Origin of the sequence: Escherichia sp. E10V5, from assembly GCF_004212315.1 — a bacterium.
GTDB lineage: Bacteria > Pseudomonadota > Gammaproteobacteria > Enterobacterales > Enterobacteriaceae > Escherichia.
In genome coordinates, this window is sequence record NZ_RHJM01000013.1 from 171,303 (window position 1) to 228,973 (window position 57,671).

Here is a 57,671-nt window from a genome sequence, read left to right on the forward strand (position 1 = left end):
CTGGCGCAGCCGTTCCGCTATCTGGCGCATAACGGCGAGATCAACACCATTACCGGTAACCGCCAATGGGCGCGCGCCCGTACCTATAAATTCCAGACGCCACTGATCCCTGACCTGCACGACGCCGCGCCGTTCGTCAACGAAACCGGTTCCGACTCCAGCTCAATGGATAACATGCTGGAACTGTTGCTGGCTGGCGGGATGGATATCATCCGCGCTATGCGTCTGTTAGTACCACCCGCCTGGCAGAACAACCCGGATATGGACCCGGAACTGCGTGCCTTCTTTGACTTTAACTCCATGCATATGGAGCCGTGGGATGGCCCGGCGGGCATCGTGATGTCTGACGGTCGTTTTGCCGCCTGTAACCTTGACCGTAACGGTCTGCGTCCGGCGCGCTATGTCATCACCAAAGATAAGCTCATCACCTGCGCCTCTGAAGTCGGTATCTGGGATTATCAGCCTGACGAAGTGGTCGAAAAAGGCCGCGTCGGGCCAGGCGAACTGATGGTAATCGACACTCGCAGTGGGCGCATTCTGCACTCGGCAGAAACCGATGACGATCTGAAAAGCCGCCATCCATATAAAGAGTGGATGGAGAAAAACGTCCGCCGTCTGGTACCGTTTGAAGATCTGCCCGATGAAGAAGTGGGTAGCCGCGAACTGGACGACGACACGCTTGCCAGCTACCAGAAACAGTTTAACTACAGCGCGGAAGAGCTGGACTCTGTAATCCGTGTGCTGGGCGAAAACGGCCAGGAGGCGGTCGGTTCGATGGGCGACGACACTCCATTCGCCGTGCTCTCCAGTCAACCGCGCATTATTTACGACTATTTCCGTCAGCAGTTTGCGCAGGTAACCAACCCGCCAATCGACCCGCTGCGTGAAGCGCATGTTATGTCGCTCGCCACCAGCATCGGTCGTGAAATGAACGTCTTCTGCGAAGCAGAAGGCCAGGCGCACCGTTTAAGCTTTAAATCGCCGATTCTGCTCTACTCCGATTTCAAACAGCTCACGACGATGAAAGAGGAGCACTACCGCGCAGATACGCTGGATATCACCTTTGACGTTACTAAAACCACGCTCGAAGCGACGGTCAAAGAGCTGTGCGACAAAGCCGAAAAAATGGTACGTAGCGGCACCGTATTGCTGGTGCTTTCCGACCGGAATATCGGCAAAGATCGCCTGCCAGTTCCGGCCCCGATGGCGGTTGGCGCAATCCAGACCCGTCTGGTCGATCAAAGTCTGCGTTGCGATGCCAACATCATTGTCGAAACCGCCAGCGCCCGCGATCCGCACCATTTCGCCGTGTTGCTGGGCTTCGGCGCGACGGCTATTTATCCATACCTTGCCTATGAAACGCTGGACCGCCTGGTAGACACTCAGGCGATTGCCAAAAATTATCGTACCGTGATGCTGAACTACCGCAACGGCATCAACAAAGGCTTGTACAAAATCATGTCCAAAATGGGCATCTCCACCATCGCCTCTTACCGCTGCTCGAAACTGTTTGAAGCGGTCGGTCTGCACGATGATGTAGTGGGCCTGTGCTTCCAGGGGGCGGTCAGCCGCATTGGCGGGGCGAGCTTTGAAGACTTCCAGCAGGATCTGCTGAATCTGTCGAAACGTGCCTGGCTGGCGCGTAAGCCCATCAGCCAGGGCGGCCTGCTGAAATATGTGCACGGTGGCGAATACCACGCCTACAACCCGGACGTGGTGCGCACGCTGCAACAGGCGGTCCAGAGTGGCGAGTACAGCGACTATCAGGAATACGCGAAGCTGGTTAATGAACGTCCGGCAACAACACTGCGCGATCTGCTGGCAATTACGCCGGGTGATGAAGCGATCAACATTGCTGATGTTGAACCGGCAAGCGAACTGTTTAAACGCTTCGATACCGCTGCAATGTCTATTGGCGCATTAAGCCCGGAAGCGCACGAAGCGCTGGCAGAGGCGATGAACAGCATCGGTGGTAACTCGAACTCCGGTGAAGGTGGTGAAGACCCTGCCCGCTATGGCACCAACAAAGTGTCGCGCATCAAGCAGGTGGCTTCCGGTCGCTTCGGTGTTACTCCGGCGTACCTGGTCAATGCCGACGTCATTCAGATTAAAGTCGCCCAGGGCGCGAAGCCGGGTGAAGGCGGTCAGTTGCCGGGCGATAAAGTCACGCCTTACATCGCCAAACTGCGCTATTCGGTGCCGGGCGTGACACTGATCTCCCCGCCGCCGCACCACGATATCTACTCTATCGAGGACCTGGCGCAGCTGATTTTCGACCTCAAGCAGGTCAACCCGAAAGCGATGATCTCCGTAAAACTGGTGTCCGAACCGGGCGTCGGTACCATCGCGACTGGCGTGGCGAAAGCTTATGCCGATTTAATCACCATCGCAGGCTATGACGGCGGTACGGGGGCAAGCCCGCTGTCGTCGGTGAAATATGCAGGCTGCCCGTGGGAACTCGGTCTGGTGGAAACCCAGCAGGCGCTGGTTGCTAACGGTCTACGTCATAAAATTCGGTTGCAGGTTGATGGCGGCCTGAAAACGGGCGTTGATATCATCAAAGCGGCGATTCTCGGCGCAGAAAGCTTTGGCTTCGGCACTGGTCCGATGGTGGCGCTCGGCTGTAAATATCTGCGAATCTGCCACCTGAACAACTGCGCAACGGGTGTGGCAACTCAGGACGACAAACTGCGTAAGAATCACTATCACGGCCTGCCGTTCAAGGTGACGAATTACTTTGAGTTTATCGCCCGTGAAACCCGCGAGCTGATGGCACAGTTGGGCGTAACGCGTCTGGTGGATCTGATTGGTCGCACCGACCTGCTGAAAGAGCTGGACGGTTTCACCGCCAAACAGCAGAAACTGGCGCTGTCGAAGCTGCTGGAGACCGCCGAACCGCATCCAGGTAAGGCACTCTACTGCACCGAAAACAACCCGCCGTTTGATAACGGCCTGCTGAATGCGCAGTTGCTGCAACAGGCGAAACCGTTTGTCGATGAACGCCAGAGCAAAACCTTCTGGTTCGATATTCGCAACACCGACCGTTCTGTCGGCGCGTCGCTTTCAGGCTATATCGCCCAAACGCACGGCGATCAGGGGCTGGCAGCCGATCCTATCAAAGCGTACTTCAACGGCACCGCAGGCCAGAGCTTCGGTGTGTGGAACGCGGGCGGCGTGGAACTGTACCTGACCGGTGATGCCAACGACTATGTTGGTAAAGGCATGGCGGGCGGCTTAATCGCCATTCGTCCTCCGGTTGGCTCAGCCTTCCGCAGCCATGAAGCAAGCATTATCGGCAACACCTGCCTGTACGGCGCCACTGGTGGTCGTCTGTATGCCGCAGGCCGCGCGGGTGAACGTTTCGGCGTGCGTAACTCCGGTGCTATCACCGTGGTTGAAGGCATTGGCGACAACGGCTGTGAATATATGACGGGTGGTATTGTCTGTATTCTGGGTAAAACCGGCGTTAACTTCGGCGCAGGCATGACCGGCGGCTTCGCTTACGTTCTCGATGAAAGCGGCGATTTCCGCAAACGCGTTAACCCGGAACTGGTGGAAGTATTAAGCGTTGACGATTTAGCTATCCATGAAGAGCATCTGCGTGGTCTTATCACCGAGCATGTGCAGCATACCGGTTCTCAGCGTGGTGAAGAGATTCTGGCAAACTGGTCAACCTTCGCCACTAAATTCGCGCTGGTTAAACCGAAGTCCAGTGATGTAAAAGCACTGCTGGGTCACCGTAGTCGTAGCGCAGCAGAGTTGCGCGTGCAGGCGCAGTAAGGGGTAGCAACAATGAGTCAGAATGTTTATCAATTTATCGACCTGCAGCGTGTTGATCCGCCAAAGAAACCGCTGAAGATCCGCAAAATTGAGTTTGTTGAAATTTACGAGCCGTTTTCCGAAGGCCAGGCCAAAGCGCAGGCTGATCGCTGCCTGTCGTGCGGCAACCCATACTGCGAGTGGAAATGCCCGGTACACAACTACATCCCAAACTGGCTGAAGCTCGCCAATGAGGGGCGTATTTTTGAAGCGGCGGAACTGTCGCACCAGACAAACACCCTGCCGGAAGTTTGCGGACGTGTCTGCCCGCAAGACCGTCTGTGCGAAGGTTCCTGCACACTGAACGATGAGTTCGGTGCGGTGACCATCGGCAACATTGAGCGTTATATCAATGATAAAGCGTTCGAGATGGGCTGGCGTCCGGATATGTCCGGCGTGAAACAGACCGGTAAAAAAGTGGCGATTATCGGCGCAGGTCCGGCGGGTCTGGCGTGTGCGGATGTCCTGACGCGCAACGGCGTAAAAGCGGTCGTCTTCGACCGTCACCCGGAAATCGGCGGCCTGCTGACCTTCGGTATTCCGGCCTTCAAGCTGGAAAAAGAGGTAATGACGCGCCGCCGTGAAATCTTCACTGGCATGGGCATTGAGTTCAAACTCAATACCGAAGTGGGTCGTGACGTACAGCTGGACGATCTACTGAATGATTACGATGCTGTATTCCTTGGCGTCGGGACTTATCAGTCAATGCGCGGCGGGCTGGAAAACGAAGACGCCGATGGCGTGTACGCAGCGCTGCCGTTCCTCATCGCCAACACCAAACAGTTAATGGGCTTTGGTGAAACCAACGACGAACCGTTTGTCAGCATGGAAGGTAAACGCGTGGTGGTCCTTGGCGGTGGCGACACTGCGATGGACTGCGTGCGCACGTCTGTACGCCAGGGGGCAAAGCACGTTACCTGTGCCTATCGTCGTGATGAAGAGAACATGCCGGGTTCCCGCCGCGAAGTGAAAAACGCGCGGGAAGAAGGCGTAGAGTTCAAATTCAACGTCCAGCCGCTGGGTATAGAAGTGAATGGCAACGGCAAAGTCAGCGGCGTAAAAATGGTGCGCACAGAAATGGGCGAACCGGATGCCAAAGGCCGTCGCCGCGCGGAGATCGTGGCAGGGTCAGAACATATCGTTCCGGCAGATGCGGTGATCATGGCGTTTGGTTTCCGCCCACACAGCATGGAATGGCTGGCGAAACACAGCGTCGAGCTGGATTCCCAAGGCCGCATCATCGCCCCGGAAGGCAACGACAACGCTTTCCAGACCAGCAACCCGAAAATCTTTGCTGGCGGTGATATCGTCCGTGGTTCCGATCTGGTGGTGACCGCTATTGCCGAAGGTCGTAAGGCGGCAGATGGGATCATGAACTGGCTGGAAGTTTAAACTCTGTCCCAGCGCCGCCTCCTCAGAAAAGAGTCGGCGCTGAAATTCTCCTTTCTTTCTGGAAAACGCCTCGCATAATCTGAAGAAAACCAATGTAATACGCTCATCTGGATTGTTACCGGCAGATGCCCGGCGTATAGCTGATTCCATTATTCAACACAGCTCCATATAAAGGGAAAGATAATGGAATCGCTCTCATTTCAAACCACCGCAGGCTACCAGCAAATCCACGACGGCATTATTCACCTGGTCGATAGTGCCCGGACGGAAACGGTACGTAGTGTTAACGCGTTAATGACCGCGACGTATTGGGAAATTGGCCGACGAATTGTCGAATTTGAACAAGGTGGTGAGGCTCGGGCCGCGTATGGTACGCAGCTAATCAAGCGGCTATCAAAGGATTTAAGTCTAAGGTATAAGCGTGGGTTCTCTGCAAAAAACTTACGCCAAATGAGGCTTTTTTACCTTTTTTATCAACATATTGAAATTCGGCAGACACTGTCTGCCAAATCTTTGCCTCTGCCCTGGTCCACTTATGTCCGCTTGCTTTCCGTTAAAAACGCTGACGCCCGCAGCTTTTATGAAAAAGAGACGCTCCGCTGTGGCTGGTCTGTTCGCCAGCTAGAGCGGCAAATTGCGACCCAGTTTTATGAGCGGACATTACTGTCATATGACAAATCAGCCATGCTGCAACAACACGCTCCTGCCGAGACGCATATTCTTCCGCAGCAGGCGATACGCGATCCCTTTGTGCTCGAATTTCTGGAATTAAAAGATGAATACTCAGAATCTGATTTTGAGGAGGCGCTGATCAACCACCTGATGGATTTCATGCTGGAACTTGGGGATGATTTTGCCTTTGTCGGTCGACAACGAAGGTTACGCATTGATGACAACTGGTTTCGGGTCGATCTGTTGTTTTTCCACCGCCGTTTACGCTGCCTGCTAATCGTCGATCTAAAAGTGGGCAAATTTAGCTATAGCGATGCCGGACAAATGAATATGTATCCCAACTATGCCAAAGAGCACTGGACGCTACCGGATGAAAATCCGCCCATCGGTCTGGTTCTCTGTGCAGAGAAAGGAGCCGGAGAAGCACATTATGCCCTGGCAGGTTTGCCTAACACCGTTCTGGCAAGTGAATATAAGATGCAGCTACCTGATGAGAAACAACTCGCGGATGAACTCGTTCGAACACAGGCGGTGCTAGAGGAAGGCTATAGACGCCGTTAATTTCAGCGGTTTCAAATTCTGCAGACGGTGTCTGCAGAATCTTTAAAACGAACTAAGTTTTAAGCCATTAAATCAGCCTTAACCTTCACCACAACCTTTTTAATCTCACCAGGTTCGCCAACAACGCATCCCGGTTTATGCGGTTCTCCTGGCATAAACACTGCGAACATTCCCGGTTTCAGGATGATGGCTTGCTCGTTATCAATGGTGCTGCAAAGCTGATAATCATCCTCATGATGGAACTCTTCACACTGGCGCGCAGTGCCTGCCATGCCAAACAGAATCCGTTCCTCACCGTTTAATAACAGCTGGATATCAATGTACTGTTGGTGCAATTCCGCTTTTTTCTCAACGGGCGATTGAGTGTTAAACGTCATGACATTCATAAAGATATTATCGCCCTGTAATTCGTAACGACCCGGTGTTTTTTCTTGCGGTCTGGCAGCTAATGCCAGCGTTAATGCGTCCTGTAACGCAGGATGTAACCCAGCAGACGGTAATGACTGTACTTCACCCATCATCATAATATTTCTCCCTGGGCCAACAGCGCGGCCCCAAGTAAACCTGCATCATGGCGGTAGTGCGCCGCCAGTAAATCAACATGAAATGCCGCTGGCTCCTGCGCCAGATACGTTTCCACCAGCGCCAGATACCCTTCTGCCAGACCAACGCTGCCACCGACCACTACGCACTGGCAATCAGTTGTGGCTTTAATATCAGCGATCAGCCTTGCAAGCGTACGTGCGGAGCGGTGAATCAGTTGCTGCGCCTGTTCGTCGCCCTGCCCGGCGCGCGTGAAAATGGTTTTCGCATCCGCGCCCATGAGTTCACCCTGCGCTGCCGCTGCAATGCCGCGACCAGAAGCAATCGCTTCCACGCAACCTGTGCGTCCACAGCCGCAGACCGGGCCGTGTGGATCGGCAAGCGTATGCCCGATATGCCCCGCCAGACCACCAGGGCCGGTCAGCAACTTGCCGCCGCTCACTACACCGCCGCCGACGCCAGTGGAAACGGTGATAAACACCATCTCGGTTACATCGCCTTCCAGCGCCTGATACTCCGCCCATGCTGCGGCCTGCGCATCATTAATGGCAATGGTCGGCAAATCAGTAAGTTGCTCCAGCGTTTTGACTAACGGAAAGTGTAGCAATCCACCGAGATTATGCGGATTCAGCGCCAATAAGCTGCCGTCGCGAATAATTCCGGTTGAAGCGATAGCAACCCGCTGCGCATGAGCGTGTAACGGGGAGACTAATGCGGATAAGGCATCACGCAGCGCCTGCGGCGTCTGGCTGGCAGGCGTAGGAAGTTCTCGGCGATCGCGGATCTGCCCGTCAGCGCCAATCAGCGCGGCGGCAAGTTTAGTACCGCCGATATCAATCGCCAGTGTGGTCATAGCACCGCCTTTTTCATCGCTGTGTTGTACCACTGGCAAATGTGCTCAAGACGCGTAATGGCAGAACCGACCGTCACGGCCCACGCGCCGTGGCGCATCGCATCCGCCGCCTGAGCAGGCGAGTTATAACGCCCTTCGGCAATCACCCGACATCCGGCGTCGCTCAATGTTTTCACCAGCGCCAGATCCGGCTCTTCTGGCGTTTCTGGCGTGGTGTAACCCGAAAGCGTGGTACCAATAATTTCGGCGCCCAGCTTTTGGCATGCCAGGCCGTCTTCCGGCGTTGAGCAGTCGGTCATCGCCAGTAAACCGTGATGGTGAATACGTGCCAGCAGCGTTTCAACAGGCACCGGACGCGGTCGGTCGGTGCCATCAATAGCGATGATATCCGCACCCGCCTGCGCCAACGCATCAACATCTTCAATATAAGCTGTGATACGTACCGGAGAATCCTCCAGATCGCGTTTCACAATCCCGATAATCGGCACGCTCACCACCGCACGTGTGGCTTGCAGATTTGCCACACCTTCAATGCGAATGGCAACCGCACCAGCCTGCTCTGCCGCTAATGCCATGGCAGCGACGATTTCAGGTTTATCGAGCGGACTGTCCGGAACCGGCTGGCAGGAGACAATCAGGCCACCGTTGGCGGCGATTTTTTGATCCAGTTGTGCAAGTAACGACATACTTCTTCCCTTAGCAAAAGGCCCGGCACATGGCCGGGCAACAGGATTAACTTTTGGTTTTGACTAAATCGTTTTTGGCACCGCCAAACGGCACGGCACCGCTGAATGGTTTGCCGTCGATAGCGTCATGAGTACGCAACGCTTCCGGGCGCAACCAACGCTGAACGCGAGAAGGCATATCCAGCCCAATCAGCAGGATCACCACGAACGTCAGACTGAACGAAAGCGATCCCAGTGCCGTCCCCAGATCCAGACGTTGAGCAATCAGCGCACCAATGATCGGCGCCAGTGCGCCTCCAAGTGCGCCAACGTTATAGGTAAAGCCCAGGCCCGCTGCACGCTGGTCGGTATCGAAATAACCGCCAATCAGTTTCGGTAAGATCCCGGAGATCCCCTGGCCGAGCATTTGCTGGAAGAACAGTAACAGACCAAGTACCCAGACGTTTGCGCCGCCAATCGCAAATACCGGAATAATCAGCAATTGCGAAGCTAACAGGCTACAAACATAGGCTTTGCGCGTTCCCAGCCAGTCACCGAGGAAGCCGCCGACACAGCAACCCACCGCCGCCCCAAAGCCGCTAAAGAACAGCACATTGGCGACAGTATGCGGGTCATAAGCAAGATCGGTTTTCAGATATGTTGGCAGCAGTGCCTGAATCGGCCACGAGTAGAGGAAAGCAAATAACACAACCACCATCAGCATTACGCCTGTTGGCCAGCGTTTGCCCGTACTCTGTACCATAAAGCTGATAAAGATTGCGGCGCATAACAGCCCGAGAACAGCGACGATTGCGGCATTTTGCAGGTTACCGGCGAAGCAGAACCACAGCGCAGTAGCCGCCGCCAGCGTCATCACGATATTGGCGATGCGATGTTCACCACGGTAGAGAATATCCACCATCGTGCGCACCGGTGCTTTGCCCCCGTGTTTCTCTTTCCAGTCTTCCGCTTCCGGGATGTTTTTCCGCAACCAGAGAGCAAAGATGATCGGTAAGATGCCGATAAAGAACAGTGCACGCCAGCCCCAGACCGGGACTACCAGACTATAGACCTGGGCGGCAACGACAGCCCCCACAGAGAAGCCGGAAATCAGAAAACCACTGGCTTTATTGCGCAGGTGTTTTGGCCAGCTTTCAATCACATAGGTGGCGCTGGAACCGTACTCACCCGCCATCCCCATGCCTATCACCAGACGAGCGATAAACATAGTGATGTAGCCAGGCGCGAAGCCGCAGGCCAGCGTCCCGACCGAGAAGAGAACGATACTGGTGACCATTGCCAGACGACGCCCGTAGCGGTCGCCCATAGCGCCAAGCATCAGGCCACCGAACCAACGAGAGATGAAGGCTGCGGAAATCAGACTTGCCGCCTGTACCGTCGTCAGCCCGAATTCACCTTGTACTTCAGTGAGTACCAGGGCGATTAAAACGAAATCAAAACCATCAAGCAGATATCCCAACCAGGCAGCGGAAAATGCCCGCCATTGCGCACGATTGAGATGGCGATACCACGGGATATTCTGGGTTGTAGTACTCATTGTGAGTCTCCCGCGGTGGGCGATGCCCACACGCTTTGGTATGAAAATTGTAGGGTACAGATGCGCTTATTTCCCCTCACCCGGTAGGGGCGAGCGAGGGGAAAGAACTCACCCGCGCTCTTGCATCAACTGCTGGGCAAGCGCCTTCAGTTCTGGCAGATATTTTTCATCAACCGGACCAAACGGTTTACGGCACAGCGGAACAGACACCACATCCATATAGTGCAGGACGGTTTTCAGGCCACGGAATACGCCAGTTTTAATCAGCAAATCAATGACTTTGTTGCACTCAGTTTGCAGTTTCTGCGCGGTCTGGATATCACCTTCTTTCAACGCCTTCACGATACCCTGATAACGCCAACCCATGATGTTGTAAGTGCTGCCGATACCGCCGTCTGCGCCCGCCAGCAGGCCGGAAGCGAAGATTTCGTCGTAACCGTTATAGAGCACCAGATCCGGATGTTCGCGACGGATCTGCTCCATCTGATAGAGATCGCCAGAGGTCTGTTTCAGTGCACCTACGCCAGGTAACGTAACCAGTGTATTGATCTGATCCAGAGTCAGTTTTACCCCGCTCAATGCCGGAATGTTGTACACCACCATCGGCAAACCATCCGCCGAGTCAATGATTGCCCGATAGTGATCGCAGTGTTCTTCAAAGCTGAAAGGATAGTAGAACGGCGTAACGGCGGAGACGGCATCGAAGCCATAACGTTTGGCTGAAGCCGCAAGCTGTTGGCTTTCAGCAGTACTGACGCAACCTACGTGAGCGATTAATTTAATCTTGCCTTTCGCCTCTTCGGCGACGATTTCCAGTACCTGTTCACGCTCGGAAATGCTCTGCACAAAGGCTTCGCCTGTCGAACCACCCACGTACAAACCGTCGATACCCTGCTGAATATTGAACTGAACCAGGCGGCGCAGACTCGCTTTATCCAGTGCTTGTTGTTGGTCAAAAGGAGTCAGGAGTGCGGCCATCACGCCACGTAAATTCGTTGCCATAAATACCTCTGAAGTGATGCTTGTCTGTTGAAACGATATACCTTTATACCTGTTATACCAGATCAAATAAGCAACACATCATACAGAACGCTTATAATGCGATCTGCTTCACTAAAGTGGCATTATTTCTTTTTGTGGGTGGTTTGGCCGAAGGCGTGCCAGGTGGCAGAAACGCTGTTGAGATGCGATTGCAACGCGCGATCGGCTTCGTCGGGATCGTGGCGGCGGATCGCGTCAACGATCGCAATATGTTGTTGATAGCTGACGTTATTATGCTCATGCAATGCCTGATCGGCGACCGTTGGGCGCGCGGCGATCAACCAGTCGAGCAAGGCAACGTGGATTGCCTTAAAGATCGGATTACCCGGGATCTCCGCCAGTACGCGGTGGAAATCAACGTCTGAACGAATGAACGCGGCATTGTTATCCAGCGACTGACTGTTGATTTCCAGGGCTTTTGCCAGCAAATCAATTTGTTCATCGGTGGCATGTTCAGCCGCATAGCGCACCAGGCTGGACTCAAAGAACAGACGTAACTGTTCGAAATGGGCTATCCCTCCTGGATGAGAAAGGAAATCTTTCGCCATACCGGACAGCTCGCCGATGATAGTGTCCGCAGAAGGACGCGAGACGCGAGCGCGCTCACCGTTATTTATTTGCACCAGACCTTTACGCTTTAACGCCGCCAGCGCTTCACGCACCGAAGGACGCCCGACGTTAAAGAACGCCATGAGTTCGCGCTCAGACGGCAACTGCTCCCCTTCACCAAACTCGCGGCGGCGGATCATCTGCTCCAGCTCTTCTTCCACCATTTCGGAGAGTTTTTTACGCGCCAGCGGACGGCTACGCAAGTTGCGACCAATTGCAGGTGAAGAATCTTCGTTTTGCGAATCAAATGCGTTCATAAGGCCCATTCTTTAAGGTCAGTGTGATTAACATCATCAATGACATCCTATCACAGGAATGAAAGCAGGGTGAAACGAAGGGTTTTACTCTTCGTACACCATCATTATCGTAATTAATTTAATAATTAACTTTTGCGAAAAATAAATATAACGCAGATAAAAACATCCCAGCCAAATTATTTACAAGAATATTCATAGACATTATGAATATTATGAATGTGTTCTTGCGAAATAATCATAAATGTATATTTTATAATGAAAAATCCTCTTTATTACGATTAAAAAATTCGACACCAACACCATAAATATCCTTGTAAAAAATATAACATCATTGTTTTCAATCTGCCGTTACTGGGATTGACCATATTCTTTTGACACGGAGTTGAACAATGTTCGGCATAATTATTTCTGTCATCGTGTTAATAACGATGGGCTATTTGATCCTTAAAAATTACAAACCACAGGTGGTGCTGGCCACAGCGGGTATCTTCCTGATGATGTGTGGTGCCTGGTTAGGGTTCGGGGGTGTACTCGACCCCGCCAAAAGCAGCGGCTATTTGATTGTTGATATTTATAATGAAATCCTGCGCATGCTGTCCAACCGCATTGCCGGGTTGGGGCTGTCGATTATGGCGGTGGGTGGTTATGCCCGTTACATGGAGCGCATAGGAGCCAGTCGGGCGATGGTGAGCTTGTTAAGCCGCCCGTTAAAGCTCATTCGCTCACCGTATCTCATACTGTCGGCAACTTACGTCATCGGTCAAATCATGGCGCAGTTTATTACCAGCGCCTCCGGTCTGGGTATGTTGCTGATGGTCACGTTATTTCCGACGCTGGTGAGTCTGGGAGTAAGTCGCCTCTCTGCGGTGGCGGTTATCGCGACCACCATGTCTATTGAATGGGGAATTCTGGAAACGAACTCCATTTTTGCCGCCCAGGTAGCGGGAATGAAAATCGCCACTTACTTCTTCCACTATCAGCTACCGGTCGCCTCTTGTGTCATTCTCTCAGTGGCAATCTCCCACTTTTTCGTGCAACGCGCTTTTGACAAAAAAGATAAAAATATCAATCACGAACAGGCGGAGCAAAAGGATCTCAACAATGTCCCACCGCTCTATTACGCCATTTTACCGGTGATGCCATTAATCCTGATGCTCGGCTCGCTGTTCCTCGCCCACGTCGGGCTGATGCAATCAGAACTGCATCTGGTAGTGGTGATGTTACTGAGTTTGACGGTGACGATGTTTGTTGAGTTCTTCCGCAAGCATAACTTGCGCGAAACAATGGACGATGTGCAGGCGTTTTTTGACGGCATGGGTACGCAGTTTGCCAACGTGGTAACGCTGGTGGTCGCGGGTGAAATATTTGCGAAAGGCTTAACGACGATTGGCACCGTTGATGCGGTTATCAAAGGCGCAGAGCATTCTGGCCTTGGTGGCATTGGCGTGATGATTATTATGGCGCTGGTAATTGCCATTTGTGCCATTGTGATGGGCTCCGGCAATGCGCCATTTATGTCATTTGCCAGCCTTATTCCGAATATCGCTGCTGGACTGCACGTACCTGCGGTAGTGATGATTATGCCGATGCACTTTGCCACAACGCTGGCGCGTGCGGTTTCGCCGATTACTGCGGTAGTGGTAGTAACTTCAGGAATAGCAGGCGTTTCGCCCTTTGAAGTGGTGAAGCGGACTGCGATCCCCATGGCAGTCGGATTCGTGGTGAATATGATTGCCACAATTACGCTATTTTATTAAGCCCTTAAAACGACAAAACAGGCCACCTGGGCCTGTTTTTGTTTTACTTCACAACGCGTAATGCCGGGCGACCACCACGTGGCGGTTGCGGCGGTTCATCATCAGGATGATTATCATCATCGCGATCTGGCTTATCGCCATCAATGACCGACATAACGGTTTCATTATCTGCCGATACATCTTCATCATTCATGATGCTGGCATCTTCGTCGTAGGCAGCTTCAGGCTCGAACATTGTGCCTGCGCCATTTTCACGGGCGTAGATAGCCAGCACTGCAGCCAGCGGTACTGAAACTTGCCGCGGGATACCGCCAAAGCGCGCGTTAAAGCGCACTTCATCATTCGCCAGTTCCAGGTTGCCGACCGCACGCGGAGCAATGTTGAGTACGATTTGCCCGTCACGTGCATATTCCATAGGAACCTGCACGCCAGGGAGCGTCACATCCACCACCAGGTGCGGCGTGAGCTGGTTATCCAGCAACCACTCATAGAATGCACGCAGCAGATAGGGACGACGTGGTGTTAGCTGTGACAAATCCATACAGATTAACTCCGGCCCAGACGCATTTCACGTTCAGCTTCGGTTAAGGAAGCAAGGAAAGAGTCACGCTCAAAGACGCGGGTCATATAGCCTTTCAGCTCTTTCGCACCCGGGCCGCTGAACTCGATGCCCAGTTGCGGCAGACGCCACAGCAGCGGAGCAAGGTAGCAATCGACCAGGCTGAACTCATCGCTCAGGAAGTACGGCTTCTGACCGAAGACCGGCGCAATAGCCAGCAGTTCTTCGCGCAGTTGCTTACGAGCGGCATCCGCTTCAGAGGCTGAACCGTTGATGATGGTGTTCATCAGCGTGTACCAGTCTTTCTCGATGCGGTGCATGTACAGGCGGCTTTCACCGCGAGCTACCGGGTAAACAGGCATCAGTGGCGGATGCGGGAAACGCTCATCCAGGTATTCCATAATGATGCGAGATTCCCACAGGGTCAGCTCACGATCCACCAGGGTCGGAACGCTCTGATTCGGGTTGAGGTCAATCAGATCCTGAGGCGGATTGTCCTTTTCCACGTGTTCGATCTCGAAACTTACACCTTTTTCAGCCAGCACGATGCGGACCTGATGGCTATAGATGTCAGTAGGACCGGAAAACAGCGTCATTACCGAACGTTTGTTGGCAGCGACAGCCATGAAAACCTCCAGGTATAGTCAGAATTTTTACTGCTACCAGCCACCAGGTGGCCAGTCAGAAGTTGTGTTACCCAGTAAGGAACGACTCTCTTTGTTCGAAAAACAAACAAAAAACGAGCAATACCCGACATTTGGGCAGAAAATTGGATGATAGTTTACCAGATTTTGCGACCTTTGTGGTGAGTCGATGCCGGAAATGGGGAAAAAGAGATGTTCCTTAGTCTGAAATGCTTGACTTAATCCCCACCAGAAATGTTGTCTATCTCTTTTACGCCGTTGCTATCGGTGCGCCCCAGCCATCAAAACTACCGCCATGCTTTTCAGCCAAATCGGTAAGCTGACATGTAATTTCGGTCATATGCCATTGTTCAGGAGCATCAGTGTTCGTAAATGACGCCATATACCCTGGTTGTTGGTCGTTCATCCGAATGCTCACCAGCGTAATGCCATATGGCAATTCCGTCACGTCCTCCGCAAAAGCGCGTGCAGCAGCTTCTGTCGGCAATGTCGCGTAGTAATCAATGGTGCGTGGAAGAGTCAAATCGTCACCATGTTCCAGCAGCCCACGGCATACGCGGGCATCGTGTATCCAGTTCCAGTCATATTTCGACGGGTACAGGAACTGGCGATAGTAATTTCCGTTATCGTTTTTACTCATACTATAGCTGCAAGAGACTTCCGGGCCACCTGCGAGCAATTTATCCAGCGTTCTTTCCCAGTCCAGTTCTTTTTCCGACTGGAAAACAAAATCGCGCCAGCCTTCTTGTGTTACCACCCCCACCAACCAAATCGGTAATGCCTTGCCCCTCTCCTCAAGCCAGTCCTCTATACGATTTAAACGTTGTGTTTCATCAGGCTGTGGTAAACCGTTTTCATAACAATGGGTATAACGCACACGAAAGAACCAGGTGTGGTTAAGTCGATCAAATCTTTCGTCCTGAATGGCGCCGATATCGACACGTATGCCCGTGACATGGTCATCCACTGTTGTAATAAAGAACTCCCATTTATTCGACAACGTTAAAGATTCTTTCTTGTTAAACAATGCATTAAATAATCCCATCGCGATATCCTTTTCTACAGTACGTGGAAAATACTATTAAAAAGAGAATAATGCTGAAGAGAGAGGGAAAAGAGGCTGGAATCGGACTTTAGCCATAAAAAAACCCGCCGAAGCGGGTTTTTTTCGCAAATTGTATTCTGCCGAAGCAGAAAGCAATTAACGTTTGGAGAACTGCGGACGACGACGTGCTTTACGCAGACCGACTTTCTTACGTTCAACCTGACGAGCGTCACGAGTAACGAAGCCAGCTTTACGCAGTTCAGAACGCAGGGATTCGTCGTACTCCATCAGAGCGCGGGTGATACCGTGACGGATCGCACCAGCCTGACCAGAGATACCACCACCTTTAACAGTGATGTACAGATCCAGTTTCTCAACCATGTCGACCAGTTCCAGCGGCTGACGAACTACCATGCGGGCAGTTTCACGACCGAAGTACTGTTCCAGAGAACGTTGGTTGATAACGATTTTACCGTTGCCCGGTTTGATGAAAACGCGAGCTGCGGAACTTTTGCGGCGACCAGTGCCGTAGTATTGATTTTCAGCCATTGCCTATAATCCCGATTAGATGTCAAGAACTTGCGGTTGCTGTGCCGCGTGGTTGTGCTCGTTACCCGCGTAAACTTTCAGTTTACGGAACATAGCACGACCCAGCGGGCCTTTTGGCAACATGCCTTTAACCGCGATTTCAATCACACGCTCAGGACGGCGAGCAATCATCTCTTCAAAGGTCGCTTGTTTGATACCACCGATGTGACCGGTGTGGTGATAGTACACTTTGTCAGTACGCTTGTTGCCGGTTACAGCAACTTTGTCAGCGTTCAGAACGATGATGTAATCACCGGTATCTACGTGCGGAGTGTATTCCGCTTTGTGCTTACCGCGCAGGCGACGAGCCAGTTCAGTAGCCAGACGGCCCAGAGTTTTACCGGTCGCGTCAACAACATACCAGTCGCGTTTTACGGTTTCTGGTTTAGCTGTAAAAGTTTTCATTAAAAGCTTACCCAATAAATAGTTACACGTTGGTGAACACCCAAACGTCTTCAATTGTTGAGGTTCACACGACAAAGTCCGGCAAACCTACCCCTTCGAATAGCCTATGCCAGCACACAAAAAGTTTCGGGAAAAAAAACTTTCTTGTAACGTGGGGTCGCAGGATTATAGAGAAGTCGGGGTCAAAGATCGACCCCTTTTTGTGATTTATGGCAGGTTTTACCCCGCCAAATGCTCGCGCTTCAAATACTCTTCGCTCTGCATCTCTTGTAGACGTGACAGGCAACGCTGGAACTCAAACTTCAGTCGCTCGCCCTGATAAATTTCATACAAAGGCACTTCTGCGCTCACCACTAATTTGACATGGCGTTCGTAAAACTCATCCACCAGCGCAATAAAACGTCGCGCTTCGCTCTCCATCAACCGCGTCATGACTGGCACATCAAACAACATCACTGTGTGAAACAGGCGTGAGAGCGCTATATAGTCATGCTGGCTGCGGGCATCGACACACAAGGTGGTAAAAGAGACGGCAAGCGTCTGATTCTCATCGCCCATTGTCGCCAGCGGTCGATGGTTGATTTCTAACGTCGGTGAATTTTCGCGTTTCGCTCCCGCCAGCACCAACCAAAGTTTATCCATTTGCGCCCGGGTGTCATCGTTGAGCGGCGACAGCCATAAATGCGCCTGGGTAAGCGTTCGTAGTCGATAATCGACGCCTGCATCGACATTCATTACATCGCAATACTGTTTAATGGCGTCGATAGCCGGTAGAAAACGCGCTCGTTGCAGGCCATTACGATAAAGCTCATCAGGTGGAATATTTGACGTTGCGACCAGCGTTATTCCGCGAGCGAACAGGGCTTTCATTAAACCGCCAAGCAACATGGCATCGGTAATATCCGAAACAAAAAATTCATCAAAACAGAGGACATCGGTTTCTGCTTTGAAGCGATCGGCAATAATTTCCAGCGGGTCAGTCTGCCCCTGTAATGCAGTCAGTTCTTCATGCACGCGCAGCATAAAACGGTGAAAGTGCAGGCGCTGTTTCCGCTCACCCGGCAAACTTTGATAGAAAAGGTCCATCAGCCAGGTTTTCCCGCGTCCTACACCGCCCCACATATATAAGCCACGCACCGGCGCACTGCTTGCCTCTTCGCGCTTACCCCACAGTTTACCGACTCGCGCCATTAACCCACTCGCCCTCGCAGTGGGCGGCGTGCTGTTGATTAATTCCTGGTAGATAATCTCCAGCCGACTGACGGCCTCTTTTTGTACGTCGTCAGGTTGATGGCTGCCCTCATTGAGCGCCTTCAGGTATTGCGATGTCGGGGTAACGCTTTGCATGATGTTCTTGTTATTCCTTGAATAATCGGTGTGCCGTTGTTCACGGTTGACGAAAAAAAGGCCGTTCTACACTACGCGATATGCAGTCGGGATTCCACTTCTGTGGAATTAACGGTTATAGTGGCATAATCAGCCGCAGGCATGGAGCCTGAAGCCAACACCCTACGGAAACAAAAGACAACGGGAGATGTTCATGACCTGGGAATATGCGCTAATTGGGTTAGTCGTCGGCATCATTATTGGTGCTGTGGCCATGCGTTTTGGTAATCGTAAACTACGCCAGCAACAGGCGTTGCAGTACGAACTGGAAAAAAATAAAGCTGAACTGGACGAGTATCGCGAAGAGTTGGTTAACCACTTTGCCCGCAGCGCGGAATTACTGGATACCATGGCGCATGACTATCGCCAGTTGTATCAACACATGGCGAAAAGCTCCAGCAGCCTGCTGCCGGAACTGTCCGCAGAAGCAAACCCGTTCCGTAATCGTCTGGCTGAGTCTGAAGCCAGCAACGATCAGGCACCGGTGCAGATGCCACGCGACTATTCTGAAGGCGCATCTGGCCTGCTGCGCACTGGCGCAAAGCGCGACTAATTTATTTTGCGGGCGCAGCCATTGCGCCCTCCTCTTCTCTCCCTCCCCGACTATCATTTAATCTGGTGTCTCATTGTTAGCCGTCTGAAAATTCAATAACATCAAACTGTTTTGAATCTCTTTTTCTTATCATTCAGGTACGAGAGCAGGAATAATGAAAAAACAAACCCAGCTGTTGAGTGCATTAGCGTTAAGTGTCGGGTTAACTCTCTCGGCGCCGTTTCAGGCTGTCGCGTCGATTCCCGGCCAGGTTGCCGGTCAGGCGCCATTGCCCAGCCTGGCCCCGATGCTGGAAAAAGTGCTTCCCGCGGTGGTAAGCGTGCGAGTTGAAGGGACTGCCAGCCAGGAACAGAAAATCCCGGAAGAATTCAAAAAATTTTTTGGCGATGATTTACCGGATCAACCTGCGCAACCCTTTGAAGGTTTAGGCTCCGGTGTCATCATCAATGCCAATAAAGGTTATGTGCTGACCAACAATCACGTCATCAATCAGGCACAGAAAATCAGTATTCAGCTCAATGACGGACGCGAGTTTGATGCGAAGTTGATTGGCAGCGACGACCAGAGCGATATCGCCCTGCTACAAATTCAGAATCCGAGCAAATTAACGCAAATCGCCATTGCCGACTCCGACAAACTACGCGTCGGTGATTTTGCCGTCGCGGTCGGTAACCCGTTTGGCCTTGGGCAAACCGCGACTTCAGGCATTGTTTCCGCATTAGGTCGCAGCGGGTTAAATCTCGAAGGTCTGGAAAACTTTATCCAGACCGATGCTTCCATTAACCGGGGTAACTCCGGCGGTGCGCTGTTAAACCTTAACGGCGAGTTGATTGGTATTAACACCGCAATTCTTGCCCCTGGCGGCGGTAGCGTCGGGATTGGCTTTGCTATCCCCAGCAATATGGCGCGTACCCTGGCGCAGCAACTTATCGACTTTGGTGAAATTAAACGCGGTCTGTTAGGCATTAAAGGTACCGAAATGAGTGCCGATATCGCCAAAGCGTTTAATTTAGATGTGCAACGTGGCGCGTTTGTCAGTGAAGTACTGCCTGGTTCTGGCTCGGCGAAAGCGGGCGTAAAAGCAGGCGATATTATTACCAGCCTCAACGGTAAACCGCTCAATAGCTTCGCCGAATTGCGTTCCCGCATCGCCACCACTGAACCTGGTACTAAAGTGAAGCTTGGCCTGTTACGTAACGGCAAGCCGCTGGAAGTGGAAGTGACGCTTGATACCAGCACATCGTCTTCAGCCAGTGCAGAGATGATTACACCGGCGCTGGAAGGCGCAACGTTGAGTGACAGTCAGCTAAAAGATGGCGGAAAAGGCATTAAGATCGACGAAGTTGTCAAAGACAGCCCCGCCGCTCAGGCAGGTTTACAGAAAGATGATGTAATTATTGGCGTGAACCGCAATCGGGTGAACTCGATTGCTGAGATGCGCAAAGTACTGGCAACCAAACCGGCAATTATTGCCCTGCAAATCATGCGCGGTAATGAGAGCATTTACCTGCTAATGCGTTAATGTCATAAACCGGGCATCAGGCTGACGTGTGATGTCCGGTTAACTCGTGATATGCTGCTGCCGTTCCCTTTTTTAATGACGCCTCCATCATGTTTGTGAAGCTCTTACGATCCGTTGCGATTGGATTAATTGTCGGCGCTATTTTGCTGGTTGCCATGCCTTCGCTGCGCAGCATTAACCCGCTTTCCACACCGCAATTCGACAGTGCCGACGAGACGCCTGCCAGTTATAATCTGGCGGTCCGCCGCGCCGCGCCAGCGGTGGTAAATGTCTATAACCGTGGTTTGAACACATCCTCACACAACCAGCTTGAGATCCGTACGCTAGGGTCAGGTGTGATCATGGATCAACGTGGTTATATCATTACCAATAAACATGTAATCAACGACGCCGATCAGATCATCGTCGCCTTACAGGATGGTCGTGTATTTGAAGCGCTGCTGGTTGGCTCTGATTCACTGACCGATCTGGCGGTGCTCAAAATTAATGCCACTGGCGGTTTACCCACCATTCCAATCAATTCTCGTCGCATACCGCACATTGGCGATGTAGTGCTGGCGATCGGTAACCCGTACAACCTCGGGCAAACCATTACCCAGGGGATTATCAGCGCCACGGGTCGCATCGGCCTGAACCCGACCGGGCGGCAAAACTTTCTGCAAACCGATGCATCCATTAACCACGGCAACTCCGGCGGTGCACTGGTGAACTCGCTGGGCGAACTGATGGGCATCAACACACTGTCGTTTGATAAGAGTAACGATGGCGAAACTCCAGAAGGCATCGGTTTTGCCATTCCCTTCCAGTTGGCAACCAAAATTATGGATAAGCTAATCCGCGATGGACGTGTTATTCGTGGCTATATCGGTATTGGCGGCCGCGAAATCGCACCATTACACGCGCAAGGTGGTGGTATCGATCAACTGCAAGGGATTGTGGTTAATGAAGTGTCACCTGATGGCCCGGCGGCTAATGCCGGTATCCAGGTCAACGATCTGATTATCTCGGTGGACAACAAACCTGCAATCTCCGCTCTGGAGACAATGGATCAAGTGGCAGAAATTCGACCAGGTTCGGTGATTCCGGTGGTGGTGATGCGTGACGATAAAAAACTGACATTGCAGGTCACTATTCAGGAATATCCAGCGACCAATTAAGTCGTGCGCTCAAAACAAAAAACCGGAGACGTTGCTCCGGTTTTTTATTATTCGTTAATCAATTACTTATTAACGAACTCTTCGCCCAGGGCGATATCTTTCTTCAGCGTATCCAGCATTCCTTCCAGCGCGTTCTGTTCAAATGCGCTCAGAGTACCGATGGATTTACGCTCTTCTACGCCATTTTTACCCAGCAGAAGCGGTTGAGAGAAGAAACGAGCATACTGGCCGTCACCTTCAACGTAGGCACATTCAACGACACCTTTTTCGCCTTGCAACGCACGAACCAGAGACAGGCCGAAGCGTGCAGCTGCCTGGCCCATGGACAGGGTTGCAGACCCGCCACCGGCTTTCGCTTCAACCACTTCCGTACCCGCGTTCTGGATACGTTTGGTCAGATCAGCAACTTCCTGCTCGGTAAAGCTTACGCCAGGAACTTGAGACAGCAGCGGCAGAATGGTAACGCCAGAGTGACCGCCAATAACCGGAACTTCAACTTCACCCGGCTGTTTGCCTTTCAGTTCAGCGACAAACGTATTAGAACGGATGATATCCAGCGTGGTGACGCCAAACAGTTTGTTCTTGTCATACACACCCGCTTTCTTCAGCACTTCCGCAGCGATTGCTACCGTGGTGTTTACCGGGTTTGTAATGATACCGATGCACGCTTTCGGGCAAGTTGTCGCAATTTGCTGTACCAGATTCTTCACGATACCGGCGTTAACGTTAAACAGGTCGGAACGATCCATCCCGGGTTTACGCGCTACACCTGCGGAGATTAGAACCACATCAGCGCCTTCCAGCGCAGGGGTCGCATCTTCACCAGAAAAACCTTTGATTTTCACAGCAGTAGGGATATGGCTCAGGTCGACGGCCACACCGGGAGTGACTGGAGCGATATCATACAGGGAGAGTTCTGAACCTGAAGGCAGTTGGGTTTTTAACAGTAATGCAAGCGCCTGGCCAATACCGCCAGCAGCGCCGAGGACTGCGACTTTCATCCTAAACTCCTTATTATATTGATAAACTAAGATATGTTGCTCCGCTGCCGCGACCTTAATCCACAAATTAACAGTTTACAATGACCACTTCTCAAGAATGTGTAGTCACGCAAATTTGGCGTTTATGCATTTAATTGACGTAATCAGGAACCTAACTTACGTAATTAACAGCCGCTTATGCATCAGAGCAACATTCCAACAGGTGGTGACAATATACCCTACCGTTCAGCCAAAACAACATCAATTTGATAACAATTAATTTACTTTTAAGCGGAATTTGCGCGCCGTGACGCAGGCATGTTTCTCAATCACGAAATTTGATAAAATCCCGCTCTTTCATAACATTATTTCAGCCTTCTCCAGGGCAGACTGTTTGCATAAAAATTCATCTGTATGCACAATAATGTTGTATCAACCACCATATCGGGTGACTTATGCGAAGCTCGTCTAAGCAAGAAGAATTAGTTAAAGCGTTTAAAGCGTTACTTAAAGAAGAGAAATTTAGCTCCCAGGGCGAAATCGTCGCCGCATTGCAGGAGCAAGGCTTTGACAATATTAATCAGTCTAAAGTCTCGCGGATGTTGACCAAATTTGGTGCTGTACGTACCCGCAATGCAAAGATGGAAATGGTTTACTGCCTGCCAGCTGAACTGGGCGTACCAACCACCTCCAGTCCGTTGAAGAATCTGGTGCTGGATATCGACTACAACGACGCTGTTGTTGTAATACATACCAGTCCTGGCGCGGCGCAGTTGATTGCGCGTCTGCTGGACTCTCTGGGCAAAGCAGAAGGTATTCTTGGCACCATCGCAGGTGATGACACCATCTTTACCACCCCTGCTAAAGGTTTCACCGTCAAAGACCTGTACGAAGCGATTTTAGAGCTGTTCGACCAGGAGCTTTAATCTCTGCCCCGTCGCTTCTGGCGGCGGGGAAAATATTGCATTCTCCATTCATCGCCCTGCTTCCCCATGCCATTCATTTAACGAATAGTGCGTTTTATAGCGACAAAACATTCACACAACGAATACACAGAGCAAAAAACGCACACTTTGCAAAAACACATATATTATTGAAATAAATGCAATTTCCACTAAACACCCGTATTTTTAATTCACTTTTGTTATAAAAATTAATTTTTTTAACAATTCTCCCTCAATAGAAACAGTTAGCGTGGTATTAATTAGCTCAATAATTAGTGTATACTTAATTTTGTGATATGGGTCACGAAACAAAGGCCCAGCTAAAAGATTATGTCGAGGTAAAAATCATGAAAATCAAAACCACTGTTGCTGCATTAAGTGTGCTCTCTGTCCTCTCTTTCGGTGCTTTCGCTGCCGATTCCATTGATGCTGCACAAGCTCAAAATCGTGAAGCCATCGGCACCGTGTCCGTCAGCGGTGTAGCATCTTCTCCAATGGATATGCGTGAAATGCTGAACAAAAAAGCGGAAGAGAAAGGCGCGACTGCTTACCAGATTACCGAAGCGCGTAGCGGCGATACCTGGCACGCCACAGCTGAACTGTACAAATAAACCCTCATCGTCTTGTCCGACGACATTGCCCCCGGTTTGGGGGCTTTTTTTTGCGCTAGTGACGAACATTAAAACGCAAATGCCCTTCCAGCTCTTCCTCCGCCTCATCAAACAGCAATATTAACGCGCCAAAACGCCGACGCGTTTTTTCTCCCAGATGAACAAATTCGATCTCCAGCGGTAGCGGCAGAACATCGTTCATTAATACATCCCACAGTGAGTCGAGATCGCGCACCTTATCTTTCGCCAGACCAAAGGTTTGGCGAAAGTCGCGATAAAAGTCCTCCTGACTCTCAATCTCATCAAAATCAAAGCTATAGATATTCATCTGTTGCCACCGTCACGTTTCGCGGCGAGTTCTGCCGTTCATCGCTAAGTATAGACATGAAAAAACCGACGCTTTTGGCATCGGTTTCTGATTACTGACAAAGTGCACTTTGTTCATGCCGGATGCGGCGTGAACGCCTTATTCGGCCTACCAGGGGGTGCAAATTCAATATAGGCCTGATAAGCGTAGCGCATCAGACAATTTGGAGTATGTCAGCAATCTCAACCGACACCTTTTGGCGTCGGCTTTGACTTAATTATCGGTTAGCGCGTGCTGGTATTTATGCAGCATACCGGTAAGCCGATGCACCGGTTCCGTGACCTGCGGCGGCGCTTGCCAGATGCGTAGTTTTTCCTGGTAGATATCCAGTTCTTCCAGCAACTGACCGAAGTAACGACGGCGTTTGTCATCGCTGCGGGCAGAAATCACATGGTCCGCTGTGCGGCGCATTTGTCGGTGAAATGCCGATAAATCATCATTCACGGGTATCGGCGCATCACGCAATCGCTGGTGAGCGATAATCATCGTTAACGCCAGGCGAAACTTCGGCAAATCGCCGGGAAATTTATTCATCAGCAAAAACAACTGCTGATAAAGCGCTGGCAGATGGTTCTCTTTACGCCGGGCGACATTGGTGGTCATCGCGGAAACAGCGGCAGAAACAAACTGATTAAGCAGCACGCGTCCTGTCCTGTCGCGCGATTTATCCCGCACCAGTAGAATGACGATGAACGCCAGCACACAGCCCACGATTTGCCCCAGCGCGCTATCGAGAAACTGACTGAACTGAAAGGTCATCGGGTTATCCAACACGATAATATTAATCGTACTGGCCAGCGCGCCCATCGATCCCAACCGCCGTTTCTGCACTTCAATACCAAGGAAAAATCCCAGCACCGCCAGGCTAAGGCACAGCAGCAACATACTCTGTTGGGTATTGGGGATAATCACCAAAAAATAGAGCAGTCCTAACGGTAGCGCAGCTACCGTGCCGTAGATAAAGTCGATCGCCACCATGCGTGGATTAGGTAAACGCATTGCCAGCGACGTTACGACGGCAATCATCACCATTGCGCCACTGCCGGAGGTCCATCCGGTCCACAGCCAGAACAAAGTCCCCAGCATGCAGGACAGCGTGGTACGCCAGAAGTTGACCATTGCATGATGGCGCTCGGCGGATTCTACTTTTACTTCCGGCTCACCTTGCAGGATCTCTTCTTCAGTGGCGTTAATTTTGGTGTTACTGATAACGCCTCGCTTGAGCAATTGATAACGCGTTGCCGCCGCAACCCAGCTATAAATAGTGATGGGTGTTTCACGTTCCCCGGTCCAGGCAATCACTCGCCGCAGGCGTTTTAGCTGCTTATGGACGTCCTGCGCAGTTTCTACCGGCGTGTCAAAAAATTCGCGGAAGGTATCAGTGATCAACTCCGGGCGCGAGTTCTGAATGAGATAAGTTTCGCAGGACTGGGTGATCAGCGTCAGCGACAACGTGTTGATCGCTTTTAAACGCCGATTGGCACGCGCCCAGCGGGAAGATTCCATGTTCAGATTGCTACGCATCCCTTGCAGCGCCGTGGTGCGGCGAACCAGGTCGCCCCAGGCCTTATCAACAATCTCGCCATCACCATGTTTGATGCATAATTGCATTAGTTGATATTGCGCCACCAGCAAACTTTCCAGCTCTCGATCCACTTCTTGTTTGATCGATCGTGGAGAAAAGAGCAGATCCGCCACAATAGCACACACAATACCAATGACGATTTCACTACAACGTTCAACGGCAAACTGCGGCGTCAGCAGCGGTTCTGGCTGAATGGTGATCACAATGATCAGCGCTGTATAACCGGCAAGCCCCCACGCATAGGAGTTCTCTACTCGTACCAGCGAGGAGAGCCAGGTACAAAAACCGGCCCAGATACAGCACACCAGAATCATCAACAATGGCGCACGGATCATCGCAATGATGATCACCAGCCCGGCAATACAACCGATAAATGTACCGATGATGCGCAAAAAGCCGCGATAGCGGATGGCGCCAGAGTACGGTTCGCCACCGGCGGCAAAGGCAGGACCGGCGGCAACAATCGCCGCAGTCAGAACAGCCCAGCGTGGTGTTTCAAGCTGAAAATGAAAGCCAACAAACAGCGCCAGCACAATGGCGGTCGCCAGTTTTACCGCGAAGCGAATATGTTGGTTAGCAATGGAGAAAATACCCATCGTGATTAACCAAACTCACGCAGGCGATGGGCCATTTTACGGAAGAACGAATCCTGGCTTTCATCGCGATCTTGTTTACCCGTAACCACCACAGTAGCGGTAGTCCCCGCAGGCCAGATGTTATCTTGCTGGTTGTCGAGACGAATACGTACCGGGACACGTTGCGCCAGACGCACCCATTCAAGGTTGGAATCGATGGTCGCCATCCCTTTGTCGTCACGCGTACTGCTGGCGTTAGTGACCCCAGCGGCAACACTATCGACAGTCCCTTTCAGCACTTTATTGCTACCAAGCGGCGTGATTTCTGCGCGATACCCAGAACGTACCCCTTCCAGCTTGGTTTCTTCCATATAGGCCAGCACATAGAAGGAGTTCTGTTTCACCAGCGCTACAGCCGTTGAACCACGCGTAATAAATTCACCGGTATAGACGTTGAGGTTGGTCACCCAGCCATCTGCTGGTGCGCGGATCACGGTACGTTCAAGATCCAGTTTTGCCAGATCGCGGGTTGCCTGAGCTTTCGCTAACTGATGCAGGACCGTTTGCAGCACGTTATTGGCCTGGTCTATCTCTTCGCGAGACATCGCCTGTATGCCGAGACGGTTGCGACGTCCAGCTTCCTGGCGTTTTTCCTGCGCCAGTACCTGATAATAGGCAACATCAGCTTCTGCTTCTTCGAGGGCCTTTTGGTAGCGTGGTTGGTCGATGGTGAACAGTACCTGTCCTTTTTTCACCAGCTGGTTATCATGAACATTCACTTGGGTGATGAGTCCGGAGACATCCGGCGCAATCGCGACCACATCGGCGCTAAAGCGTGCGTCACGCGTCCACGGAGATTCGGTGTAATAGACCCAGGCATTAAAAATTGCGATGAAGGCCAGAATGACTAATACGACCGTGATGGCCGTACGGGAGAATTTTCTTATTAGCGTTTTCACTTCAACCTCAAACGAACAGTCGCGATATCAAATAAAACAAACAGCAATAGAGCGCGGTGTTGAACAGCGCCGGATGCCAGACGAAGTCGTAGATACCTGTTGGCACAAGGACCCGGCGCACCAGCCAGAAAATCGCCAGTGATAAAAGCAATTCGAAAAATATCGGTGGGAAGGACAGCCCAAACACCACGATAACGGGAAACAGACTCATGTTGACCTTGGTTGTATAGAGAGAGCAGGTGTTATTATTTTCAGCATCTGTCGCCGCAGAGAAGGGCATAGAAAGCCGGGCGAGAGCAACATTGCTGTAGATTGATATTTAATATATTAGCGTAACTGTTATGCTGTTATCTATATTATGTGATCTAAATCACTTTTAAGTCAGAGTGAATAATGGAACGACTAAAACGCATGTCGGTTTTCGCCAAAGTGGTTGAATTTGGTTCGTTTACCGCCGCCGCCAGACAGCTTCAAATGAGCGTTTCATCCATCAGTCAGACGGTGTCTAAACTGGAAGATGAGTTGCAGGTAAAGTTGTTAAACCGCAGCACACGCAGCATTGGCCTGACCGAAGCAGGTAGAATTTACTACCAGGGCTGCCGTCGGATGCTCCATGAAGTGCAGGATGTCCATGAGCAACTGTACGCCTTCAATAACACGCCTATCGGGACGCTGCGCATTGGCTGTTCTTCAACTATGGCTCAAAATGTTCTCGCTGGGCTGACGGCAAAAATGTTGAAAGAGTACCCTGGTTTAAGCGTCAATCTGGTTACCGGAATTCCTGCACCCGACCTGATTGCCGACGGCCTGGATGTCGTGATCCGCGTCGGCGCGTTGCAGGATTCCAGCCTATTTTCCCGCCGTCTGGGGGCGATGCCGATGGTGGTGTGCGCCGCTAAAAGTTATCTCACACAGTATGGCGTACCGGAAAAACCCGCCGATTTAAGTAGCCATTCATGGCTTGAATACAGCGTGCGTCCGGACAATGAATTTGAACTGATCGCGCCAGAAGGGATTTCGACTCGCCTCATCCCACAAGGACGGTTTGTCACTAATGATCCAATGACGCTGGTGCGCTGGTTAACGGCAGGCGCTGGGATCGCGTATGTACCGCTGATGTGGGTGATCAATGAGATCAATCGTGGGGAGCTGGAGATCCTGCTGCCGCGTTATCAGTCGGATCCACGCCCGGTTTATGCACTGTATACCGAAAAAGATAAGCTGCCACTGAAGGTGCAGGTCGTGATCAACTCACTGACGGATTATTTTGTCGAGGTCGGTAAGTTGTTTCAGGAGATGCACGGGCGCGGGAAAGAGAAGTAATTCATGTGCGTGCCGGATAAGGCGTTTACGCCGCATCCGGCAACCAATGCCTGATGCGACGCTTACCGGCCAGGATAGATTACGCGGTACCGCCAACGGTCAGGTTGTCGACTTTGAGCGTCGGCTGGCCCACGCCAACTGGCAAACTCTGCCCTTCTTTACCACAGACACCCACGCCGTTATCCAGTTTCAGGTCGTTGCCCACCATCGAAATTTGCTGCATGGTTTCGATACCGGAACCAATCAGCGTTGCGCCTTTCACCGGTTTCGTCACTTTACCGTTTTCAATCAGATACGCTTCTGAGGTGGAGAAGACAAATTTGCCGGAGGTGATATCCACCTGACCGCCGCCGAAGTTCGGCGCATAGATGCCATACTCGACGGATTCAATGATTTCCTGCGGCGTCGATTTACCCGGCAGCATGTAGGTGTTGGTCATACGCGGCATGGGCAGGTGTGCATAGGATTCACGACGACCATTACCGGTCGGCGCCATACCCATTAAGCGAGCGTTGAGTTTATCCTGCATGTAACCTTTCAGGATCCCATTTTCAATCAGCACGTTGTACTGACCCGGCGTACCTTCGTCATCAATCGCCACCGAACCACGGCGATCAACCATCGTGCCATCATCCACTACCGTACACAGTTCAGATGCTACCAGTTCGCCGACCTGGCCACTAAAGACCGAAGTGCCACGGCGGTTAAAGTCGCCTTCCAGACCGTGACCTACCGCTTCATGTAACAGCACGCCCGGCCAGCCTGCGCCAAGTACTACCGGCATGGTGCCCGCAGGCGCGGCAACGGCAGAAAGATTGACCAGCGCCATACGCACTGCTTCTTTCGCCCATGCATCCGCACGGACTTCACCGTCGAGATCGGCAAGGAAAAATTCATAACCAAAACGACCGCCGCCGCCGCTGGCACCGCGTTCGCGTTTACCGTCTTCTTCGACCAGAACGCTTACTGAGAGGCGCACCAGTGGACGGACATCTGCCGCCAGGGTGCCGTCGGTGGCCGCAACCAGAATTAATTCATAGACGCCACTGAGGCTGGCAGTCACTTCCTGTACGCGTTTGTCGGCTTCACGGGCAACTTTATCGACGCGACGTAAAATATCCAGTTTCTCCTCGCGGCTCATGCTTTGCAGCGGATCAAGCGAGGTATACAGCGGGCTATGCTCTACCGCGCCCAACGTCTGTACTTTGCCATCACCACTGTCACGGACAATGGTACGCGCCGCTTGTGCGCTCTGTTCCAGGGCCAGCAGGCTGATTTGGTCGGCGTAAGCAAAACCGGTTTTTTCACCGCTGACTGCACGCACGCCAACGCCCTGATCGATGTTGTAAGAACCATCTTTGATAATGCGGTCTTCTAAAACCCAGGATTCGTGATAGCTCGACTGAAAATAGAGATCGCCGTAATCGAGGCGACGTTCGGCCAGTTGACCGAGAATCGCGAACAAATCCTGATGTTTCAGGCCGTTCGCCGCTAGCAATTGTTCACTTACCAGGTTCAGACTCATCGTTTTTGTTACTCGTTAGTTACTTCGGTAGAGGATTTTTTACGGCTGCCGGATGCGGCGTAAACGCCTTATCCGGCCTACGGTTATGTTCCGACTCGTTGGCCTTTGGCAACGATTATCTAATGAGATTGGGGCAATTACGCGCCATCGTCAAATCATTGCGCTTTTTCTTTACGCGGTTGGCGCAATACTTCGTTGATTTGCGGAGCGTCCAGCGGACCAGAAATGTGGTAGCGCAAAATGGAGACTTTGCTCCACAGCGGCCCCAGCACTTTACTGGCAGCAAACACCGCCGCACCGACAATGGGGTTAACCGCAAAGGCCGCAGCCACACCCACCGTCGCGGAAATTTCTGGTGCGACAACCGCCTCCATATTCAGATCGCGGCGTACCAGATTTACCGACCCTTTCATGGCGATATCCGCTTCCAGTCCATCCACCAGCGTGTCATCAGTGTGCATAACACCGTCTTTAATCCACGCCGTGCTGCGAATGGAGTCAAAATAGAAACCTTCGCCAAAGGTATCCCTGAAATCAAAGCGCAGCTTTCGCATCAGAGCATCGACGCTCAATAAGCGCAGCAATTGCCCGGCATGTCCGGTGCTAATGTCGGTAATTTCACCTTTGCCCAGTTGAGTATGGATGATGCCATTCAACGTTGCCTCATCCGGCTGCCACGGCGTTTTCCGCCAGTGTAAATCGTAGTCCACATTAAATGACGACTGGCGTATTGGCGTCGTGACACCAAAAAATTCAGCAGCGGCATCAATTTTCTGCCCGCGTAATTTTCCTTTCAGCGAGGTACGTTCATTCCCCGGATTGTTAACCCATTCACCCTCGGCAGTAAGCCGCGAGAAACCGGTATCAATCAGTCCATTAGCCAGCGTTAACGTATCGCCAGAAATGGTGATATCGCTGTCGATGCGACCGAATTTTTGCCCCCAGAACCAGCACTCTGCGCAACGTATTTGCGCATCCGGCCAACCACGGAAGCTAATGCGCTCCGTAGTTGGGAAAGGTGACGACGGCGTGGAGTCACCACTGGTTTTCGCCACGCTGGGGTTGTAATAGAGATATTTAATCGTCGCCAGCCACGGCGCGTTATTGCGCATTGCCAGCGTAGCGTTGATTTCACGTCCTTGCGCCTCGACCTGAGTGCCATTTGCCATCGGTTGCGAAACAATACTCAGGTTATTCCATTGCTGATTTCCCAACGACAACGCTGGCGTACGCAACGTAATGTGCTGGGGAAAACTCACCGCACTACCGACTTTATCCGTAGCGCCTTTCTGGAAAAGCGCCAGCCACTCGGCACCATCCATCGGTGGCATATTTAACTCAACACCGCTTTGTTCCGGTAACGGTGGAAGCGTTTTACTGTCTGCCGCCCAGATAGCGCGATCGAGCGTCAGCTTTTGACCGAGCAACCAGCGGCTGTTGAAATGGTTATCCGCGCCAGCCTGTCCGGTTAATTCAAAGCTATTGAGGTTGCCATCGACCTTAATGTTAACCGGCAGCGATTCGCCAGCGGGTTTGGCTAACGGCGAAGGTAAGTGACTACTCACATTCTTCAGATCACCGTTCAGTTCTACGTTATACGTTGCGCCAGCATGATAAGGCAGCTCAATGCCCACTTTACCATCCCAGGCCACGCTGCCGCTTAACGCTTCATTCACCGCTTCAGGCAGAACGTCAGTTTTCGCTGGCTGCCAGTTACCGTTGAGATTCACCGCGACCTGGTAGGCTTTCGCCCCTTCTTTGGTGGAAAAATCCACGTTCAGTGGCTGATTAAACCAACTTGCTGTCAGTGGTTCGCTTTGCAGATCGCCATTGATAAAGCTGAATTTACCGCTCAAATTTTTCAGTGTGCTATCAAGTGGTTTGATAAACAGACTGTTATTACGCAGCGTCACTTCGCCTTTCGCTGTAACCAGTTCGCCGTTCAATGGGATATCGAGATGTAAGCGAGCATTCACATCGCCGTCGAGCTGGAGTTCTTGCAGGGTTGCTCCCAGAGAGTCTTTCAGCGGCGTCTCATCAAAGTAAGGACCAACCGCTTTGCCCGGACCTTTAATGTCAGCATCAATCAGCAATTTTTCTTTCGAGTAGTCAGGGATCACTGCGGTGAGATTACTCGCGCGCACGCCGCCCAGATTGACACCATCGGTTTTCATCCATAAACCGTCGTTTATGAAGTCCAGTTCAATATCGAGATTAGTTAACGCAGGCCAGTCCGGCTGGAAGGCAAACTTCGCATTACGCAGCGGCACCAGCACCTCAAACTGACCTTCGTTGTGTTTATAGGGGAAGAGTTGCGGATTGCCGCCATAAACCAGCGTCGCGTTATCCGCTTCACCGCCCTGAATTGCGCCACTTAAGTAATCGACTAACTCTTTCCCCATCAGATTTTCTGGGAAATAGCGCCACGCTTGTGAACCATCATCGGTACTGATACCCGCCAGAATGCCCAGCCAGGGTTCATCATTAGTCGGTTGCAGGTAGCGGAAACCGCCGCGTGCATGGACGGCTTTGGCTTTAACATCAATGTTGCGGCCATCAAGCTGGAAACCTTTGTCGTTATTCAGCCAGCTTAGGGTCGCCTTACCGTCAGCAATTTCCAGCGGTGCGCGGAAAACTGTTTCGTAAGGCATTTTCGCCTGTTTCATGGACGCGGTCAGTAAACCATTTTCTACACTACCGGAAAGCGTCCCGGAGAAATGTTCCGCGCCCGGCAGTAATTTCCATTGCTTCCAGGCCAGATCGCTCCACGATGCCTGAAAGCGAGTCTTGTCTGCTGCCTGAAGCGGGATATCCAGCGCCAGGGTGTTGATCTTGCCGCTCGGTTGCGTAGACCGCCAGATGTCGCCCAGCGCAGGTGAAAGTTTTGCTGCCAGCGGACGAATACCTTCCAGCCCCGCCAGTTCCAGATTGCTGGCGCGAATCCGCAGTTCGTCACTGCGTTTATTATTCTTTCCACCAACATCCTGTTCCGGTATCCAGGCCAGCGTCAATGCCCCACTCGGCCAGCGTTTGCCATCCATCGTGATGCGGGTATCAGGAATAGAAAACTGCCAGCCGGGATGTTCACGCGTAATGTGTGCGGTGAGATTATCTACCGCCAGTGAATGCGTTTGCTTCTCGCCCAACCAGCTGGCACCGCCCTGTTTCAGCCAGACGTCACCGCCGGTTACATCGCCTTTGTCGATCGTCATCCAGCCTTCGAGGGAGAACTGCGCCGTTTCCAGCGCAATGTTGTCCTGCATCCATTTACCCAGCCACGGCTTCAGGTCAATATCATCAGCCTGTAGCCAGACGCGACCGTTGCTTAACAGCCCTTCGTCATCACGCAAATCCATGCGAACTTGCATCACGCCGTGCTGCCCGGTGAGGCTGGAGAGACTTACCTGGCCTTCCGCACGGTGTCGACGCGGATTGTTAAGCCAGGTGAGTTGCGGGATCGCCAGTTCGGCGCGCTGACCGGATGGCGTGAGGAAACTGACTTCGCTGTCGCGGAGATCGAAGTGATCAAACTGACGAAGAAACAGGTCGCTGATGTGGCTGGCTTCCAGACCATCATTACCACCACCGCTGGTGATGGGCGTATTGGTGCGGAAACGCAGTTGCCAGAAAGTCAGATCGCGAAACTGCCAGCGCATATGCAGCAGGCTCTGCCAGACATCCAGCGCCAGAGTAACGCGTTTGACAGAAAACTCACCGCCATCTTTCAGCTCCGCGCGAATGTCGCGCGCTTCAAGCGTGGGGCCAAAATTCTGCCAGCTGGCGGAAAGCTGGCTGGCTTCTACCGGCATGCCGGTAGCAGATTCAATTTTATTGAGGATTTCTGGACGCCAGGCATCAAGATGCGGCAAAGCAATACGCAGGCCGCTGACCAGCAGCGCAGCGATCACAACGAGCGCGGCTCCAGTAAGCAGTAAAATCCCCGGCAATCGCCTCACCCGTCACTCCTTGTCTGCTAAAAATGTGACTCAAAAAACTTTGCCGGATGGCGGCCCAGCATTTGTTTACATCATGACGACGTCAAACTGCTCCTGGTTGTAGAGCGGTTCGATTTGTACTTTAACCTGCTTACCCACAAAAATTTCCACTTCCGCCAGCGAGTGCGACTCTTCACCTTTCAAGGCCTCGGCAACTGCCGGAGAAGCATAGACCAGGAAACGGTCGGAGTCGTAAGCATGGTGCACGCGAACAATCTCGCGCATGATTTCATAGCATACTGTTTCCACGGTTTTCACCGTTCCGCGACCGTGGCAAGTTGGGCATTCGTTACACAGTACGTGCTCAATGCTTTCGCGGGTGCGTTTACGCGTCATTTCCACCAGCCCCAGCGCCGAGAAGCCGTTAACGCTGGTTTTCACCCGGTCTTTGCTCAGCGCCTGTTCCAGCGAATGCAGTACGCGGCGACGGTGATCCTCATTATTCATGTCGATGAAATCAATGATGATAATTCCGCCCAGGTTACGCAACCGTAACTGGCGAGCAATGGCCTGCGTCGCTTCAATATTAGTATTGAAGATGGTGTCGTCCAGATTGCGATGACCGACAAACGCCCCGGTATTGATGTCCACGGTGGTCATCGCTTCGGTCTGGTCGATAATCAGATAACCGCCAGACTTCAACTCAACTTTGCGTTCCAGCGCCCGCTGAATCTCGTTTTCGACGTCAAAGAGATCGAAAATCGGCTGGCGCCCCGTGTAATGCTCCAGCTTGCTGGTCATTTCCGGAATGTACTCAGAAGTGAACTCAAGTAATGCTTCGTAAGTCAGCCGTGAATCAACGCGAATGCGGTCCAACTCGGCATCGGCAAAATCACGCAGCACACGCTGCGCCAGCGCCAGTTCACCGTACAGTTGATAACGCGTCTGTGGGCGCTTTTTACGCTCCATGACTTTGGTCCAGACACGCTTCAGATAAGCGGCATCGGAGGCTAGTTCAGCTTCGCCTACACCTTCTGCCGCGGTACGGATGATAAATCCGCCCTGCTCGTCGCAATACTCGGCGACCACTTTTTTCAGGCGTTCACGTTCGGATTCACTTTCGATACGTTGGGAAACCCCAACATGAGACGCTCCTGGCATAAACACCAGATAGCGAGATGGCAGCGTGATATCCGTGGTCAGGCGCGCGCCTTTGGTACCAAGCGGATCTTTCACCACCTGTACCATCAGATCTTGCCCCTGACGGACCAGTTCCGAGATGTCACGCACCGTAAATTGTTTTTGTTCCTCACCTGCCACACATTCGGTGTGCGGCATGATGTCAGAAGCGTGTAGAAACGCAGCTTTATCCAGCCCAATATCTACAAAAGCCGCCTGCATACCCGGAAGTACGCGACTTACACGACCCTTGTAGATATTGCCTACTATTCCGCGTCGCGCCTCACGTTCAATATGAATTTCCTGCAGAATACCGCCATCAATATACGCCACTCGTGTTTCCGAAGGCGTTACGTTTACCAACAATTCAGCCGTCATGTTTATCCCTTTTCTCACGCAGTGCGTTAAAATTACTCAATAATTCACACGTTTCAACCAGCGGTAAGCCGACTACGGCGTGATAGCTGCCATTTATCTTCCTGACAAAACAACCACCAAGCCCCTGAATACCGTATGCACCTGCTTTATCTAACGGTTCACCGCTGGCGACATAGCCCGCGATATCTTCATCTGTTAACGTTCTGAAAGTCACATCGGTCACCACCAGGCAATCGAGAATGTACTGGCTGTCGGCCATCGCCACTGCCGTCATTACCTGATGGGTCTGCCCCGATAATTTGCGCAACATCTGCACCGCATGATCGGCATCGCGCGGTTTCTCCAGTACTTCGCCGTTCAGAATCACAATGGTATCCGCCCCCAACACCGGGAGATCCTGTGCCGTTTGCGCGACGCCCGCCTGAGCTTTCTCGCGCGCCAGACGCACAACGTATTGCTGCGCGCTCTCCTGCGGAAAGCGTTGCTCCTCAATGCCCGTAACGATACGTTCGAAGGAAACGCCAAGTTGCGCAAGTAACTCCTGCCGACGCGGAGAACCGGAAGCTAAATACAGAGAAGTCATAGAAACCTTTATTGCACTGCAAACTGCTGACGAATTTTGCGCATCAGCATGAAAATCCACGGCCAGAGCACACCATTGACTACACTACTCCAGAACACTTCCGGTCTGAAAGAGACGTTGATCACTAAAAACTCTGCCCAGAAAACAATAATATCCACAACCAACGAAAGCAACATGACGACCAGCGCCTGCTGCCACAATGCCAGATTACGGAAAAGCTGGAATTTCAGCGCGACCAGATAAGCAATGATACTCATCGATAACGCCCGTACACCGAGCGTGGAGCCACTGATCAGATCCAGTATGGCACCCATCACAAAACCTGTGCCCACATTTACGCGATGGGGCAAGGCGAGGCTCCAATACAATAAGATGAGCAAAACCCAGTTAGGCCGGAAAACGATAAGATTATCCGGCCAGGGCATAATTTGCAGTAATAACGCAATGAGGAAAGAGAGCCAGATAACCCAGCGCCCCTGGCTACGATAGCTCGCCACTATTGCCCTCCTGGCGTACGCGCAGGTGGTTGAGTACCACTCTGCGGCGGCGTAGCCCTTTGTGGAGAGCGGTCAGCGGCAGTACCTGTTGCAGGTTGCTGCGGGCTTGGCTGGGTAATTCCCGTTGCCGGTTCAGGCAGTTTTGGCCCCATTGCATCTGGCGAAGGCAATACCTGCGGCATCATTTGCATCAGGCGTTCATTAGCAACACGATGCACCTCTTCCGGCGTCATCGGGTTGGCCCCGTTACGATCCGCCCCCCACAACAGAAGCAGATAACGTAAACGTTGCAGTCCCGCAGTCGGACGCGCCTGAATCACGGTATATGCGCGCTGGGTATCGAGTTTCACGGAAGAGACAACCGCCACCGGATAACCTTCCGGGAAACGACCGCCCAGACCTGAAGTCACCAATACATCACCAACACGAATATCAGTATTCGCCGGCAGGTGCTCAAGCTGTAAATCATCAGTACAGCCATTACCCGCCGCGATAACGCGGATATCATTACGCAGCACCTGAATCGGCAGCGCATGGGTCGCGTCGCAGATCAGCAGTACGCGGCTAGTCAGTTTTGCGACCGCCACCACCTGGCCGACCACACCTTTATCGCTAATGACTGGCTGGCCTTCGTAAACACCGTTGACACTGCCTTTGTCAATAACAACCTGATCGCTGTACGGATCGTTAACAGTAGAGATAACCTGGGTCACCATCTTCTGTTCGTCCTGACGCAGCGGAGAACCCAGAAGCTCACGCAAGCGCGCGTTCTCCTGTTTATATTGTCCCAACATCAGCAGATCGCTGTTTTTCAGCAGCAACTCCTGACGTAACGCCCGGTTTTCAAGTTCTAGTTGATCACGCGAGGCCAGCGTCTGCGATACGCCATCCAGCAATTCACGAGGAGCATTGGAAATAAAGTAGAAAGGACTGACAGCGGTATCCATATAGGTACGGATTTGACTGAAAGTCCCCAGGCGGCTGTCGGCAATAATAATGCCGAGCGCCACCAGCACCGCCAGAATAAGGCGAATCTGTAGCGACGGGCCACGGCTAAAAATTGGCTTCATAAGTTATGCGTATTCTCGTATCAGACCAGGCAGGATAAACAAACGCTTCCCCTGCCTGCATCCGATTACTCTTCGCTGAACAGGTCGCCGCCGTGCATGTCGATCATTTCCAGCGCCTTGCCGCCACCGCGCGCCACACAGGTCAGCGGATCTTCAGCAACAACGACTGGAATGCCGGTTTCTTCCATTAATAAACGGTCAAGGTTACGCAGCAATGCGCCACCGCCAGTGAGCACCATTCCGCGCTCAGAGATGTCGGAAGCCAGTTCCGGCGGACACTGTTCCAGCGCAACCATCACTGCGCTAACGATGCCGGTCAGCGGCTCTTGTAGCGCTTCGAGGATTTCGTTGGAGTTCAGCGTAAAGCCGCGTGGAACACCTTCAGCCAGGTTACGACCACGAACTTCAATTTCACGCACTTCATCGCCCGGATAAGCCGAACCGATTTCGTGTTTAATACGTTCTGCTGTCGCTTCACCGATCAAGGAACCGTAGTTACGACGAACATAGTTGATAATGGCTTCGTCGAAGCGGTCACCGCCGATGCGTACAGAAGAGGAGTAAACCACGCCATTCAGCGAGATTACGGCAACTTCAGTAGTACCACCGCCGATATCAACCACCATGGAACCGGTCGCTTCAGAAACCGGCAGACCAGCGCCAATTGCCGCGGCCATCGGCTCTTCAATCAGGAACACTTCACGGGCGCCAGCGCCCTGCGCGGATTCACGAATTGCGCGGCGTTCAACCTGGGTTGCGCCAACCGGCACACAGACCAGAACGCGCGGGCTTGGGCGCATAAAGCTGTTGCTGTGCACTTGCTTAATGAAGTGCTGGAGCATTTTTTCAGTCACGAAGAAGTCAGCGATTACGCCATCTTTCATTGGGCGAATAGCAGCAATATTGCCCGGCGTACGGCCCAGCATCTGCTTCGCGTCATGACCTACTGCAGCCACGCTTTTTGGTGAACCGGCACGATCCTGACGAATGGCCACAACGGAAGGCTCATTCAATACGATGCCTTGTCCTTTTACATAAATGAGGGTATTCGCAGTACCCAAGTCAATGGACAAGTCATTGGAAAACATGCCACGAAATTTTTTCAACATACTAAGGGATAATCCTGAAAGCTGGGGCGGAAAAGAAAATCCGCTTACTTTACCAACCACACGCAGCAGCGACAAGGCGCAAAAATCATCTGCTACGGTGAAAATTAGTGCAGTTCGTTTCCTTTGTTACAAATCTCTGCCTGAGTCCAGATAAGGCTAAATGCGTCAACAGCATTCCTCGCCTGTTTGCAACTGCGTAAGGTCATTCATCTGCATATGTGCTGCAACAATCTGGCGAGCAGATAAGCACACTCCCACGAAACGCAGCGCGCGTTATTCTACGTGAAAACGGATCAAACGGCAGGTTAAACCGAGTATCTTTGTGAATATTTTTTCACGTTAGTATCAAGTGGCTGTGAGGACGCGAAAAAATCCCCCTGGCCACCCAAAACCCCGCGCTGAATCAGGGTCTGCCACTCGCTTCGCGAACGTACGCCAGTCGCGTAAACCTGGGTGTTGGTCCCGGAACAGGCTTCTACCATGCTCTGAACCAACAATTGGTTTTCCGTTCGCTTCTCAATATTTCTTACCAGCCCCGGATGAAGCTTGAGTAATTCGACATTAAGTTCTTTGATCCAACTGGTACTTACCAGCGTCAATCCAGCCTGGTTAACGGCAACTCGAACCCCTAAAGCATTCACCAAACGAATGACAGGTTGCAAGCGACCGATATGTTGACCAACATCAGCCTCTGCAAGTTCAATAATTATGCGTTTTCGTTGTGATTTTTCACACTGCATCAACGTATCGCGCAGCCAACGCTGGAAACGCGGGCGGATCAACGACTCAACGGTCACCTGAATCGCCAGATTTTCTTGCGGCCAATAGCGTAACAGCGGGATGAGACGACTGATTTGCAGGCGGTCATACTCTTCCGATAAACCAAACTGCAACACCATCGGCATATATTCCGCCGAGCTTACCTCTTCATTACCATCAAAGATGCGACACATAATTTCGCGATGATGAACCTGCCCTTCCCGGGTGACCGCAGGTTTTTGATAAAGCCTGGGACCGCCACGACTCAACATTTGTTCGATTAGCGTACGCCAGCGAACGTTGCCGCGCCCTTTTTCTGGTAATGAGTCATCGTAAATCGCCCAGCTATTACCCCCCTGTAATCCCGCATTACGCGTGGCGGATTCGGCATGGTCCATCACTTGTTCTGTTTCCTGGCCGCTACGCCAGGCACAGATGCCGATATGAATCATATCTTCACGATCGAGCATTTTATTGCTCGGTAAGGTATCAACCGCTTTGATCAACTGCCCGGCAATGCTCTCCGCCTCTTTTAAAGTCCGATGCGGCAACAGCGCGGCAAAATCGCTACGGTGATAGCGCGCCAGCAGTGCACCTGGATAGCGCATCATAAATGTCGACAGCAGATTCGTCAGAGTGAAGAACTGTTCTTCGGCCTGGCTGTGTCCCCACGTGTCGCTCAACATATTGAAATCAGGTAGACGGATCATCATCACGATCCCGTGAGTCCCTACCTTCTCTTGATCTTCCAGTAATGTAGCCAACTGGTTGTCGAAAAAGAGACGGTTATTGAGGCCGGTTTTAATGTCCTGCGCGGCGTAAGAGCGAATCAGCGTATCAAGACGGCTGTGCTGTTCACGCGCATTCTGAATTTCTGAAAGCAGCATATCCAGCGCACTGCTGGTCCCTGGCGGCCATTCATAGATGGAGCCAAGCACATTCGGCCCACGCTCCCCGTTTAAGATACGCGCCGAGCGAGTTTCCAGTAGTTCTTGCCCGGCAAGTTGCCGCTGCAACCAGCGTACTGCAAGGAAGAGCATAATAATAATAAAACCAATTGCCCCAGTGAGCGGCGCGGTGGTCATCAGCGAGTGAAAATAGTTTCCCATCGGGTCCTGATAAACCAGATGTAGCGACATTCCTGGATGTTTAACTAACGGAACGGTCAGTTCGCGAAACAGATCGCTGGTGCCAACAGGGCGGTAACTCCCCTGGCGGGAAAGGGTATAAACCTGTTTGTTATTGTGTAACAGGTCCACGCGAACGATATCTGCTGACATCATCAGTTCACTGATTTGTGGCCTCAGCGAGCTGAAATCAGACGACACCAGATGCGTATCGATCGCCGTCGCCACCGCCTGAACGCGATGGCTAAACTTATACTGAATCGCGTTATAGAAACTTAACGAGCAGCCCATCAAAGTCACAAAGATCGTTAACCCGGTGAGCAGCGTGACAAAGGCCGAAAATTTCGTCGTTAATCTCATCCTTGTGTTAACTCCGATAGTGAGGAAGCGGGCATACTAGCAAATCAGATTTATCTCGCAATTTATTGCGCTTCATCGACTTTGCTTTTCAATTAGCGAGTATAGTCTTCAGAAATTATTTTCCAATCCATCATGCACATGAGGACTTCTTATGCAGGCGTTACTTTTAGAACAGCAGGACGGCAAAACCCTCGCATCTGTACAGACTCTGGACGCAAGTCGCCTGCCGGAAGGCGATGTGACGGTCGATGTCCACTGGTCGAGCCTGAATTATAAAGATGCGCTGGCAATAACCGGTAAAGGAAAAATAATCCGCAATTTTCCGATGATTCCTGGCATCGACTTCGCCGGAACCGTACGCGACAGTGAAGATCCTCGTTTTCATGCTGGTCAAGAAGTGTTACTCACGGGCTGGGGTGTTGGTGAAAATCATTGGGGCGGGCTGGCAGAACAAGCGCGCGTAAAAGGCGACTGGTTGGTTGCCATGCCGCAAGGTCTGGACGCGCGTAAAGCGATGATTATTGGTACTGCTGGGTTTACCGCCATGCTGTGCGTGCTGGCCCTGGAAGATGCCGGTATTCGTCCACAAGATGGCGAGATTGTGGTAACGGGCGCCAGCGGCGGCGTTGGTAGCACTGCCGTGGCGCTGTTGCATAAGTTAGGTTATCAGGTGGTTGCTGTTTCCGGTCGCGAAAGTACCCATGAATATCTGAAAAGTTTAGGTGCCAGCCGAATTCTGCCGCGTGATGAATTTGCTGAATCCCGTCCACTGGAAAAACAGCTTTGGGCCGGGGCGATTGACACTGTGGGCGACAAAGTGCTGGCTAAAGTGCTGGCGCAAATGAACTACGGCGGCTGCGTGGCGGCCTGTGGTCTGGCGGGTGGTTTTACTCTGCCAACCACCGTCATGCCATTTATTCTGCGTAACGTTCGCCTGCAGGGCGTGGATTCGGTGATGACGCCACCAGCACGCCGCGCACAAGCCTGGCAGCGTCTGGTTGCCGATTTACCGGAATCATTCTATACCCAGGCGGCAAAAGAGATTTCACTGGCTGATGCACCAAAATTTGCCGAGGCCATTATTAACAATCAGATCCAGGGCCGTACGCTGGTAAAAATTAACTAAGCGTTAGCATAAAATAATTTACATATCGTTAACGAATTTTAGCGGCACTTTGACATTCTCCCTGCCATAGTAATCATGAGCATACCGGGAGTCTGTTATGAAAAATATTCGTCAACTTACAGAAGCCGATGTCACTGCTGAATCGGCTTTTTTTATGCAACGTCGGCAAGTTTTGAAAGCATTAGGCATCAGCGCCGCCGCCCTCTCTATACCAAATGCCGCCCACGCGGATTTACTTGGCTGGTTCAAAGGGAACGATCGCCCGCCCGCGCCTGCCGGAAACCCCCTGGAGTTCAGCAAGCCTGCTGCCTGGCAAAATAACCTGCCACTGACACCGGAAGATAAAGTTTCCGGCTACAACAATTTCTATGAATTTGGGTTGGATAAAGCAGATCCCGCCGCGAATGCTGGCAGCCTGAAAACCGATCCGTGGACGTTGAAAATCAGTGGTGAAGTCAGTAAACCGTTAACCCTCGACCACGATGCGCTAACCCGTCGATTCCCGTTAGAAGAGCGGATTTACCGGATGCGCTGCGTGGAAGCGTGGTCGATGGTGGTGCCGTGGATTGGTTTTCCGCTGCATAAACTGCTGGCGCTGGCAGAGCCGACCAGCAACGCGAAGTACGTCGCTTTCGAAACAATTTATGCACCGGAACAAATGCCCGGCCAGCAGGACAGGTTTATCGGCGGCGGTCTGAAATATCCCTATGTAGAAGGATTACGTCTCGACGAAGCAATGCATCCGCTCACACTGATGACCGTCGGCGTCTACGGCAAGGCGCTACCGCCGCAAAATGGCGCGCCGATACGCCTGATTGTGCCATGGAAATATGGCTTTAAAGGCATCAAGTCGATAGTGAGCATTAAGCTGACCCGAGAACGCCCACCAACCACCTGGAATCTTTCGGCCCCCAACGAATACGGCTTTTACGCCAACGTTAATCCGCATGTTGATCACCCTCGCTGGTCGCAGGCCACTGAGCGATTTATCGGTTCAGGTGGCATCCTGGATGTGCAACGCCAGCCGACACTGCTATTTAACGGCTACGCCGATGAAGTCGCGTCACTTTATCGCGGACTGGATCTACGGGAGAACTTCTAAGTGCGTTTGACTGCAAAACAGGTTACCTGGCTGAAATTTTGCCTGCATCTTGCCGGATTTTTGCCGTTTGTCTGGCTGGTTTGGGCAATCAATCATGGCGGGCTAAGTGCCGACCCGGTGAAAGATATTCAGCATTTTACCGGTCGGACTGCGCTGAAATTTTTATTGGCGACGTTGTTAATTACCCCGCTGGCGCGCTACGCTAAGCAGCCATTATTGATACGCACCCGCCGCCTGTTAGGTTTATGGTGTTTCACCTGGGCGACGCTGCACTTAACCAGTTATGCATTACTGGAACTTGGCGTGAACAACCTGGCGTTATTCGGTCAGGAATTAATCACCCGACCTTATTTAACCCTGGGTATTATCAGTTGGTTGATTTTGCTTGCTTTAGCATTCACGTCTACACAAGCGATGCAGCGAAAACTAGGCAAACACTGGCAACAGTTGCATAACTTCGTCTATCTTGTCGCGATCCTGGCCCCCATACATTATCTGTGGTCAGTGAAGGTTATCTCACCGCAGCCGCTCATCTACGCCGGGCTGGCATTATTGCTTTTAGCCTTACGTTATAAGAAGTTCCGTCAATGGTGGCGTTAATTTCGTGAACTGTGCGGCTTATTGCAAATTACGCGACGTTGAAAGTTATTTACATGTTAGCTGTTGATTATCTTCCCTGATAAGACCAGTATTTAGCTGCCATTTGCTACGAAATCGTTATAATGTGCGACCTCGTTCTCCCTAAGGCAGCTTTTAAGCTGCTGAAAAGGTGACAATGGCGCAACGAAGGTATATTTTGTTTTTTGCCGGAGGATAGCAGCAGATCGCTGCACAATGTCCGTCAAGTCTCACATTGACACTCTGGGGCAAAATAGACCGGCGTCCCGGCCTGCTGGAATTTACCGCTATGCATACAGCTGTCGGGGCATACGCTTTACAGACGGCGGTGAAACGCCTGTCACAATCACACTAAACAAAGAGTACGGAACCCACTCATGGATATTCGTAAGATTAAAAAACTGATCGAGCTGGTTGAAGAATCAGGCATCTCTGAACTGGAAATTTCTGAAGGCGAAGAGTCAGTACGCATCAGCCGTGCAGCACCTGCCGCAAGTTTCCCGATGATGCAACAAGCTTACGCTGCACCAGTGATGCAGCAGCCAGCTCAATCTAACGCAGCCGCTCCGGCGACCGTTCCTTCCATGGAAGCGCCAGCAGCAGCGGAAATCAGTGGTCACATCGTACGTTCCCCAATGGTTGGTACTTTCTACCGCACCCCAAGCCCGGACGCGAAAGCGTTCATCGAAGTGGGTCAGAAAGTGAACGTGGGCGATACCCTGTGCATCGTTGAAGCCATGAAAATGATGAACCAGATCGAAGCAGACAAATCCGGTACTGTGAAAGCAATTCTGGTCGAAAGTGGACAACCGGTAGAATTTGACGAGCCGCTGGTCGTCATCGAGTAACGAGGCGAACATGCTGGATAAAATTGTTATTGCCAACCGCGGCGAGATTGCATTGCGTATTCTTCGTGCCTGTAAAGAACTGGGCATCAAGACTGTCGCTGTGCACTCCAGCGCGGATCGCGATCTAAAACACGTATTACTGGCAGATGAAACGGTCTGTATCGGTCCTGCTCCGTCAGTAAAAAGTTATCTGAACATCCCGGCAATCATCAGCGCCGCTGAAATCACCGGCGCAGTAGCAATCCATCCGGGTTACGGCTTCCTTTCCGAGAACGCCAACTTTGCCGAGCAGGTTGAACGCTCCGGCTTTATCTTCATCGGCCCGAAAGCAGAAACCATTCGCCTGATGGGCGACAAAGTATCCGCAATCGCCGCGATGAAAAAAGCTGGCGTTCCTTGCGTACCAGGTTCTGACGGCCCGCTGGGCGACGATATGGATAAAAACCGCGCCATTGCTAAACGCATTGGTTATCCGGTAATTATCAAAGCCTCCGGCGGCGGCGGTGGTCGTGGTATGCGCGTAGTGCGCGGCGATGCTGAACTAGCGCAATCTATCTCCATGACTCGTGCGGAAGCGAAAGCTGCTTTCAGCAACGATATGGTTTACATGGAGAAATACCTGGAAAATCCTCGCCACGTCGAGATTCAGGTGCTGGCTGACGGTCAGGGCAACGCTATCTATCTGGCGGAACGTGACTGCTCCATGCAGCGCCGCCACCAGAAAGTGGTCGAAGAAGCGCCAGCACCGGGCATTACCCCGGAACTGCGTCGCTACATCGGCGAACGTTGTGCTAAAGCGTGTGTTGATATCGGCTATCGCGGTGCAGGTACATTCGAGTTCCTGTTCGAAAACGGCGAGTTCTATTTCATCGAAATGAACACCCGTATTCAGGTAGAACACCCGGTTACTGAAATGATCACTGGCGTTGACCTGATCAAAGAACAGCTGCGTATCGCTGCCGGTCAGCCGCTGTCTATCAAGCAAGAAGAAGTTCACGTTCGCGGCCATGCGGTAGAGTGCCGTATCAACGCCGAAGATCCGAACACCTTCCTGCCAAGCCCGGGCAAAATTACCCGTTTCCACGCGCCAGGCGGTTTTGGCGTGCGTTGGGAGTCTCATATCTACGCGGGCTACACCGTGCCGCCGTACTATGACTCAATGATCGGTAAGCTGATTTGCTACGGTGAAAACCGTGACGTGGCGATTGCTCGCATGAAGAATGCGCTGCAGGAGCTGATCATCGACGGTATCAAAACCAACGTTGATCTGCAGATCCGCATCATGAACGACGAGAACTTCCAGCATGGTGGCACTAACATCCACTATCTGGAGAAAAAACTCGGTCTTCAGGAAAAATAAGACTGCAAAAGCGTCAAAAGGCCGGATTTTCCGGCCTTTTTTATTACTGGGGATCGACAACCCCCATAAGGTACAATCCCCGCTTTCTTCACCCATCAGGGACAAAAAATGGACACTCGTTTTGTTCAGGCCCATAAAGAGGCGCGCTGGGCGCTGGGGCTGACCCTTTTGTATCTGGCGGTATGGTTAGTAGCCGCTTACTTACCTGGCGTTGCCCCCGGTTTTACCGGCTTTCCGCGCTGGTTTGAGATGGCCTGCATCCTGACGCCGCTGCTGTTTATTGGACTGTGCTGGGCGATGGTGAAATTTATCTATCGCGATATCCCGTTGGAGGATGACGATGCAGCTTGAAGTGATTCTACCGCTGGTCGCCTATCTGGTGGTGGTGTTCGGTATCTCTGTTTATGCGATGCGTAAACGGAGCACCGGCACCTTCCTCAATGAGTATTTCCTCGGCAGCCGTTCCATGGGCGGTATTGTGCTGGCGATGACGCTCACCGCGACCTATATCAGTGCCAGTTCGTTTATCGGCGGGCCAGGCGCTGCTTATAAATACGGCCTGGGTTGGGTATTGCTGGCGATGATTCAGCTGCCTGCAGTCTGGCTTTCGCTCGGTATACTCGGCAAGAAGTTCGCGATTCTTGCGCGCCGCTACAATGCGGTGACGCTGAACGATATGCTGTTTGCCCGCTACCAGAGTCGTCTTCTGGTGTGGCTGGCGAGTTTGAGTTTGCTGGTTGCGTTCGTTGGTGCGATGACCGTGCAGTTTATCGGCGGTGCGCGTCTGCTGGAAACCGCGGCGGGTATTCCTTATGAAACCGGGCTGCTGATTTTCGGTATCAGTATTGCGTTATATACCGCCTTTGGCGGCTTTCGCGCCAGTGTGCTGAACGACACTATGCAAGGTCTGGTGATGCTGGTTGGCACCATTGTGCTGCTGGTCGGCGTGGTACATGCCGCTGGCGGCTTAAGCAACGCGGTAGAGACGCTGCAAACCATCGATCCACAGCTGGTTACACCACAAGGTGCTGACGATATTCTGTCACCTGCCTTTATGACATCGTTCTGGGTACTGGTGTGCTTTGGCGTTATTGGCCTGCCGCATACTGCGGTGCGCTGTATCTCTTATAAAGACAGCAAAGCAGTGCATCGGGGGATCATCATCGGGACGATTGTAGTCGCAATCCTGATGTTCGGTATGCACCTGGCCGGAGCGTTAGGTCGGGCGGTGATCCCCGATCTCACCGTACCGGATCTGGTGATCCCGACGTTAATGGTAAAAGTGCTGCCACCGTTTGCTGCCGGGATCTTCCTGGCTGCACCGATGGCCGCGATCATGTCGACGATCAACGCCCAGTTGCTGCAAAGTTCCGCTACGATCATTAAAGATCTCTATCTGAATATCCGTCCGGATCAAATGCAAAACGAGACGCGTCTGAAGCGGATGTCGGCGGTGATTACGTTGATTCTCGGCGCGTTGCTGCTGCTTGCCGCCTGGAAGCCGCCAGAAATGATCATCTGGCTGAATTTGCTGGCCTTCGGTGGGCTGGAAGCCGTTTTCCTGTGGCCGCTGGTGCTGGGTCTTTACTGGGAACGCGCCAACGCCAAAGGTGCGCTAAGTGCGATGATCGTTGGCGGCGTGCTGTATGCCGTGCTCGCGACCCTGAATATTCAGTACCTGGGCTTCCACCCTATCGTGCCCTCGTTACTGCTAAGTTTGCTGGCTTTCCTGGTCGGAAACCGTTTCGGTACTTCCGTCTCGCAAGCTACCGTTTTGACTACTGATAAATAAAGAGTTTTGCCATGCCTTGGATCCAACTGAAACTGAACACCACCGGCGCGAACGCTGAAGATCTTAGCGATGCGCTGATGGAAGCGGGTGCCGTGTCCATTACTTTTCAGGATACCCACGATACGCCGGTGTTTGAGCCGCTGCCGGGCGAAACGCGCCTGTGGGGCGACACCGATGTGATTGGTCTGTTCGATGCTGAAACCGACATGAATGAAGTCGTGGCGATTCTGGAGGATCATCCGCTGCTCGGCGCAGGCTTCGCGCACAAAATCGAACAACTGGAAGATAAAGACTGGGAGCGCGAATGGATGGATAATTTCCACCCAATGCGCTTTGGCGAACGTCTGTGGATCTGCCCAAGCTGGCGTGATGTGCCAGACGAAAACGCCGTCAACGTGATGTTAGACCCGGGCCTGGCGTTTGGTACGGGGACTCATCCAACCACCTCTCTGTGCCTGCAATGGCTCGACAGCCTCGATTTAACCGGTAAAACGGTCATCGATTTTGGCTGTGGATCCGGCATTCTGGCAATCGCAGCGCTGAAACTGGGCGCAGCAAAAGCCATTGGTATTGATATCGATCCGCAAGCCATTCAGGCCAGCCGCGACAACGCCGAACGTAATGGCGTTTCTGACCGTCTGGAACTCTACTTACCCAAAGATCAGCCTGAAGCGATGAAAGCCGACGTGGTGGTCGCTAACATCCTCGCAGGCCCGTTACGTGAACTGGCACCGTTAATCAGCGTCCTGCCGGTTTCAGGCGGCTTGCTGGGCCTTTCCGGTATTCTGGCAAGCCAGGCGGAGAGCGTTTGTGAAGCTTATGCCGACAGCTTCGTTCTGGACCCGGTCGTGGAAAAAGAAGAGTGGTGTCGCATTACTGGTCGTAAGAATTAACCGCCAGAATGCGGCATAGTGATGTAGAGAGAAGTGCGAGCAACGTCACAAAAGGCACGTAATTTTGCTGATTATTTAGGCAAATTTGCGTGCCAAAATTTTCATTCATAAAGAAAAATTGAGAACTTACTCAAATTTCTTTGAGTGCGAATTTTAATCACTTATTTCTAATGTGATGATTTTTATGATTAATTATTCCGCCGAGTTCATTTTAAATGCAATTCTTTGATCCATCTCAGAGGATTGGTCAAAGTTTGGCCTTTCATCTCGTGCAAAAAATGCGTAATATACGCCGCCTTGCAGTCACAGTATGGTCATTTCTTAACTCATGCGCATCGGACAATATCAGCTCAGAAATCGCCTGATCGCAGCGCCCATGGCTGGCATTACAGACAGACCTTTTCGGACGTTGTGCTACGAGATGGGAGCCGGATTGACAGTATCCGAGATGATGTCTTCTAACCCTCAGGTTTGGGAAAGCGACAAATCTCGTTTACGGATGGTGCACATTGATGAACCCGGTATTCGCACCGTGCAAATTGCCGGTAGCGATCCGAAAGAAATGGCAGATGCAGCACGTATTAACGTGGAAAGCGGTGCCCAGATTATTGATATCAATATGGGTTGCCCGGCTAAAAAAGTGAATCGCAAGCTTGCAGGTTCAGCCCTCTTGCAGTACCCGGATGTCGTTAAATCGATCCTTACCGAGGTCGTTAATGCAGTGGACGTTCCTGTTACCCTGAAGATTCGCACCGGCTGGGCGCCGGAACACCGTAACTGCGAAGAGATTGCCCAACTGGCTGAAGACTGTGGCATTCAGGCTCTGACCATTCATGGCCGTACACGCGCCTGTTTGTTCAATGGAGAAGCTGAATACGACAGTATTCGGGCAGTTAAGCAGAAAGTTTCCATTCCGGTTATCGCGAATGGCGACATTACTGACCCGCTTAAAGCCAGAGCTGTGCTCGACTATACAGGGGCGGATGCTCTGATGATAGGCCGCGCAGCTCAGGGAAGACCCTGGATCTTTCGGGAAATCCAGCATTATCTGGACACTGGGGAGTTGCTGCCCCCGCTGCCTTTGGCAGAGGTTAAGCGCTTGCTTTGCGCGCACGTTCGGGAACTGCATGACTTTTATGGTCCGGCAAAAGGGTACCGAATTGCACGTAAACACGTTTCCTGGTATCTCCAGGAACACGCTCCAAATGACCAGTTTCGGCGCACATTCAACGCCATTGAGGATGCCAGCGAACAGCTGGAGGCGTTGGAGGCATACTTCGAAAATTTTGCGTAAACAGAAATAAAGAGCTGACAGAACTATGTTCGAACAACGCGTAAATTCTGACGTACTGACCGTTTCTACCGTTAACTCTCAGGATCAGGTAACCCAAAAACCCCTGCGTGACTCGGTTAAACAGGCACTGAAGAACTATTTTGCTCAACTGAACGGTCAGGATGTTAATGACCTCTATGAGCTGGTACTGGCTGAAGTAGAACAGCCCCTGTTGGACATGGTGATGCAATACACCCGTGGTAACCAGACCCGTGCTGCGCTGATGATGGGCATCAACCGTGGTACGCTGCGTAAAAAATTGAAAAAGTACGGCATGAACTAATTCAGGTTAGCTAATTGCTTGATTAAAAGGCGCTACTCGGCATGGGGAAGCGCCTTTTTTATAGGTGTCGCAAAGGGAGTGACCATGAGAACAGGATGTGAACCCACCAGGTTTGGCGACAATACAAAGACCATTATCCACGGTGATGCATTAGCTGAACTTAAAAAGATACCCGCAGAAAGTGTCGATCTAATCTTTGCTGACCCGCCTTATAACATCGGTAAAAATTTCGATGGCCTGATCGAAGCGTGGAAAGAAGATCTGTTTATTAACTGGCTATTTGAAGTGATTACAGAGTGCCACCGCGTTCTGAAAAAACAGGGCAGCATGTACATCATGAACAGCACGGAAAACATGCCCTTTATTGACCTCCAGTGCCGCCAGCTTTTTACCATCAAAAGTCGCATCGTCTGGTCGTATGACAGCTCCGGCGTTCAGGCAAAAAAATATTACGGCTCCATGTATGAACCCATCCTGATGATGGTGAAAGACGCAAAGAACTACACATTTAACAGCGATGCTATTCTGGTAGAAGCCAAAACCGGAGCACAGCGTGCATTAATCGACTATCGCAAAAATCCCCCACAACCTTACAATCATCAAAAAGTGCCAGGTAACGTCTGGGATTTTCCACGCGTACGTTATTTGATGGATGAATATGAAAACCATCCGACGCAAAAGCCTGAAGCTTTACTGAAGCGCATTATTCTCGCCTCTTCTAACCCTGGCGATGTCGTTCTCGATCCGTTTGCTGGTAGCTTCACCACCGGTGCCGTCGCCATCGCGACCGGGCGAAAATTCATTGGTATTGAGATTAACAGCGAGTACATCAAGATAGGGCTACGCCGACTGGAAGTCGCGTCACATTACTCCATGGAAGAGCTGGCGAAAGTGAAAAAAAGAAAGACCGGCAACCTGTCAAAACGAAGCCGGATCAGCGAAGTTGACCCCACTCTCATCGCAAAGTAAAGGAAGTGTAAGCCTGGTTTTCAGATTATTCATTTCGTGTATATTTCCTGCCAGACTTGGTTAAACATGCACAGGCTCAGGTAATGATTCGCAAGTATTGGTGGCTCGTCGTTTTCGCTGTCTCCGTTTTTCTGTTTGATACCTTACTGATGCAGTGGATTGAACTACTGGCAACAGAAACAGACAAATGTCGCAATATGAACTCGGTTAATCCGCTAAAACTGGTTAACTGTGACGAACTGGATTTTCACAATAGAATGTAACTTTATACGATACCTAATTCATTTGTTTTATGAATTAATTTCGTTATGTTTTCATCTGGCATAAACATTCTTAATACATTATCGACTAATGCGGGTGCTTGTTTATAAAGATCGTAACCCGCTATATTCATTAACCAGTTTTGAACAATACCGCTGAAGGCGCCATCAATAATAATCATTACGACGTCTAAGTCGAGGCTTTTAGCTATATCCCCCTGTTGCTGACATGCTTGTAATACTTCACGCAAAATCTGTGGATTAAAGCCCATCTTTTCCCGTATTACTGCCTCGGCCAGCATTTCATCACTAAATTCACACTTGTGATATAAGATTTGCAGTAACGCCTGCTGGCGGGGAATTTCGGCAATATATTGCAAGCCAACAATCAGTTTTTCACGCAATTGCAGGAAAGGATCATGTTCTAACCCTTCCGTTAAACGTTCCTGGATTAACTCCCGCAATGAAGGCTGTTGCAGCCACATCTCGTTAAACAGTTGAGCCTTGTTTTCGAAGTGCCAGTAGATTACGCCACGCGTGACGTTGGCGGCGTCGGCGATGTCATTGAGCGTCGTCTTGCTTACGCCATACTGCGCAAACTGGGCGATGGCGGTTTCAATCAGTTCTTGCCTGGTCTTCAGGGCTTCGGCTTTGGTTCTTTTTGCCATGATTAATCATTCAGGAAATAAATATATTCGACATAAGGGAAACAACGAGAAGTAATGTATCACCTAATTTTTATTTATACGAGAAACCAATTCCCGTCTGCTATCAATCGTCAAATAATCAAAGCCTATTGTTTGACGATAATATATTTACTTAATAAATGTATATTTCACTTTGCGTTAAAATGCTTCCATTCTTTTCAACTCACATCAAATGAGAACATTAGAATATTAATCTATTTTTGTGTTTACGTGCCTTGAATAGCGACTATTCATAACTATTCCTTACATCGCCGGACGATAATTTGTAGGATAGCGAACTGTATTTTTATTTCTGCGAGTTAACGCGTTGCCTTTTTCTGGCTAATAACGCGCTTTTGGTTTTTTGAGGAATAGTAATGACGAAACATGCCAGGTTTTTCCTCCTGCCCTCCTTTATCATAATCTCCGCAGCGTTAATTGCGGGTTGTAACGATAAGGGAGAAGAGAAAGCTCACGTCGGTGAACCGCAGGTTACCGTTCATATTGTGAATACTGCCCCGTTAGAAGTTAAAACTGAATTACCAGGCCGTACTAATGCTTTCCGTATTGCCGAGGTTCGCCCACAGGTTAGCGGGATAGTGCTGAATCGTAATTTCACTGAAGGCAGCGATGTGCAAGCTGGCCAGTCCCTGTACCAGATCGATCCAGCCACTTATCAGGCAAGTTATGACAGCGCGAAAGGCGACCTGGCGAAAAGCGAAGCTGCCGCATCCATCGCGCATTTGACGGTAAAACGTTATGTTCCGCTTGTGGGTACGAAATACATCAGCCAGCAGGAGTACGATCAGGCGATTGCTGATGCTCGTCAGGCCGATGCTACCGTCATAGCCGCAAAAGCCACGGTCGAAAGCGCCCGCATCAATCTCGCTTATACCAAAGTGACTGCGCCAATTAGCGGGCGTATCGGCAAATCTTCGGTGACCGAAGGTGCTCTCGTCACTAACGGGCAAACGACCGAACTGGCGACTGTCCAGCAACTCGATCCTATCTATGTCGATGTGACCCAATCCAGCAACGACTTCATGAGACTGAAGCAGTCCGTAGAGCAAGGTAGTTTGCATAAGGAAAACGCCACCAGCAACGTAGAGCTGGTCATGGAAAACGGTCAAACCTATCCCCTGAAAGGCACGCTGCAATTCTCTGATGTAACCGTTGATGAAAGCACCGGCTCCATTACCCTGCGCGCGGTTTTCCCTAACCCGCAACACACGCTTCTGCCAGGTATGTTTGTGCGCGCACGGATTGATGAAGGTGTACAACCTGACGCCATTCTTATCCCGCAACAGGGAGTTAGCCGCACGCCGCGTGGTGACGCTACCGTGCTGATTGTTAATGATAAAAGCCAGGTTGAGGCGCGTCCTGTTGTCGCCAGCCAGGCCATTGGCGATAAATGGCTGATTAGCGAAGGACTAAAAGCGGGTGATCAGGTCATTGTCAGCGGCCTGCAAAAAGCACGCCCGGGAGAGCAGGTTAAAGCCACTACCGATACCCCCGCAGATACTGCGTCGAAGTAAGGCAATCTGATATGGCAAACTTTTTTATTCGACGACCAATATTTGCATGGGTGCTGGCCATTATTCTGATGATGGCGGGCGTACTGGCGATCCTACAATTGCCCGTCGCCCAGTATCCAACCATTGCCCCGCCCGCTGTTTCTGTGTCGGCAAACTATCCGGGCGCTGATGCGCAAACCGTGCAGGATACGGTGACACAGGTTATCGAACAGAATATGAACGGCATCGATAATCTGATGTATATGTCCTCCACCAGCGATTCAGCCGGTAGCGTGACAATTACTCTCACCTTCCAGTCCGGGACCGATCCAGACATCGCGCAAGTGCAGGTACAAAACAAACTTCAACTCGCCACACCGCTACTGCCGCAGGAAGTCCAGCAACAGGGGATAAGTGTCGAGAAATCAAGTAGCAGCTTTTTGATGGTGGCTGGTTTTGTTTCTGATAACCCAAGTACCACGCAAGACGATATTTCCGACTACATCGCCTCTAACGTCAAAGATACCATTAGCCGTCTGAACGGCGTTGGCGACGTACAACTGTTCGGTGCTCAGTACGCTATGCGTATCTGGCTCGATGCCGATCTGCTGAACAAATATAAACTCACATCGGTTGATGTTATTAACCAGTTGAAAGTACAGAACGACCAGATTGCGGCCGGTCAGTTAGGCGGCACGCCGGCATTACCAGGACAGCAGCTAAACGCGTCGATTATTGCCCAGACACGGTTAAAAGATCCGGAAGAGTTCGGCAAAGTCACCCTGCGCGTGAACAGCGACGGTTCGGTAGTGCGGCTGAAAGATGTCGCACGGATTGAACTCGGTGGTGAAAACTATAACGTTATCGCCCGTATCAACGGCAAACCCGCGGCTGGCCTCGGTATTAAACTGGCAACGGGAGCTAACGCACTTGATACCGCAAAAGCCATCAAGGCCAAACTGGCAGAATTGCAGCCGTTCTTCCCACAGGGAATGAAGGTTCTTTACCCTTATGACACCACGCCTTTCGTCCAGCTTTCTATCCAGGAAGTGGTGAAAACGCTGTTCGAAGCCATTATCCTGGTATTCCTGGTGATGTATCTGTTCTTGCAGAACATGCGGGCGACATTGATACCCACCATTGCTGTACCTGTCGTGTTGTTAGGGACGTTTGCCATACTCGCCGCTTTTGGTTACTCCATCAATACGCTAACGATGTTCGGGATGGTACTTGCCATCGGGCTTCTTGTTGATGATGCGATAGTCGTTGTAGAGAACGTCGAGCGCGTAATGATGGAGGATAAACTCCCCCCCAGAGAAGCGACGGAAAAATCGATGTCGCAAATCCAGGGTGCGCTGGTAGGTATCGCGATGGTACTGTCGGCGGTGTTTATTCCGATGGCATTCTTCGGTGGCTCAACAGGGGCAATTTATCGACAGTTCTCTATCACTATTGTTTCAGCAATGGCGCTTTCAGTACTGGTTGCGCTGATTCTCACCCCCGCGTTATGTGCAACATTGCTGAAACCAGTCTCTGCCGAGCATCACGAAAATAAGGGTGGTTTCTTCGGCTGGTTTAACACCACTTTCGATCATAGCGTTAATCACTACACCAATAGCGTTGGCAAAATCCTCGGTTCCACAGGGCGATATTTACTGATCTATGCGCTGATTGTCGCCGGAATGGTAGTGCTGTTTTTACGCCTCCCTTCTTCTTTCTTGCCGGAAGAAGATCAGGGTGTCTTCCTGACCATGATCCAACTGCCCGCTGGCGCGACGCAAGAGCGGACACAAAAAGTACTGGATGAAGTGACGGATTACTATCTGAAGAACGAGAAGGCGAACGTTGAAAGTGTCTTTACAGTCAATGGATTTAGCTTCAGCGGTCAGGCGCAAAACGCCGGGATGGCCTTTGTCAGCCTTAAACCGTGGGAAGAGCGCAGTGGCGAAGAAAATAGCGCGGAAGCGGTAATCCAACGTGCCAAAATGGAACTGAGTAAAATCCGCGACGGTTTTGTCATTCCATTCAATATGCCAGCCATTGTTGAACTGGGTACGGCAACAGGTTTCGACTTTGAGTTAATCGATCAGGCGGGTCTTGGTCACGATGCCTTAACCCATGCCCGCAACCAATTGCTTGGCATGGCGGCGCAACATCCTGAAAGCTTAGTCAGTGTGCGCCCCAATGGCCTGGAAGATACTGCGCAGTTCAAACTTGAAGTTGACCAGGAAAAAGCACAGGCATTAGGCGTTTCGCTTTCTGACATTAATCAGACCATTTCTACGGCGTTAGGCGGGACGTATGTCAACGACTTCATCGACCGTGGCCGCGTGAAAAAAGTATATGTTCAGGCGGATGCCAAATTCCGTATGCTGCCAGAAGATGTCGATAAACTTTATGTCCGCAGTGCCAACGGCGAAATGGTGCCATTCTCCACCTTTACCACTTCACATTGGGTATATGGTTCTCCGCGTCTGGAACGCTACAACGGTCTACCTTCTATGGAGATTCAGGGGGAGGCCGCGCCAGGCACCAGTTCCGGCGATGCGATGTCGCTAATGGAAAACCTCGCCTCACAACTACCTAACGGAATCGGTTATGACTGGACGGGTATGTCGTATCAGGAACGCTTGTCAGGCAACCAGGCCCCTGCTCTGGTAGCCATTTCATTCGTGGTCGTTTTCCTGTGCCTTGCAGCGCTCTATGAAAGCTGGTCAATTCCTGTCTCGGTTATGTTGGTCGTGCCGTTAGGGATTGTCGGCGTGCTGCTGGCGGCGACACTCTTTAATCAAAAAAATGACGTTTATTTTATGGTGGGCTTGTTAACGACAATTGGCTTATCAGCTAAAAACGCTATTTTGATTGTTGAGTTCGCCAAAGACCTGATGGAGAAAGAGGGGAAAGGTGTTATTGAAGCAACGCTGATGGCCGTACGTATGCGTCTTCGTCCTATTCTGATGACATCACTCGCCTTTATTCTCGGCGTATTGCCGCTGGCTATCAGTAATGGTGCGGGAAGCGGCGCGCAGAACGCAGTAGGGATTGGAGTCATGGGCGGCATGATTTCCGCAACATTACTGGCAATCTTCTTCGTCCCTGTGTTCTTTGTGGTGATCCGCCGTTGCTTTAAAGGGTAAATTTAAAACACAAAGGCGTCTTCGGACGCCTTTTTAATTTGCAGTTAAAACTATAAAAATTAATGAGTTAATGATTCACTAACTTTTGAATTGAGTGCATTCATTCTTTCTCCCTTCATTATTTTTACAATTAACATAATTTGTCATTATTCATCTCGCAAGAATTATAACTCCCGGTGATAAAATGGAATTCAGTACGTTAATAAGAAAGTTAGCTTATTAAGCGGTAGCGTTATTACTGAGGTAACACCATGAAAAGATTAATTCCTGTCGCATTGCTCACCGCATTGCTGGCGGG

At 51.4% G+C, this 57,671-nt stretch carries 51 protein-coding genes (2 of these 51 cut by a window edge); 25 read left to right on the forward strand and 26 right to left on the reverse strand.

Annotated features, from left to right (window positions below; all coding sequences use genetic code 11):
* From gltB to D9738_RS10880, 3 genes are all read left to right on the forward strand, one after another.
* On the forward strand, nucleotides 1-3,780 hold the 3' portion of the coding sequence (gltB, locus tag D9738_RS10870) for a glutamate synthase large subunit (protein ID WP_130260176.1). It extends 681 nt beyond the left edge of the window; the window shows 3,780 of its 4,461 coding nt (coding positions 682-4,461); the start codon falls outside the window, past its left edge; it ends in the stop codon at nucleotides 3,778-3,780.
* Between the two features lie 12 nt (nucleotides 3,781-3,792).
* Nucleotides 3,793-5,211, forward strand: coding sequence for a glutamate synthase subunit GltD (gltD, locus tag D9738_RS10875; protein ID WP_130260177.1), 1,419 nt, complete (start codon nucleotides 3,793-3,795; stop codon nucleotides 5,209-5,211).
* A gap of 183 nt (nucleotides 5,212-5,394) precedes the next feature.
* Complete coding sequence (locus D9738_RS10880) at nucleotides 5,395-6,444, forward strand: PDDEXK nuclease domain-containing protein (RefSeq protein WP_130260178.1); 1,050 nt, start codon at nucleotides 5,395-5,397, stop codon at nucleotides 6,442-6,444.
* 59 nt (nucleotides 6,445-6,503) lie between these two features.
* Here the strand turns inward: D9738_RS10880 and nanQ are convergent, their stop codons facing one another.
* The 6 genes from nanQ to nanR all read right to left on the reverse strand — a co-directional run bounded on the left by nanQ (nucleotide 6,504) and on the right by nanR (nucleotide 11,979).
* Complete coding sequence (gene nanQ, locus D9738_RS10885; protein WP_130260179.1) at nucleotides 6,504-6,968, reverse strand: N-acetylneuraminate anomerase; 465 nt, start codon at nucleotides 6,966-6,968, stop codon at nucleotides 6,504-6,506.
* Nucleotides 6,965-7,840 (reverse strand): N-acetylmannosamine kinase, encoded by an 876-nt coding sequence (gene nanK / locus D9738_RS10890; RefSeq protein ID WP_130260180.1) that lies wholly within the window; start codon nucleotides 7,838-7,840, stop codon nucleotides 6,965-6,967. The genes nanQ and nanK overlap by 4 nt, the downstream gene beginning before the upstream one ends.
* Complete coding sequence (locus D9738_RS10895) at nucleotides 7,837-8,526, reverse strand: N-acetylmannosamine-6-phosphate 2-epimerase (RefSeq protein ID WP_000054238.1); 690 nt, start codon at nucleotides 8,524-8,526, stop codon at nucleotides 7,837-7,839. Before D9738_RS10895 ends, nanK begins: the two co-directional genes overlap by 4 nt.
* Nucleotides 8,527-8,572: 46 nt before the next feature.
* Nucleotides 8,573-10,063 carry a sialic acid transporter NanT gene (gene nanT, locus D9738_RS10900; RefSeq protein ID WP_130204544.1) on the reverse strand — a complete coding sequence of 497 codons (1,491 nt, stop codon included), beginning with the start codon at nucleotides 10,061-10,063 and terminating at the stop codon, nucleotides 8,573-8,575.
* 108 nt (nucleotides 10,064-10,171) lie between these two features.
* Complete coding sequence (gene nanA / locus D9738_RS10905; RefSeq protein WP_130260181.1) at nucleotides 10,172-11,065, reverse strand: N-acetylneuraminate lyase; 894 nt, start codon at nucleotides 11,063-11,065, stop codon at nucleotides 10,172-10,174.
* 122 nt (nucleotides 11,066-11,187) lie between these two features.
* Nucleotides 11,188-11,979 (reverse strand): transcriptional regulator NanR, encoded by a 792-nt coding sequence (gene nanR / locus D9738_RS10910; protein ID WP_130204540.1) that lies wholly within the window; start codon nucleotides 11,977-11,979, stop codon nucleotides 11,188-11,190.
* Between the two features lie 380 nt (nucleotides 11,980-12,359).
* Here nanR and dcuC point away from each other — a divergent pair, with 380 nt between their 5' ends.
* A complete protein-coding gene (gene dcuC, locus D9738_RS10915; RefSeq protein WP_130204538.1) occupies nucleotides 12,360-13,727 on the forward strand; it encodes an anaerobic C4-dicarboxylate transporter DcuC in 1,368 nt (455 codons plus the stop codon).
* A 43-nt stretch (nucleotides 13,728-13,770) separates the two neighbouring features.
* Here the strand turns inward: dcuC and sspB are convergent, their stop codons facing one another.
* The 6 genes from sspB to zapE all read right to left on the reverse strand — a co-directional run bounded on the left by sspB (nucleotide 13,771) and on the right by zapE (nucleotide 18,315).
* Nucleotides 13,771-14,268 (reverse strand): ClpXP protease specificity-enhancing factor, encoded by a 498-nt coding sequence (gene sspB / locus D9738_RS10920; protein WP_064529500.1) that lies wholly within the window; start codon nucleotides 14,266-14,268, stop codon nucleotides 13,771-13,773.
* 5 nt (nucleotides 14,269-14,273) lie between these two features.
* Nucleotides 14,274-14,912: a stringent starvation protein SspA gene (gene sspA, locus D9738_RS10925; protein ID WP_000257293.1), complete on the reverse strand. Its 639-nt coding sequence runs from the start codon at nucleotides 14,910-14,912 to the stop codon at nucleotides 14,274-14,276.
* Nucleotides 14,913-15,180: 268 nt separating this feature from the next.
* Complete coding sequence (locus tag D9738_RS10930) at nucleotides 15,181-15,975, reverse strand: DUF695 domain-containing protein (RefSeq protein WP_130260182.1); 795 nt, start codon at nucleotides 15,973-15,975, stop codon at nucleotides 15,181-15,183.
* A 156-nt stretch (nucleotides 15,976-16,131) separates the two neighbouring features.
* Nucleotides 16,132-16,524: a 30S ribosomal protein S9 gene (rpsI, locus tag D9738_RS10935; protein ID WP_000829818.1), complete on the reverse strand. Its 393-nt coding sequence runs from the start codon at nucleotides 16,522-16,524 to the stop codon at nucleotides 16,132-16,134.
* A 15-nt stretch (nucleotides 16,525-16,539) separates the two neighbouring features.
* Nucleotides 16,540-16,968, reverse strand: coding sequence for a 50S ribosomal protein L13 (gene rplM / locus D9738_RS10940; RefSeq protein WP_000847559.1), 429 nt, complete (start codon nucleotides 16,966-16,968; stop codon nucleotides 16,540-16,542).
* Nucleotides 16,969-17,187: 219 nt separating this feature from the next.
* Nucleotides 17,188-18,315 carry a cell division protein ZapE gene (gene zapE / locus D9738_RS10945; RefSeq protein WP_130260183.1) on the reverse strand — a complete coding sequence of 376 codons (1,128 nt, stop codon included), beginning with the start codon at nucleotides 18,313-18,315 and terminating at the stop codon, nucleotides 17,188-17,190.
* A 193-nt stretch (nucleotides 18,316-18,508) separates the two neighbouring features.
* Between zapE and zapG the strand changes: the two genes are divergently transcribed.
* From zapG to degS, 3 genes are all read left to right on the forward strand, one after another.
* The gene (zapG, locus tag D9738_RS10950) at nucleotides 18,509-18,907 is read left to right on the forward strand and encodes a Z-ring associated protein ZapG (protein WP_010345273.1); all 399 of its coding nucleotides are present in this window, start codon (nucleotides 18,509-18,511) and stop codon (nucleotides 18,905-18,907) included.
* Nucleotides 18,908-19,061: 154 nt separating this feature from the next.
* A complete protein-coding gene (gene degQ, locus D9738_RS10960; RefSeq protein WP_130204532.1) occupies nucleotides 19,062-20,429 on the forward strand; it encodes a serine endoprotease DegQ in 1,368 nt (455 codons plus the stop codon).
* A gap of 89 nt (nucleotides 20,430-20,518) precedes the next feature.
* Nucleotides 20,519-21,586, forward strand: coding sequence for an outer membrane-stress sensor serine endopeptidase DegS (degS, locus tag D9738_RS10965; protein WP_064529496.1), 1,068 nt, complete (start codon nucleotides 20,519-20,521; stop codon nucleotides 21,584-21,586).
* A gap of 62 nt (nucleotides 21,587-21,648) precedes the next feature.
* On the opposite strand, the gene mdh is transcribed toward degS, so the two are convergent.
* Nucleotides 21,649-22,587: a malate dehydrogenase gene (gene mdh, locus D9738_RS10970; RefSeq protein WP_064529495.1), complete on the reverse strand. Its 939-nt coding sequence runs from the start codon at nucleotides 22,585-22,587 to the stop codon at nucleotides 21,649-21,651.
* Nucleotides 22,588-23,021: 434 nt separating this feature from the next.
* Between mdh and argR the strand changes: the two genes are divergently transcribed.
* Nucleotides 23,022-23,492: a transcriptional regulator ArgR gene (gene argR / locus D9738_RS10975; RefSeq protein WP_064529494.1), complete on the forward strand. Its 471-nt coding sequence runs from the start codon at nucleotides 23,022-23,024 to the stop codon at nucleotides 23,490-23,492.
* Between the two features lie 365 nt (nucleotides 23,493-23,857).
* Nucleotides 23,858-24,121, forward strand: a complete 264-nt coding sequence (gene yhcN / locus D9738_RS10980; RefSeq protein WP_000695690.1) for a peroxide/acid stress response protein YhcN — start codon at nucleotides 23,858-23,860, stop codon at nucleotides 24,119-24,121.
* Between the two features lie 55 nt (nucleotides 24,122-24,176).
* On the opposite strand, the gene D9738_RS10985 is transcribed toward yhcN, so the two are convergent.
* The 4 genes from D9738_RS10985 to aaeX form a co-directional block, all read right to left on the reverse strand.
* Nucleotides 24,177-24,449 (reverse strand): barstar family protein, encoded by a 273-nt coding sequence (locus D9738_RS10985; RefSeq protein WP_001028998.1) that lies wholly within the window; start codon nucleotides 24,447-24,449, stop codon nucleotides 24,177-24,179.
* A 252-nt stretch (nucleotides 24,450-24,701) separates the two neighbouring features.
* Nucleotides 24,702-26,669, reverse strand: a complete 1,968-nt coding sequence (gene aaeB, locus D9738_RS10990) for a p-hydroxybenzoic acid efflux pump subunit AaeB (protein WP_130204530.1) — start codon at nucleotides 26,667-26,669, stop codon at nucleotides 24,702-24,704.
* Between the two features lie 5 nt (nucleotides 26,670-26,674).
* Nucleotides 26,675-27,607: a p-hydroxybenzoic acid efflux pump subunit AaeA gene (aaeA, locus tag D9738_RS10995; RefSeq protein ID WP_130223742.1), complete on the reverse strand. Its 933-nt coding sequence runs from the start codon at nucleotides 27,605-27,607 to the stop codon at nucleotides 26,675-26,677.
* Nucleotides 27,608-27,614: 7 nt separating this feature from the next.
* Nucleotides 27,615-27,818: a p-hydroxybenzoic acid efflux pump operon protein AaeX gene (gene aaeX / locus D9738_RS11000; RefSeq protein ID WP_000051841.1), complete on the reverse strand. Its 204-nt coding sequence runs from the start codon at nucleotides 27,816-27,818 to the stop codon at nucleotides 27,615-27,617.
* 182 nt (nucleotides 27,819-28,000) lie between these two features.
* Between aaeX and aaeR the strand changes: the two genes are divergently transcribed.
* Complete coding sequence (gene aaeR, locus D9738_RS11005) at nucleotides 28,001-28,930, forward strand: HTH-type transcriptional activator AaeR (protein ID WP_130204526.1); 930 nt, start codon at nucleotides 28,001-28,003, stop codon at nucleotides 28,928-28,930.
* A gap of 79 nt (nucleotides 28,931-29,009) precedes the next feature.
* Here the strand turns inward: aaeR and tldD are convergent, their stop codons facing one another.
* From tldD to csrD, 8 genes are all read right to left on the reverse strand, one after another.
* Nucleotides 29,010-30,455, reverse strand: a complete 1,446-nt coding sequence (gene tldD / locus D9738_RS11010; RefSeq protein WP_130204524.1) for a metalloprotease TldD — start codon at nucleotides 30,453-30,455, stop codon at nucleotides 29,010-29,012.
* 155 nt (nucleotides 30,456-30,610) lie between these two features.
* Complete coding sequence (gene yhdP / locus D9738_RS11015; protein ID WP_130260184.1) at nucleotides 30,611-34,411, reverse strand: AsmA2 domain-containing protein YhdP; 3,801 nt, start codon at nucleotides 34,409-34,411, stop codon at nucleotides 30,611-30,613.
* 66 nt (nucleotides 34,412-34,477) lie between these two features.
* The gene (gene rng, locus D9738_RS11020) at nucleotides 34,478-35,947 is read right to left on the reverse strand and encodes a ribonuclease G (protein WP_000123197.1); all 1,470 of its coding nucleotides are present in this window, start codon (nucleotides 35,945-35,947) and stop codon (nucleotides 34,478-34,480) included.
* Nucleotides 35,937-36,530: a nucleoside triphosphate pyrophosphatase YhdE gene (gene yhdE / locus D9738_RS11025; RefSeq protein ID WP_130260185.1), complete on the reverse strand. Its 594-nt coding sequence runs from the start codon at nucleotides 36,528-36,530 to the stop codon at nucleotides 35,937-35,939. The genes rng and yhdE overlap by 11 nt, the downstream gene beginning before the upstream one ends.
* A gap of 8 nt (nucleotides 36,531-36,538) precedes the next feature.
* Nucleotides 36,539-37,027 (reverse strand): rod shape-determining protein MreD, encoded by a 489-nt coding sequence (mreD, locus tag D9738_RS11030; protein ID WP_130204518.1) that lies wholly within the window; start codon nucleotides 37,025-37,027, stop codon nucleotides 36,539-36,541.
* On the reverse strand, nucleotides 37,027-38,097 hold the full coding sequence (gene mreC / locus D9738_RS11035; protein WP_130204516.1) for a rod shape-determining protein MreC: 1,071 nt from the start codon (nucleotides 38,095-38,097) through the stop codon (nucleotides 37,027-37,029). Before mreC ends, mreD begins: the two co-directional genes overlap by 1 nt.
* Nucleotides 38,098-38,162: 65 nt before the next feature.
* Nucleotides 38,163-39,206 (reverse strand): rod shape-determining protein MreB, encoded by a 1,044-nt coding sequence (gene mreB / locus D9738_RS11040; protein WP_000913396.1) that lies wholly within the window; start codon nucleotides 39,204-39,206, stop codon nucleotides 38,163-38,165.
* A 305-nt stretch (nucleotides 39,207-39,511) separates the two neighbouring features.
* On the reverse strand, nucleotides 39,512-41,452 hold the full coding sequence (csrD, locus tag D9738_RS11045) for an RNase E specificity factor CsrD (RefSeq protein WP_130260186.1): 1,941 nt from the start codon (nucleotides 41,450-41,452) through the stop codon (nucleotides 39,512-39,514).
* Between the two features lie 151 nt (nucleotides 41,453-41,603).
* On the opposite strand from csrD, the gene D9738_RS11050 reads away from it, so the two are divergent.
* The 12 genes from D9738_RS11050 to D9738_RS11105 all read left to right on the forward strand — a co-directional run bounded on the left by D9738_RS11050 (nucleotide 41,604) and on the right by D9738_RS11105 (nucleotide 52,039).
* A complete protein-coding gene (locus D9738_RS11050) occupies nucleotides 41,604-42,578 on the forward strand; it encodes an MDR family oxidoreductase (RefSeq protein ID WP_130260187.1) in 975 nt (324 codons plus the stop codon).
* Between the two features lie 97 nt (nucleotides 42,579-42,675).
* Nucleotides 42,676-43,680: a protein-methionine-sulfoxide reductase catalytic subunit MsrP gene (gene msrP / locus D9738_RS11055; protein WP_130260188.1), complete on the forward strand. Its 1,005-nt coding sequence runs from the start codon at nucleotides 42,676-42,678 to the stop codon at nucleotides 43,678-43,680.
* A complete protein-coding gene (msrQ, locus tag D9738_RS11060; protein WP_130260189.1) occupies nucleotides 43,681-44,280 on the forward strand; it encodes a protein-methionine-sulfoxide reductase heme-binding subunit MsrQ in 600 nt (199 codons plus the stop codon).
* A gap of 395 nt (nucleotides 44,281-44,675) precedes the next feature.
* Nucleotides 44,676-45,146: an acetyl-CoA carboxylase biotin carboxyl carrier protein gene (gene accB, locus D9738_RS11065; protein ID WP_130260190.1), complete on the forward strand. Its 471-nt coding sequence runs from the start codon at nucleotides 44,676-44,678 to the stop codon at nucleotides 45,144-45,146.
* A 10-nt stretch (nucleotides 45,147-45,156) separates the two neighbouring features.
* On the forward strand, nucleotides 45,157-46,506 hold the full coding sequence (gene accC, locus D9738_RS11070) for an acetyl-CoA carboxylase biotin carboxylase subunit (RefSeq protein WP_000884639.1): 1,350 nt from the start codon (nucleotides 45,157-45,159) through the stop codon (nucleotides 46,504-46,506).
* Nucleotides 46,507-46,614: 108 nt separating this feature from the next.
* Nucleotides 46,615-46,857 (forward strand): YhdT family protein, encoded by a 243-nt coding sequence (locus D9738_RS11075; protein ID WP_000381170.1) that lies wholly within the window; start codon nucleotides 46,615-46,617, stop codon nucleotides 46,855-46,857.
* Nucleotides 46,847-48,298, forward strand: coding sequence for a sodium/pantothenate symporter (gene panF / locus D9738_RS11080; protein WP_130204506.1), 1,452 nt, complete (start codon nucleotides 46,847-46,849; stop codon nucleotides 48,296-48,298). Before D9738_RS11075 ends, panF begins: the two co-directional genes overlap by 11 nt.
* Before the next feature lie 11 nt (nucleotides 48,299-48,309).
* A complete protein-coding gene (gene prmA, locus D9738_RS11085) occupies nucleotides 48,310-49,191 on the forward strand; it encodes a 50S ribosomal protein L11 methyltransferase (protein ID WP_130260191.1) in 882 nt (293 codons plus the stop codon).
* Between the two features lie 328 nt (nucleotides 49,192-49,519).
* On the forward strand, nucleotides 49,520-50,485 hold the full coding sequence (gene dusB / locus D9738_RS11090) for a tRNA dihydrouridine synthase DusB (protein ID WP_001219652.1): 966 nt from the start codon (nucleotides 49,520-49,522) through the stop codon (nucleotides 50,483-50,485).
* A 25-nt stretch (nucleotides 50,486-50,510) separates the two neighbouring features.
* Nucleotides 50,511-50,807, forward strand: a complete 297-nt coding sequence (gene fis / locus D9738_RS11095) for a DNA-binding transcriptional regulator Fis (protein WP_000462905.1) — start codon at nucleotides 50,511-50,513, stop codon at nucleotides 50,805-50,807.
* 84 nt (nucleotides 50,808-50,891) lie between these two features.
* Nucleotides 50,892-51,776, forward strand: a complete 885-nt coding sequence (gene yhdJ, locus D9738_RS11100) for an adenine-specific DNA-methyltransferase (protein WP_130260192.1) — start codon at nucleotides 50,892-50,894, stop codon at nucleotides 51,774-51,776.
* An 83-nt stretch (nucleotides 51,777-51,859) separates the two neighbouring features.
* Nucleotides 51,860-52,039 (forward strand): DUF2556 family protein, encoded by a 180-nt coding sequence (locus tag D9738_RS11105; protein WP_010345321.1) that lies wholly within the window; start codon nucleotides 51,860-51,862, stop codon nucleotides 52,037-52,039.
* 2 nt (nucleotides 52,040-52,041) lie between these two features.
* Here D9738_RS11105 and envR read toward each other — a convergent pair whose 3' ends face one another.
* Nucleotides 52,042-52,704 (reverse strand): acrEF/envCD operon transcriptional regulator, encoded by a 663-nt coding sequence (gene envR / locus D9738_RS11110; RefSeq protein ID WP_130260193.1) that lies wholly within the window; start codon nucleotides 52,702-52,704, stop codon nucleotides 52,042-52,044.
* Nucleotides 52,705-53,099: 395 nt separating this feature from the next.
* Here envR and acrE point away from each other — a divergent pair, with 395 nt between their 5' ends.
* From acrE to D9738_RS11125, 3 genes are all read left to right on the forward strand, one after another.
* On the forward strand, nucleotides 53,100-54,257 hold the full coding sequence (acrE, locus tag D9738_RS11115; protein ID WP_130260194.1) for a multidrug efflux RND transporter periplasmic adaptor subunit AcrE: 1,158 nt from the start codon (nucleotides 53,100-53,102) through the stop codon (nucleotides 54,255-54,257).
* Between the two features lie 11 nt (nucleotides 54,258-54,268).
* Nucleotides 54,269-57,373 (forward strand): multidrug efflux RND transporter permease subunit AcrF, encoded by a 3,105-nt coding sequence (acrF, locus tag D9738_RS11120; RefSeq protein ID WP_130260195.1) that lies wholly within the window; start codon nucleotides 54,269-54,271, stop codon nucleotides 57,371-57,373.
* A gap of 251 nt (nucleotides 57,374-57,624) precedes the next feature.
* Nucleotides 57,625-57,671 carry the 5' portion of a membrane protein gene (locus D9738_RS11125; protein WP_000825639.1) on the forward strand. Its footprint extends 175 nt past the window's final position, so the window shows 47 of its 222 coding nt (coding positions 1-47); it begins with the start codon at nucleotides 57,625-57,627; the stop codon falls past the right edge of the window.

What these genes read in the sequence shown, in the direction of transcription:
- nanK (WP_130260180.1), bottom strand. Translation starts at nt 7,840, where the DNA reads ATGACCACACTGGCGATTGATATCGGCGGTACTAAACTTGCCGCCGCG.
- D9738_RS11075 (WP_000381170.1), top strand. Translation starts at nt 46,615, where the DNA reads ATGGACACTCGTTTTGTTCAGGCCCATAAAGAGGCGCGCTGGGCGCTG.
- envR (WP_130260193.1), bottom strand. Translation starts at nt 52,704, where the DNA reads ATGGCAAAAAGAACCAAAGCCGAAGCCCTGAAGACCAGGCAAGAACTG.
- accB (WP_130260190.1), top strand. Translation starts at nt 44,676, where the DNA reads ATGGATATTCGTAAGATTAAAAAACTGATCGAGCTGGTTGAAGAATCA.
- nanR (WP_130204540.1), bottom strand. Translation starts at nt 11,979, where the DNA reads ATGGGCCTTATGAACGCATTTGATTCGCAAAACGAAGATTCTTCACCT.
- D9738_RS10930 (WP_130260182.1), bottom strand. Translation starts at nt 15,975, where the DNA reads ATGGGATTATTTAATGCATTGTTTAACAAGAAAGAATCTTTAACGTTG.
- D9738_RS11105 (WP_010345321.1), top strand. Translation starts at nt 51,860, where the DNA reads ATGATTCGCAAGTATTGGTGGCTCGTCGTTTTCGCTGTCTCCGTTTTT.
- aaeR (WP_130204526.1), top strand. Translation starts at nt 28,001, where the DNA reads ATGGAACGACTAAAACGCATGTCGGTTTTCGCCAAAGTGGTTGAATTT.
- tldD (WP_130204524.1), bottom strand. Translation starts at nt 30,455, where the DNA reads ATGAGTCTGAACCTGGTAAGTGAACAATTGCTAGCGGCGAACGGCCTG.
- fis (WP_000462905.1), top strand. Translation starts at nt 50,511, where the DNA reads ATGTTCGAACAACGCGTAAATTCTGACGTACTGACCGTTTCTACCGTT.
- yhdJ (WP_130260192.1), top strand. Translation starts at nt 50,892, where the DNA reads ATGAGAACAGGATGTGAACCCACCAGGTTTGGCGACAATACAAAGACC.
- argR (WP_064529494.1), top strand. Translation starts at nt 23,022, where the DNA reads ATGCGAAGCTCGTCTAAGCAAGAAGAATTAGTTAAAGCGTTTAAAGCG.
- yhcN (WP_000695690.1), top strand. Translation starts at nt 23,858, where the DNA reads ATGAAAATCAAAACCACTGTTGCTGCATTAAGTGTGCTCTCTGTCCTC.
- D9738_RS10985 (WP_001028998.1), bottom strand. Translation starts at nt 24,449, where the DNA reads ATGAATATCTATAGCTTTGATTTTGATGAGATTGAGAGTCAGGAGGAC.
- mreC (WP_130204516.1), bottom strand. Translation starts at nt 38,097, where the DNA reads ATGAAGCCAATTTTTAGCCGTGGCCCGTCGCTACAGATTCGCCTTATT.
- dusB (WP_001219652.1), top strand. Translation starts at nt 49,520, where the DNA reads ATGCGCATCGGACAATATCAGCTCAGAAATCGCCTGATCGCAGCGCCC.
- mreB (WP_000913396.1), bottom strand. Translation starts at nt 39,206, where the DNA reads ATGTTGAAAAAATTTCGTGGCATGTTTTCCAATGACTTGTCCATTGAC.
- D9738_RS10895 (WP_000054238.1), bottom strand. Translation starts at nt 8,526, where the DNA reads ATGTCGTTACTTGCACAACTGGATCAAAAAATCGCCGCCAACGGTGGC.
- zapG (WP_010345273.1), top strand. Translation starts at nt 18,509, where the DNA reads ATGACCTGGGAATATGCGCTAATTGGGTTAGTCGTCGGCATCATTATT.
- aaeX (WP_000051841.1), bottom strand. Translation starts at nt 27,818, where the DNA reads ATGAGTCTGTTTCCCGTTATCGTGGTGTTTGGGCTGTCCTTCCCACCG.
- degS (WP_064529496.1), top strand. Translation starts at nt 20,519, where the DNA reads ATGTTTGTGAAGCTCTTACGATCCGTTGCGATTGGATTAATTGTCGGC.
- zapE (WP_130260183.1), bottom strand. Translation starts at nt 18,315, where the DNA reads ATGCAAAGCGTTACCCCGACATCGCAATACCTGAAGGCGCTCAATGAG.
- msrP (WP_130260188.1), top strand. Translation starts at nt 42,676, where the DNA reads ATGAAAAATATTCGTCAACTTACAGAAGCCGATGTCACTGCTGAATCG.
- yhdE (WP_130260185.1), bottom strand. Translation starts at nt 36,530, where the DNA reads ATGACTTCTCTGTATTTAGCTTCCGGTTCTCCGCGTCGGCAGGAGTTA.
- D9738_RS11050 (WP_130260187.1), top strand. Translation starts at nt 41,604, where the DNA reads ATGCAGGCGTTACTTTTAGAACAGCAGGACGGCAAAACCCTCGCATCT.
- sspA (WP_000257293.1), bottom strand. Translation starts at nt 14,912, where the DNA reads ATGGCTGTCGCTGCCAACAAACGTTCGGTAATGACGCTGTTTTCCGGT.
- csrD (WP_130260186.1), bottom strand. Translation starts at nt 41,452, where the DNA reads ATGAGATTAACGACGAAATTTTCGGCCTTTGTCACGCTGCTCACCGGG.
- rpsI (WP_000829818.1), bottom strand. Translation starts at nt 16,524, where the DNA reads ATGGCTGAAAATCAATACTACGGCACTGGTCGCCGCAAAAGTTCCGCA.
- dcuC (WP_130204538.1), top strand. Translation starts at nt 12,360, where the DNA reads ATGTTCGGCATAATTATTTCTGTCATCGTGTTAATAACGATGGGCTAT.
- prmA (WP_130260191.1), top strand. Translation starts at nt 48,310, where the DNA reads ATGCCTTGGATCCAACTGAAACTGAACACCACCGGCGCGAACGCTGAA.
- degQ (WP_130204532.1), top strand. Translation starts at nt 19,062, where the DNA reads ATGAAAAAACAAACCCAGCTGTTGAGTGCATTAGCGTTAAGTGTCGGG.
- sspB (WP_064529500.1), bottom strand. Translation starts at nt 14,268, where the DNA reads ATGGATTTGTCACAGCTAACACCACGTCGTCCCTATCTGCTGCGTGCA.
- aaeB (WP_130204530.1), bottom strand. Translation starts at nt 26,669, where the DNA reads ATGGGTATTTTCTCCATTGCTAACCAACATATTCGCTTCGCGGTAAAA.
- acrE (WP_130260194.1), top strand. Translation starts at nt 53,100, where the DNA reads ATGACGAAACATGCCAGGTTTTTCCTCCTGCCCTCCTTTATCATAATC.
- D9738_RS10880 (WP_130260178.1), top strand. Translation starts at nt 5,395, where the DNA reads ATGGAATCGCTCTCATTTCAAACCACCGCAGGCTACCAGCAAATCCAC.
- nanA (WP_130260181.1), bottom strand. Translation starts at nt 11,065, where the DNA reads ATGGCAACGAATTTACGTGGCGTGATGGCCGCACTCCTGACTCCTTTT.
- rplM (WP_000847559.1), bottom strand. Translation starts at nt 16,968, where the DNA reads ATGAAAACTTTTACAGCTAAACCAGAAACCGTAAAACGCGACTGGTAT.
- nanQ (WP_130260179.1), bottom strand. Translation starts at nt 6,968, where the DNA reads ATGATGATGGGTGAAGTACAGTCATTACCGTCTGCTGGGTTACATCCT.
- accC (WP_000884639.1), top strand. Translation starts at nt 45,157, where the DNA reads ATGCTGGATAAAATTGTTATTGCCAACCGCGGCGAGATTGCATTGCGT.
- rng (WP_000123197.1), bottom strand. Translation starts at nt 35,947, where the DNA reads ATGACGGCTGAATTGTTGGTAAACGTAACGCCTTCGGAAACACGAGTG.
- mdh (WP_064529495.1), bottom strand. Translation starts at nt 22,587, where the DNA reads ATGAAAGTCGCAGTCCTCGGCGCTGCTGGCGGTATTGGCCAGGCGCTT.
- panF (WP_130204506.1), top strand. Translation starts at nt 46,847, where the DNA reads ATGCAGCTTGAAGTGATTCTACCGCTGGTCGCCTATCTGGTGGTGGTG.
- nanT (WP_130204544.1), bottom strand. Translation starts at nt 10,063, where the DNA reads ATGAGTACTACAACCCAGAATATCCCGTGGTATCGCCATCTCAATCGT.
- gltD (WP_130260177.1), top strand. Translation starts at nt 3,793, where the DNA reads ATGAGTCAGAATGTTTATCAATTTATCGACCTGCAGCGTGTTGATCCG.
- acrF (WP_130260195.1), top strand. Translation starts at nt 54,269, where the DNA reads ATGGCAAACTTTTTTATTCGACGACCAATATTTGCATGGGTGCTGGCC.